This is a genomic window from Kribbella sp. NPDC104740 (genome assembly GCF_055583505.1).
The window spans coordinates 890306-947442 of record NZ_JBVJNV010000004.1 but is presented as its reverse complement, the minus strand read 5'-3'; the positions used below and the strand labels follow the sequence as shown (position 1 = coordinate 947442).

Genomic DNA, 57137 nt, shown 5'->3' with positions numbered 1-57137 from the left:
GTACGCCGCCCGCAACGCGCTGCTGCCGAACGTCTCCGGTTTCGCGCTGTCGCTGGGCTTCATCGTCGGCGGCACGCTGCTGGTGGAGATCGTCTTCTCCTACCCCGGCATCGGCTACAACCTGTTCCAGGCCGTCGGCGCGAAGGACTACCCGCTGATGCAGGGCGTCTTCCTGGTGATCACCATCTCGGTGCTGGTCGCCAACCTGATCGCCGACGTCGCCTACCTGCTGCTCGACCCGCGCACCCGGAAGGAGAGCTGACCGATGTCCGCACCCACGAGCACCATCACCGCGGTCACGCCCGAGGGCCCCGAGGTCGAGGCGCCGGCCAAGCGCCAGCGGCTCCGGTTCGTCGCGAACCCGAAGGCCGCGACCGGCCTGGTGGTCCTCGCGTTCTTCTGCCTGATCGCGATCATCGGGCCCTGGATCGCGCCGTACGACCCGAGTGAGCGCAGCGCCAACCTGCTCCAGCCGCCGTCGGGCCAGCACTGGTTCGGCACCACCCACCTGGGGCAGGACATCCTGTCCCAGATCCTGGTCGGCACCCGGGGCGTGATGTTCGTCGGCCTGCTGGCCGGCATCGTCGCGACCGCGCTGTCGGTGCTGATCGGGGTCAGCTCGGGCTTCCTCGGCGGCGCCGCCGACGAGGGCCTGTCCGCGCTGTCGAACGTCTTCCTGGTGATCCCGGCGCTGCCGCTGATCATCATCGTGGCCTCGACGATCCCCGGCGCCGGCGACCTGATGGTTGCCCTCGTCATCGGTCTGACCTCGTGGGCCTGGGGTGCGCGCGTCCTGCGCGCGCAGACGCTGTCGCTGCGCCGCCGCGACTACGTCGAGGCGGCCCGGGCGACCGGTGAGAGCACCTGGCGGATCATCACCGTCGAGATCCTGCCGAACCTGACCGCGATCATCGCCTCCGGGTTCGTCGGTACGGTGATCTTCGCGGTGATGTCGGAGATCACGCTGGCCTTCATCGGGATCTCGACGATCTCGGAGTGGAACTGGGGCACCATCCTGTTCTGGGCGCAGAGCCAGCAGGCGCTCGCGCAGGGCGCGTGGTGGTGGTTCGTCCCGGCCGGTCTGGCGATCGCGATCCTCGGCACCGCGCTGTCGCTGGTCAACTTCGGCATCGACGAGTTCGTCAGCCCGCGGCTGCGCAGCAGCGGGCACACCCGGGTGAAGACCAAGGACGGCCACACGGTCCGGATGAAGGTCGGCTTCACCCCGGTTCTGAACACGACCGACCGCAAGGCCCCGGTCACCCCGGTGGTCCGCGCCGACGAAGCGAAGGGCACGGTCTGATGGCCAAGCAACCAGTCCTGGAGATCAAGGACTTCAACGTCGACTACGGTCTCGGCGACCAGGCCGTCCGCGCGGTCCGCGACGTCACGCTGACCCTGCACCGCGGCGAGGTGCTCGGCTTGGCCGGCGAGAGCGGCTCCGGCAAGTCCACCCTCGCGTACGGCGTCACCCGGCTGCTCCCGCCGCCCGGCGTGATCAGCGGTGGCTCGGTGGTCTACCACCCGCCGGGCGACCAGCCGTACGACGTGATGGCGCTGACCCCGGCCGAGCTGCGCAAGTTCCGCTGGGCCGAGACCTCGATCGTGTTCCAGGGCGCGATGAACTCGCTGAACCCGGTGCACAAGGTCTCCACCCAGATGCTCGACGTGATCCGCGCCCACGAGCCGCAGCTCAGCGCCACCGCGCGGATGGACCGCGCCAAGGAGATGCTCAAGCTGGTCGGCATCTCCGCCGACCGGATGGACGCCTACCCGCACCAGCTGTCCGGCGGGATGCGGCAGCGGGTGATGATCGGGATGGCGCTCGTACTCGAGCCGCAGATCGTGATCATGGACGAGCCGACCACCGCGCTGGACGTGGTGATGCAGCGCCAGATCCTGGCCCAGCTGGTCGAGCTGCGCGAGCGGCTCGGCTTCTCGGTGCTGTTCATCACCCACGACCTGTCGCTGCTGGTCGAGTTCTCCGACCGGATCGCGATCATGTACGGCGGCCGGATCGTCGAGGAGGCGCGCTCGGCCGACCTCTACAAGGACTCCCTGCACCCGTACAGCGAAGGGCTGCTGAAGTCCTTCCCGGCGCTGCGCGGCCCGCGCCGCGAGCTGAGCGGGATCCCGGGCTCGCCGCCTGACCTGCGCGGTATGCCCACCGGCTGCGCGTTCCACCCGCGCTGCCCGCACGCGTTCGACCGCTGCTCGACCGACATCCCGGTCCTCGGCGTCCCCGAAGCCAGGAACGACCCCAACCGCCAGGTCGCCTGCTGGCTGCCCGGCCGCGTCCCTGTCGCCTAACTTCTGCCCCGAAGGGAGTCAGTACGGCGCTCGCGCGCCCCGCCCACCGGCGGGCGCGCGGGCGTCGTACGGCCACTATGACCACACCTGCCCCCACCACCTCGGCCGACGCCGCGCTGATCGCCGGGCTGCCCACCGGTTTCCGCTGGGGAGTCGCCACCTCGGCGTACCAGATCGAGGGCGCCGTCGACGCCGACGGCCGGACCCCGTCGATCTGGGACACCTTCTGCCGCGTCCCCGGCGCCGTGCACGACGGCGACACCGGTGACGTCGCCTGCGAGCACTACACCCGGATGCCTTCGGATGTTGCCCTGATCAAGGATCTCGGGATGGACACCTACCGGTTCTCGGTGTCCTGGACCCGGGTCCAGCCGAACGGCCGCGGCTTCAACCCGGCCGGGATGGCCTTCTACGACCGGCTGGTCGACGAACTGCTTGCCCAGGGCATCGACCCGTGGGTGACGCTGTACCACTGGGACCTCCCGCAGGAGCTCGAGGACGCGGGCGGCTGGCCGGTGCGCGACACGGCGTACCGGTTCGCGGACTACTCGATGCTGGTCTTCGACGCGCTGAGCGACCGGGTCGACACCTGGACGACGCTGAACGAGCCGTGGTGCTCGGCGATGCTCGGGTACGCGTACGGCGCGCACGCACCCGGTCGTCAGGACTACCCCGCTGCCGTCTCCGCCGTACACCACCTGCTGCTCGGCCACGGCCTCGCGACCGAGCGGATGCGCGAGGCGGCACCGCGCAAGATCGACATCGGCATCACGCTGAACGCCGCGACGGCGTACCCGGCCTCGGACGCCGCGCCGGACCTGGACGCCGCCCGCCGGGCCGACGGGATGGGCGCCCGGCTCTACCTGGACCCGCTCGTCCACGGCCGCTACCCCGCGGACGTCGTCGAAGACCTGGCCGCTCAGGACATCCTCATCCCCGTGCAGGACGGCGACCTCGCCACCATCTCCGCCCCGATCGACGTCCTCGGCATCAACTACTACTTCAGCCAGAAGTTCACCGGCTACGCCGAGGACGGCAGCACCGTCGACCCCGCCGGCCTGCCGGTCGTCCGCAGCATCCCCCTCGGCCGGGACCGCACCGCGATGGACTGGGAGATCGTCCCCGAGGGCTTCACCGACCTCCTGGTCCGGATCAGCAAGGACTACCCCGGCCTCCCGATGGTCATCACCGAGAACGGCGCCGCCTTCGACGACGTCCCCGACGAGTCCGGCTTCGTCGCCGACGAGGGCCGCACGGCGTACTTCACCACGCACTTGGCCGCCGTCGCCTCCGCCATCGAGCAGGGCGCCGACATCCGCGGCTACCTGGCCTGGTCCCTCCTCGACAACTTCGAATGGGCCTACGGCTACGAGAAGCGCTTCGGCATCGTCCGCGTCGACTACGACACCCAGGAGCGGACACCGAAGCAGTCGGCGCTGTACCTGCGCGACCTCGCGGAGCAGCACCGCAACCGTTAATTCGTCGTATATCGAGCATGAATCCGCTGTGTAACCACACAGTGCACAGTCGTGGAACACCCGGCGCACCGGCGCCGGGTTTCCCCGTCTGGAGGCCCAGTGACCGCCGTACCCCACGCCATCGCCCGCCGTCCCCTCCCCCAGGACGTGAGGCACGAGGCAGCCGACTTCGTCGGGTACGTCGACGCCCTGCACACCCTCGCCCGCCGCTACGCCCCGAACGCCGACGCCGCCCGCCTGGTCCTCGACTACCTGCGGCACTTCGACTACGACTCCTACCACTGGCGCACCCTGGTCGGCCGCGTCGACGACGGCTTCATCGACTACGTCCTCCGCACCGGCCTCCCCCACATCCCCTGGTTCCGCGCCCCCGCCTTCGGCAGCGTCATCAAGGTCTCCCACCTCGCCGCCGCCACCGCCGGCCTCTACCTCCACGGCCGCCCCGACGGCCTCACCACCAACCGCGGCGACCTCGCCGGCTGGGCCGGCGACTGGCTCAACTTCTACGCGGAATGGCTGCACGCCGGTTCCGTCGCCCCCTTAATGCGCGACGACATCCCCAGCACCTTCCAACTGGGCGACCTCCTCGACGCCGCCGACGCCGACCTGATCGCCGCCCAACTCCGCAACTGGCGCAGCCTCCCCGAAGTCGTCGAGTACCTGTATCTGACGTCCACCCACCCCCGCATCAAACACTTCTTCACCGACCGCTTCGGCACCCACGCCGCCGCCCAGGCGATCGCCGCCGAGGCACTCACCCACCACGAAACCGTCCTCCTCGCACTCGGCCGTACTCCGGTGACGGGCCTTCCCGCCCGCCCGGCCGCGACTCTCCCCAACGAGTCCCTCCCCCGCGCCTTCGCCGACCGCTTGACGAACCTGATCGAGCTGGAGAGTGCACTGATCGTGTGATCTCCTGCTCGATGTGCCGACGTTGAAGTCCGAACTCCACGAGGCCCTGCTTGCCGCGCGAGCCACCAACCTGGAGAAGACCCGCGGATTGTCGGAGTACAACCTCCGCCGCCCGCTCACTGCCTCGGGTGCGAATGTCCTCGGCGTCCTCAAACACCTCGGCGGGATGGAGTACGGCTACCTCGGCGAAGCGTTCGGTCGCTCGTTGCCGCGGGAAATCCCCGGCGACGAGCACCAGCCCGGCGCCGCCGACCTGTGGGTCCGCGCCGACGAGCCGTCGACCTTCGTCCTCGACTGGTACGCGGAGGCCTGCGGCGTCGCCGACGAGACGATCGCGTCGCACGCCCTGGATGCCGTTGGCTGGGTCGAACACTTCGCCGAGGGCCACCAGACGACAACCCTGGCGGCCATGATGCTCCGAGTCCTGAACGAGGAACTGCGGCATGGCGGCCAGCTCGACATCCTCCGCGAGCTGATCGACGGACCCGCCCAGCCGGCCCGCATCGCCAGAATCCAGGCGGCAGCAGACCCCTTCAGACCGACTGAGTAGCCGGTTGGGCGGACGTGCACCACCCACTAACCCGCTTCATCGTCGTCCCCGCGAAGGCGTTCACGCTCAGCTCGTCGCCTCCGGCGGAGGTTGGTGGGTGGTGCACGTCCGCCCCGTCTACACACAACCCGCCCAACCAGCGAGCGGAGGAGCCCGCGTGGGGAAAGCTCAGTCGGCGAGGAGCCGGTTGGCCATGGCGAGGTCGGTGATGAGGATGTTGATCCAGCCGCCCAGGAGTGCCGCGCGGATGGCGGAGAACTTTCGGGTGCCGCCGGCTACGCCGATTCGGCGGGGGACGGACAACAGCTCCTTGGCGGTGACGCCGATGACTCGTTGGTCGAAGGTCGAGCGGACGTGGTTGCCGTCCTCGTCGAAGAAGCGGAAGCAGACGTCACCGACCGCTCCCAACCGACGCAACTCATCCTGATCGGCGACAGCGACCGCGTTGCCGCTGCGCTGCAATAGAGGCGATGGTTCGAGGCTGCCGATGCCGACGACCGCGTCGGTGAGCTGACTCCAAGTCCCCAGCACGTCCTGGACGGACACGTCGTTCATCATCGCCCGCCGCACGGCGGGAGTCCCGACCAAACCCGGCGCCGGCAGATACACGGGCATCGCGCCGGTGAGTTCGGCGAAGCGGGCGGTGAGGCGGGTGGCTTGCATCTGGACGGCGGCGTCGCCGAGGCCGCCGACGATCTGGACGACCTTGTCGGCGACGGGGACGCTCTTGCGGGGCATCCGGTCGACGGCGCTGATCAGGGTCTCGCTCCAGGAGGAGATGCCGATGACGTGGCCGCCGGTGAGGGTCATGTCGAGGTACGCCGCCGCGCCTGAGCCGAGTGCTGGGAGGACATCGTCGTCGGTGGTACCGACCGAAAGAGTGTCGGTGTCGACCACCACCGCGTCCCTCAGCCCATACCGGCCCTGCAGCTCGTCCTCCAGATCGCTGTGCACGCCACTCGGCATCGTCACCACCGTGTGCACGATCCCCACCTCGACTGCCTGCTTGAGCATCCGCGACACCCGGGCCTGCGACAGGTTCAGCTCGCTCGCGATCTTCGGCTGGCGGATGCCCTTCTCGTGGTACATGCGGGCGACCTTCGCGAGCAGGCGTAGTTCGTCCAGGCCGGGGCGGCGCACGCCACGATTCACGGTTCCCCCTTCAGACAGGTCAGGACTGGACTATAGGCAGATGTAGACGCGCGGTGCGCCACCCGGATCGGGCAGCGGATCGCCCGGCGTGTCTCGCCGGCCGGTGGCGACGACGGAGCCGTCGCGGGGATCGACGATGCGGTAGTCGAGCGGAACGGAGTCGTCGAAGACCATCACCGGGCCGCCGTGCTCGCGGTAGACGATCAGCAGGCCGTCGGCCCCGCGTAGCGCGCGGCCGGAGATCACGCGCGTCCAGTCCGGCTCCAAGTCAGCGACAGGCAGACCGGCCAGCACCCGACCCACCAGCCCCACGTACGTCGAACCGCCAAACCCCAGCGCCTCCCGCCACCCAGCGTCCGGCGCGATGAAGAAGGCAGAGTGCCCGGGCTCGGCAGCATGCAGCCGCCACTGCCACAAGCTCCCCGCGCCGTACATGACCCCCATCGTCCCGCCCGCGCACAGGTTGCTCCACGCCTCGTGCCCCTGCCACCACCCGCCGGCGACGTCCAGCCCACCATGCTGCTCGTACGTCGGCTCGCCGTTCGCCACGGCTCGCACCGGCTCGTTCCGCCACATGTCGGCGACGCGTTCGGCGACGTGCTCGCCGGTGTGCCCGGTCTGGCACCACTGGAAGTCGAGCCAGTCGGCGTCCTGGTGCGCCGAGGCGCGGATGTGCGGGCGGTAATGGATGCCGGTCGGCTGCTCGTAACAGTCGACGGCGTGCACCTCGGCGCCGCCGGCCTCGACCTGCGGCTCGCGGCCGGTTCCGTCGCCGCCGACGAGGTAGATCGCGGGCTGCGCGCCGTACCGGGCGACGAGGTAGCGGCAGTACGTCGCGTACTCGTCCGCCGGTACTACGGTGCCTGCGACGTCGAGGCCCTTCCAGCCGAAGCCCTGGAAGACCGGCTGCAGCACCGGGACGATCCCGTGCTCGACCAAGACCTCCAGCAGCTGATCGAGGTACTGGAAGTACTCCGCCCGAGGCTGCAGCAAGTGACCGTCGGGCAGGTCCTCGAAGGCGACGTCGAACCCCTCGTCCGCGGTGCGGTCGCGCGGGCCGACGGCTCGCATGTCGGGTTGGACCGACATCAGCAGTACGGCGTTGAAGCCCTTCGCCTGCCGGTCCTCCGCATACGAGCGGACCTGATCAACCGTCGCTCGCCAGGGCAGCGCCCAGGCGGTGTCGGCGACCAGCAGCGCGGGGGTGCCGTCCGCGTGGACCAGGCTCCGGCCGCCGGGGGACATCTGCCAGAACCCGTGGGCGTAGAACGGATTGGTTTCGCCGGCTGGTACTTGTGAAACCTCCAGCACGCCTGATGAGGAGCCGAACGCCCACTCCCACCGCCCCGCCAACGGCGGAGCGAACCGGACCCGCCACACCGCCCCGGCACCACCCTCCCCGGAGACCTCCCCGTCCCAGAACCCCGGCCGTCGCAGCCTCACCCCGCTCTCGTGCTCGAAATCGGCCCACACTTCCGCCCCGTAACCCACCGGAAGCGCAGCAGACAGCTCGACGGACCGCCAGACGACTGAGATGGACATGACACTCCCGGATCGAACGAGGACGGATACACTGCGAGTGAAGAACACACACGTGCTCTGGGGTCGGTGAAATTCCGAGCCGGCGGTTAAAGTCCGCGACCCGTACCTCCGCGAGGAGGTCCGGTTGACCTGGTGGAACTCCGGGACCGACGGTGAAAGTCCGGATGGGAAGACGCACGTGGCAGATTTCGCGACGCCTGTTCGGCGCGCGCCCAAAAGGCGTGCACACAGCCGACCGTCGCGGAGCTGTCGTTGCCCCGGAGTGCCAGGCCGAGAGGACAGCGACAGTGAGCAGCACCGTGACGACCACCCGTCTGGACACCATCGAGCACGCGATCGCCGAGATCGGCCGGGGTCGCCCGGTCGTCGTCGTGGACGACGAGGACCGCGAGAACGAAGGCGACCTGACCTTCGCCGCCAGCCTGGCGACGCCGGAGCTGATGGCTCTGCTGGTCCGCTACACCAGCGGCTACGTCTGCGCCCCGGCCGCGCCCGAGGTCCTGGACCGGCTCGAGCTGCCGCTGATGGTCCCGAACAACCAGGACAGCCTGCGTACGGCGTACACGGTGTCGGTCGACGCGAGCAGCGGCGTCGGGACCGGTATCTCCGCCGCCGACCGCGCCCGCACCGTCAACGTGCTCGCCGACGCGACAGCGCAGCCGCAGGACCTGATCCGCCCCGGCCACATCCTCCCGCTGCGCGCGGTCGCGGGCGGGGTCCGGCAGCGGCCCGGTCACACCGAGGCCACCGTCGAGCTGGTCCGGCTGGCCGGGCTGCCGCCGGTCGGGGTGATCGGCGAGCTGATGAACGACGACGGCACGCTGATGACCGGCGCCGACCTGCGCGCGTTCGCCGACGCCCATGACTTCGCGATGGTCTCGATCGCCGACCTGGTCAGCTACCTGGGCTGACCAGCCGACGGGCCGCGGCGGCGATGCCGTCCGCGGACAGCCCGTACCGGTCCAGCAAGTACGCCGCGGAGCCGGTCGGCGCGAACTCGGGGATCCCGAGGATCGACACCCGCGCCGGGTGATGCTGGACGACGGTCTCCGCGACCGCCCCGCCGAGCCCTCCCCCGCTGACCCCTTCCTCCGCCGTCACGATGCCGGCCGTCTCCCGCGCGGCCGCGATCACGGCGTCGGTGTCGAGCGGCTGCACCGTCGGCATCGACAGCACCCGCGCCGAGATCCCCTCGGCGGCCAGCTGCTCGGCCGCGGACAGCGCCCGCCACAGCACCGTCCCGTTGCTGATCAGCGTCACGTCGCCGCCGTCCCGAACGGTGATCGCGCGACCGAGCACGAACTCGTAGTCGTCGGAGTAGATCCGCGGCACGCTCATCCGGCTGACCCGGATGAACACCGGCCCGTCCGACGAAGCAGCCCACCGCAACGCCGCCGCCGTCTCGATCGGGTCGGCGGGCACGATGATCCGCATCCCGGCGATCGCGCGCAGCCAGGCGATGTCCTCGATCGAGTGGTGCGTCGGCCCGAGCTCGCCGTACGCGACGCCCGGGCTCATCCCGCACAGCTTCACGTTGGTGTGCGAGTACGCGACGTCGGCCTTGATCTGCTCCAGCGCGCGCCCGGTCAGGAAGCAGGACGCCGCCGAGACGAACGGGATCCGCCCGCCGTTGGCCAGGCCGGACGCGACGCCGACCATGTCCTGCTCGGCGATGCCGACGTTGATCAGCCGGTCCGGGAAGGCCTTGCGGAAGCTGTTCAGCTTGCTCGACCCGACCGAGTCGTTGACCACGCCGACGATCCGCTGGTCCGCGTGCGCCAGCTCGGCCAGCGTCTCGACGTACGCGTCCCGGCAGTCGTACCGCGGCTGGTCCGCGATCGAGGGACTGTCGGTGACCGTCATGAGAGCTCCTTGAGTGCTTGGTCGAACTCTTCGGCGTCGGGCACCCGGTGGTGCCAGGCGACGTTGTTGCTCATGAACGAGATCGGGTGCCCCTTGTGGGTGTGGGCGATCACGAAGGTCGGCTTGCCGGGCCGGAACGGTACGGCGGACAGCACGTCGAGCAGCTCGCCGTGGTCGTGCCCGTTCACCTCGACCACCGCGAACCCGAACGCGGCCGCCTTCTCCGGCAGCGGGTCGAGGTCGTTGGTCTCCTTGGTGGTCGCGCCCTGCTGCAGCCGGTTCCGGTCGACGATCACGGTCAGCCGGTCCAGCTGGTACTGCGAGGCCGCCATCATCGCCTCCCAGTTGCTGCCCTCCTGCAGCTCGCCGTCGCCGACCAGCACGTACGTACGCCGCAGCGACACGTCGAGCTTGGCCGACAACGCGTGCCCGACCGCGACCGGCAGCCCGTGCCCGAGCGGGCCGGTGTTCGCCTCGACGCCGGCCACCTTGCGCCGGTTCGGGTGCCCGTTCAGCGCGGACAGCGGCTTCAGGAACGTCGCCAGCTCCTCCACCGGCAGGAACCCGTACGCCGCCAGCGTCGTGTAGAGCGCCCCCGCGACGTGGCCTTTGCTGAGGATGAACCGGTCCCGCTCCGGGTCGTCGACCCGGTCCGGCGCGACGTCCAGCACCGCGCCGTACAGGGTCGCCAGGATGTCGATCGCCGAGAAGTCCCCGCCGATGTGCCCGGCCCCGGCGTGGTGGACCAGCTTGAGGTCCTGGATCCGGATCTGCCGCGCGACCTCGGCGATGTGCGCGACCTGCTCGGCCCGGCTGCTGTGCAGCTGCAGTCGCCCGAGCACGGGCATGGTGGTGTGCTCGACCGTCAGCGTCATGCCAGTTCCGCCATCGAGGACAGCAGGACCTTCTGGATCAGCCGCTGTGCGGCGAGCGCGTCGTGCGACGCCTGCGCAGCGGCCAGCGCCTCCTCGTCCAGTACGTCGAGCGCGTGGTGCACCGCCTTCAGGAACCGGATCGCCTGCTTGGCGGCCTCGACGCTGTCCTCGCGGAACGGGAACTGGTCGAGCTGCCAGACACCTTCCCAGTTGTTGCGGCGCAGCGTGTGGAAGAACTCGAACGTCTCGACGAGGTGCACCGAGCCGACCACCATGTCGTCGTCCCAGCCGCGCAGGTTGTCGTTGACGTCGATCGCGAACAGCCGGCCGTAGTCGATCGCGAGCTGCGCGGCGTCGGCGGGCGTCTCCTGCCCGTACAGCGAGTGGCCGAAGTCGAGCAGGATGCCGAGGTTGGGCAGGCCGATCTTCTCGATCCCGAGCAGGGTCCGGGCGACGTTGGGGAAGATGATCTTCACCCGCGGCTCGCGCGGCTTGTACTCGATCACGAAGTTGATGTCGGGGTGCGCGGAGACGAGCTCCTTCAGCCCGTCCAGCGCGAGGTTCCAGATGTCGTGGTAGTTGACCTGGAACGGGTAGTCCCAGCCGTCCTGCCCGGGCCAGAGCTTCACGTACGAGCAGCCGAGGTCCTTGGCCAGCTCGGTTGCCTGGTGCAACAGCTCCAGGGCCTGTTTGCGGACGGCGGGGTCGGGGTTGGTGAACGAGCCCTTGACGAAGTCGCGGGTGTAGATCTCGGGCGTGATCGCGATCGCCTTCAGGTTGTTGCGGGCGAGCGCGGCCTTCACCTCGTCGAGCGTCCCGTCGTACCCGGCGAACGGCCAGTTCAGGTCGACCACGGACAGGTCGCCGACCGCACCCGCGCGGTCGATCTGCTCCAGGAGGCCGACCGGGTCGCCGTACCCGTCGGTGGCGTAGCGGTCCTTGTAGGTGGCGAAGTGCCAGATCCCGGCACCGAACACCGGCATGTCAGTCATATGGTCCTAACCCTTCAGAGAGCCGGCGGTCAGGCCGCCGACGATGTAGCGCTGCAGGAGCGTGTAGGCGATCAGGATCGGGACCACGGCGATCAGGATGCCCGCCGCGAGCCCGGTGTTGTTGTTGGCGAACTGGCCCTGGAAGTTCAGCAGGCCGACCGGGATGGTCTTGTTCGCGTCGGAGTTGAGCAGGATCAGCGCGAACAGGAACTCGTTCCAGGTCGCCACCGCGTCCAGGATCGCGACCGTCACCAGGGCCGGCAGCGACAGCGGCAGGATCATCGTGAAGAAGACCCGCCAGTCGCCGGCGCCGTCGACCTTGGCCGCCTCGATGATCTCGTCGGGGATCTGCCGGAAGAACGACTGCAGCACCAGCACCTCGAACGGGATCCCGAAGGCCAGGTACGGCCCGATCAGCCCGAACAGGCTGTCGGTCGCGCCGGCCTGGCGGAGCATGATGAAGACCGGCACGATCGCGATGTAGATCGGGATGGTCAGCCCGAGGAAGACCCCGAACATCACCGTCCGGCGGAACTTCATCCGCAGCTTGGCCAGCGCGAACCCGAGCATCGCCGAGATCAGCACCCCGAGCGGCACCTTGATCAGCGCCAGCAGCGCGCTGTTCTTGTACGTCGTGGCGAAGTTGCCGATCCCCCAGGCGTCGGAGAAGTTCGACCAGGTGAACTGGTCCGGCCACGACAGCGGCCCGTTCCCGACGAAGTCCGCGAGCGGCCGGACCGCGGTGACCACCAGCAGTGCCAGCGGCGAGACCCAGAAGATCGCCATCACCGCGAGCACCAGCGTCATCACGACGCCGCGACGGCCCTTCGGCTTCTGCTGCACGGGTTCGGAGGCGACTGTCTCGGGCTCGAGCTGAACGCGAGCCGGGGCGAGCGAGGTCATGAGGCCTCCTTGGTCTGGGAGCGCACGTACGGGATGCCGACGGCAACGGCCACCAGCGTGATCACGACCGCGATCGCGGTGCCGTAGCCGGCCTGGTAGTACTGGAAGACGTTGAAGTACATCCATGTCCCCATCACCTGCGTCGACGTCCCGGGTCCGCCGTACGTCATCGCGTAGATCATGTCGAAGACCTTGAACGAGTCGATCAGCGACAGCGCCAGCACGATGTAGTGCGCCGGCCGCAGGCTCGGCATCGTGATGTGCCAGAACTGTTGCCAACGGCTCGCACCGTCGACGGTCGCCGCCTCGTACAGCTCGTTCGGGATGCCCTGCAGCGCGGCCAGGTAGAGCAGCATCGGGAAGCCGGTGCGCAACCAGATCGCCGGGACCATCACGGCCCAGAGCGCGGTCGAGTCCTGCCCGAGCCACGGCTGCGCGAGCCCGTCGAGCCCGATCAGCTTCAGGAACGAGTTGATCGCGCCGTACTGCGGGTTGTAGAGCCAGCCCCAGATGCTCGCGATCGAGACCAGCGGCAGCACGGCCGGGGTGTAGAAGACCAGCCGCAGGATCGGTTTGCCGTGCACCTTGCCGTTCAGCGCGATCGCCAGCGCCAGGCCGATCACGGTCGGGACGGCGATCGTCACCACGGTCCAGATCAGGTTGTTCCGGACCGCGGTGCCGACGACCGGGTCGCTCGCCAGCTTGGTGTAGTTGTCCAGGCCGACGAAGTCGTACGTCGCGCTCAGCCCGTCCCAGTTGGTCAGGCTGAAGAACAGCGAGGAGATCGCCGGGTACACCAGGAACCCGACGTACACCAGCACCGCGGGCAGGGCGAACAGCCAGGGCGACCAGCGGCCGCTCTTGACCTTGCCGGGTTTCGGCAGCGCGACGGTGGCCATCAGCCCTTGGCCCAGGCGGAGACGATCTCCTGCATCTTCTTCGCCGCGGCCGCGGGCGCCAGCGAACCCTGCAGCAGGTCGCTCTGGACGCTGAAGTACTGGTCGGCCTCCTTCTTCGGGAAGGCCTGATCCTGGATCGTGTAGAACGGGTTGCCCGCGTACTTCTGCGACCACTCCGCTGCCAGGGGCAACGTCTTCGGGTCCGGTTCGGCACCCTTCACCGTCGAGGCGGTGATCTGCATCGCCTTCTGCGCCTCGGGCTGGAGGAGGAAGTCGATCAGCGCCGCGGACTTCTCGGCGTTGCCGGACTTGGCGTTGATCATGTAGCCCTCGACGAAGCCCGAGTGCCGCGACGGCTGCTGGTCGGTCGGCAGCTCGAAGGTACCGAACGCGGTCGACGGCTTCTTGGCCGAGAGGATCGCCTGCGCCTCGGTCCACGGCCCGGTGATCGTGTACGCCGTCCGGCCCTGCACGTAGCCGGGCTCGATGTCGGCCGGGTCGAGGCCGAGCGCGCCCTGCGGGATCCACTTCTTGTCCTGCCACTTCTTGAACAGCGTGAACGCCTCGACCACCTCTGGCCGGTCCCAGCTCTCGGCGCCGGTCAGCAGCTTGTCGTGCAGCTCCGGGCCGGCGGTGTGCTCGAGCAGGTACTCGAACAGCCGCATGATGTGCCAGCCGTACTTGCCACCGGTCGCGAGCGGCGTGACGCCGACGGCGACGAGCTTGTCGTTGACCGCTTCCAGTTCGGCGTACGACGTGGGAGGCGCGCTCACCCCGGCCTTGGCGAACAGGGACTTGTTGTACCAGGCACCGATTCCGAGCGCGGTGAACGGGACTCCGGTCTTCACCCCGTCGAAGGTCATCCCGTCGATCGCCGAGCTGTTGATCTTGGAGTCCCAGCCGAACTTGGAGTAGTACGGCGTCAGGTCGAGCGCCTGCTTGGCCTTCGCGAACGGGCTGCCGATCTGGCCGCCCCAGATCCGCCAGACGTCCGGGCCCTTGCCGCCGAGCAGCTCGGTGCGCAGCTTGTCCGGGTACACCGCCGCGCCCGATCCGGGCAGGCTGTCGACGGTGGTCGTGGTCCCGTTCGCCTCGTCGAACTTCTTCACCTGGGCCTTCAGCAGGCCGATCGTCGTGTCGTCCTCGTAGGTGAACAGGCGCAGGTCGTTCGAGGCCGCGGCGGTACCGCCGCTGCTCGTCGTACCGGCTCCGGTGCAGGCGGTCAGGCCGGCCCCCAGCGCGGCCGCGGTGGTGAGGCCGAGAAAGCCCCGGCGGGTGTACGTCATGACTGGCTCCTCTGTCGGGCGAAGCGGCGGATCTTGGCGAACATGTCCTCGAGCAGGAAGCGGACGTCGACCTGCTCGCAGACGTGGATCGGGTTGTCGGTGCCGGGCAGGTACCAGCCGTCGACACCGAAGCGCGGCGCCGGCCGGACCCGCATGTCCCCGCTGCGTGGGAAGAGCATCAGCGCGATCGCCGGGGAGTCGCCGAGCGAGCGCGACTCGATCGGCTCGCCGTGGTGGATCGCGTTCCACTCGTGCAACTGCTCGATGAGGTACTTGCCGAGCGGACCGGCGTCGCCGATCTTCTCGTCGAGCTCGGCGTAGCTGACCGAGACCTTGGTGTAGACGTCGCTCGGGACCTGCCAGACCGTCATCCCGGAGCCGAACACGACGTTGGCGGCGTGGATGTCGTTGCTCAGGTTGAACTCGATCCCCGGGTACGACGTGTAACCGTCGTACCCACGACCGCCGATCCAGATCACCACGACGTCGCGGTGCACGATCTCCGGGTCGAGCAGGATCGCCGAGGCCATGTTGGTCAGCGGGCCGAGGAACGACACGAACAGCGGGTCGTCCTTCGTGGCCAGCTTGGACTCCTCGACGATGAGTCGCGCACCGGGCGAGTCCAGCGGGGTCTGCTCGTCGGGGATCCCGGTCGGGGCGCCGTTCGCGACCGGGACCTGACCGGTCAGGTCCATCAGGTCCAGCAGCAGGTCGATCTCCTCCCGGGACTCCTCCATGCTGCGGTTCGACCGCCGGGTCCCGAAGTGGGCGGCGATCAGGCCCCGGACGTCGAACGTCGGCGACAACAGTCCGTGCACGATCGCGAACTGGTCGTCGGCCTCGTTCTTGGCGTCGGTGTCGATGATCACCCGGCGTCTGCTCGGCTTCACGCTGCTGCCACCTCTTTGAATAGAAATTCACTAGTGCATAGCCTGTCGCCATGAGTGTCGCCACGGCGCTAGAGTCCCGTCAAGAGGTCGGTTGAAAGTTGTCGAACCCGTGGAGGTCGGTCGATGGTGCAAGCGGTGCTCGCGATCGACCAGGGCACGACGAACACCAAGGCGGTGCTCGTCGACGCTGTCGGTGGGGTGATTGCGCGGGCGTCGGCGCCGGTCGGTTTGTCGACACCGCACTCCGGTTGGGTCGAGCAGGACGCCGAGGAGCTGTGGGCGAGCGTGCTGGCGGCGATCTTCCGGCTCGGCCTGTCGGTGGACGTGGTGGGGATCGCTTTGTCGACCCAACGTGAATCTGTCGTCGGGTGGGACCGGCGGACCGGTGCGGCGGTCGGTCCGGTGATCGGCTGGCAGGACGTCCGGACGTCGGCCTGGTGCGCCTCATTGCCTGCTTCTGTCGACGCCCTGGTACGCCGCCGCACCGGACTGCGCATGGACGCGATGTTCTCGGCGCCCAAGCTGCGTTGGCTTCTGGACGCGACGCCCGCCGACCAGGTCGGCACTGTCGACTCCTGGCTCGTCCACCGGCTGACTGGTTGCTCGGAGCATCTAACGGACGCCGGGAACGCGTCCCGGACGCTGCTCTACGACATCGACTCGCTGGCGTGGTCCCCCGACTTGCTGGACGCCTTCGGCATCCCTGCGTCGGTCCTGCCCGAGGTCCGCCCCTCCGACGCCGGCTTCGGCGTGACCTCCGGCGTCCCCGGCCTGCCCGACGGCATCCCGATCCTCGCCGTCCTCGCCGACTCGCACGCCGCGCTGTACGGCCAGGGCTGCGTCCACCCCGGCATGGTCAAGGCGACGTACGGGACCGGCTCGTCGGTGATGACGCCGGTCGATTCCTTCGTCCCCGACGGCTGCACGCTGGCCTGGCTCACCGATCGTCCGACGTACGCGCTGGAGGGCAACATCGTCTCGTCAGGCGCCGCCCTCGCCTGGACCGCCGATCTGCTCGGGCTCCCCGACGTCGGCGCGCTGGTCTCTCTCGCCGGGACCGTCGCCGGCTCTGATGGCGTCACTCTCGTCCCGGCCTTCACCGGCCTCGGCGCCCCGCACTGGAACCGCGACGCCCGCGCCGCGCTCACCGGCATGAGCAGCTCGACCACGCGGGCTCACATCGCCCACGCCGCGGTCGAGGCGGTCGCCCATCAGATCTGCGACATCGCCGAGACGCTGCCCGCGGTCGACCGCCTCCGGTGCGACGGTGGCGCGACCGTTTCCCCGCTCCTCATGCAGACCCAGGCCGACCTCCTCGGCCGCCCGATCGACGTCGCCGACGTACCGGAACTCTCCGCCCTCGGCGCTGCCGAGCTCGCCTGGGCGTCACTGGGACAGCCAACCGATTGGTCGGTACGGCGTACGTACCGCACGTTCGAGCCCACCCTCAGCGCGACACGCGAAGCCCGCCGCGCAGAGTGGGCGTCGGCGATCCGGTCCGCTTCCACACCAGCGCCGCACTGACCGCGATCAGCGTCGTCAGCGCGAACTCCACCCACAGCCCGGTCGTGCTCAGCGCCGGAACGAGCTCCTCGGTCAGGTTCCACGCCGCGTGCACGAGGATCGCCGCCCACACCCCACCACGCAGCCGCTCGGAGACGAACAGAATCGTGTAGGTGAGCGGGAACAACCCGAGGAAGAACAGCAGCCCTTCGAGACTGATCAGCCCCTTGTCGTGCTGCCCCGTGCCCTCGAGGAAGAACAGCGGCAGGTGCCAGATCCCCCAGGCCGCGCCGATCAGCCCGGTCACCGCCACCCGCCCGTACGACTGCCGAAGCCTCGGCTGCAGGTAGCCGCGCCAGCCGAACTCCTCCGACACCGGCCCGGCGACCAGCGTGTACGCGAGCGCACCAAGCGGCCCACCCGCGCCGGCGATCACCGTCGACGCGTGGTGCGGAATCCCGTCGACTCCCGTCAGCAGCGCCGCCAGCAACGGCGGCGCTGCCCCCAGTACGACGGCCGCGATCGGCCAGTGCCACGCCCACGTCGTCTGCCGCGGCAGCCTGCTCCGGTAGCGCAACCACATCGCGAGCGCCGCCAACGAAGGGCCGCTGGCAGCCAGCCCGAAGACCAGCGCACCCGACCCTTCGTCGACGTTCGCTCCGGTCGCACCCAGAACGATCCACGGCGCCCAACTCAACGCGAAGCAGATCAGCAGGAACCGGCTCACCTGAGAACTCATAGCTGAATCCTGGTGTGGAACTTCGCTGACGCTGAGGGTGCCAGCCCGTCGATCGATGGTGGTGCTAGACCTACCCGATCGCCATGACCCGCGTGAGCGGTGCCGGGGTGAGGGTGCGGTGCGCCCTCAGGTAATCGGCGAAGGTCTCGTGGTCGGTGTTGTTGCGGACCGGATTGGTCGCGACCTTGAAGGCCGGGTAGCCGTCAGCACCGATCACCGTGTACGCGAGAGCCGCAACCCGGTACGTCTTGGCCGGATCGAGCGCGACGCCGTTGATCTTCACGTCTGCCGGAACGACCCGGTCGCCGACCGGCCGGCTGGCGTCGTACGCGTACTGGACGTTCCCGGAGACCGCCAGCGGCGCGAACTTCACCGTGCCGTTCGCCTGCGGCTGCCACTGCTGCTCCAGTACGGCGTCCAGCTGCGCGCCGGTCAACGACACGGTCAGCACCGGGTTGCCGTAGCCGTACGCGTCCCAGGACTCGCCGAGCAGCACCCGGCCGGGCGCATCCCCCGGCTTGTTGCTTGAGGCAACCAGCAGGTCGCCGCGGAGCGGCGTGCTCCCGACCGCCGGCTGCGCGGCGACGATCCCGAGATCAGCCCGCCCGTCCTGGCGCGCCGTCCACAGGTGCACGTCGGCGGCGAGATCGGCGAAGGTGCTCTCGCCCGCGGCGTTCGGCGTACGGGTGAAGTCTGCGGTGACGGTCGCGACGGGTTCGGCGTACCGGCGATCACCGGCGGCCGCCCAGTAGTCGACGATCTTCTGGATCTTCGGGTCGGCCGGGACGTCCCGGGTGACCGCGTGGTTCGTCGAGGTGGTCGCCGACCGCAGCACCTCACCAGTCTTCCGGTCCAGCCGCAGGTTGATCTCGTTGATCAGCCGCCCGTGGTTGGCCGCCTCGACGACCGGCCGCGGGTTGCCCGCCGGGTCCGGCAGGCTGCAGTTGAACGCCGCGTGCCAGTGCCCGGTGACGATCGCGTCGATCGCCGGGCTGACGGTCTTCGCCAGCTCGATCGCCGGCCCGCTCGGGTTCACGCAGTCGTCGTACGTCGCCGACGCGTCGGTCCCGCCGTCGTGCAGGTTGAGCACGATCGCCTTCACCCCACGCCGCGTCAGCTCGGCGGCGGCCGCGTCAGCCGCCTTGACCGGATCCAACGCTTTCAGCTCCGGCTGGTACGACGTCGACCCGACGGGCGTGTCCGGAACCGTCATCCCGATGAACCCCACCGGGTACGACTTCCCGTGATCCTTCACCCACCGGATCGTGTACGGCGCGACGATCGTCCGCCCGCGCGCGTCGACGATGTTCGCCGACTGGAACTCGAAGTCCGCTCCCCTGAACCGCTTCCCGGTCGAGTCCTTGAAGCAACTGTCCACCCCGACCTTCCCGAAGCACTTCCCGTTCTCCATGTGGTCGACCAGAAAGCTCTTCGACACGTCGAGCTCGTGGTTCCCCACAGACGAGAACTCCACCCCCAACGCGTTCAGCACCTCGACGGTCGGCTCGTCCGCATGCACATCCACCTCGAACGGCCACCCCGAGAAGTTGTCCCCGTCCGTGAAGAAGATCGAGTTCGGCTTCCTGATCTGTTTGAGATGCGTCGCCAGGTACGCCGCCCCACCCACGGTCTGCACCTGCCCGTCCGGCCCGGCGATCGTCCCGCCGTCAGCCACCGAAGGCGGCCGCAAGTACCCATGAAAGTCCGTGATCGAAACCAACTGCACCCCCACCGACCCCTGCCCCGCATCCGCAGGCTGAGCCAGTCCCCCAACCACAACTCCAGCTGCCAGCACGGCAACAATCGAACGAATTCTGCGCATAAGTGTCTCCTGATGGGCGAAGTCAAGCACTTACCAGCACCCAGCAGACTGCCCGACAGCAAACGGAATGTCACTACCTCACGGCTTCCCAACCAACACCGCAAGAATCTGCCGCCCGACCCGATCCCGTACTACGGCGGCCCCGACGGCCCGATCGCCTTCGCCATCGTGCGAACTAGCGGCGATTCACCCGCAGTTCGTAGAGCGCGACCCCGAGCTGGACCACGCCGAAGCCGATCAGGCCGAAGCCGCCGCCGCGGATGGGCGCGTCGAAGAGGGCGGTGAGGGCAGCGCCAACAGCGATTGCACCGAGGGCGAACAGGAGGCGCTGGCGGGGGTTGCGTCGGTTCCTCACGGTGGACTGGTGCCCGCGGGGGTGGGGAAGCATGCCGGCGGGCGGAAGAGCCCGCGGGGAAAACCGGCGCGTGGGATTCTCGGAGAGTTGAAGATCTGATCAAATGGAACGAGTGGTGGCCGGTGTTCCCGCGAAGTCACCGGCCACCACGCGCTGAGCGCCGGACTTCGGGCCCGGCGTTCAGTGCTGTGGGGGGCTAGCCGTTCCAGCCGCTGCCCTGCTTGACGCGGGCACCCAGGGCGTTGGACTTGCCGGGGTAGAGGTACATGTCGCCGGCGGTGTTGGCGACGGTGATCAGGTCGGGGACCGCGTCGTCGTTCAGGTCGCCGAAGCCGGTGAGGGAGCGCATGCCGTTCCAGCCGCCGGTGCCGATCTCGACGCGGGAGGTTCCGCCGGCGAAGGTCAGGCCCTTGTAGAGCCAGAGTTTGCCGGTGGAGGTGTCGACGGCGGCGAAGTCGGGTTTGCCGTCGCGGGAGAGGTCGCCGATGGCCGCGAGCTTGGTCATCTTCTGCCAGCTGGTGCCGATCTGCTTGCGGGTGCCCAGGCCGTTGAGCTTGCCGGGGTAGACCCAGAGCTTGCCGGTGGACTTCTCGATGGTGACGAGGTCCGGGTGCGCGTCGCCGGTGATGTTGCCGATGCCGATCAGGTCGCGCATGCCGGTCCAGCCGGAGTTGCCGATCAGCAGGCGCGTCGTACCCGCCAAGGACGGCCCGCGGTAGAGCCACAGCTTGCCGGTGGACTTCTCGACGGCGGCGACGTCGGCGTTGCCGTCGCCGGTGAGGTCGCCGACGCCGGTCAGCTCGGTCATGCCGTTCCAGCTCGACCCGATCTTGACCGCGGCCGAACCGCCGTCGAAGGAGCCCTTGCCGTTGTTCGTGTACCGGTAGAGATCGCCGGTCGGCCGGTGCACCGCGATCATGTCGGGCAGTCCGTCACCGGTGAGGTCGCCGGCGTTGGTCAGGTCGGCGTCCGAGTGCCCGGCGACGTACGAGAGCCCGTAGCTCTGCATCGCGGCGTTCAACGTGGACGCCGCGATCGTGTGCGTGCCGCCGGTCGGCTTCCACGGGTCCCAGACGGTCAGCGTCTTCGCGGCCTGGTCGTAGCCGTAGATCAGGATCGCGTGCCCGAAGTGTCCGCTGAGGCCCTTGTTCCAGGGCAGCTTCTCCATCCAGACGCCGATCATCGGCGCCCGCTTCAGCGTCCCGATGTCGTACGCCGCCCAGTTGAGCAGGTTGGTCGGGTTGCCGGTGGTGTCGCTGCTCCAGATCGAGTACCCGAGCGGGTTGACGTACTTGTTGACCACCGGCATCGAGGTCCGGTTGTAGGTCCCCTCGGTGGTCGTGCCCATCTCCTTGGCGAGGGTTTGCTGGGTGACGCTCACGCCGTACGTCGCCAGCGTGACCTGGCTGGACGCGGGGACGCAGAAGTAGTTGGTCGCCTGGTAGACGCCCTTGATCGAGAGCTTGGCAGAGGCCGGTACGGCGGAAGCCGCGCGGGCGAGTTGTTGCGCCGATTGGGGGCGCGGGGCAACTGCTGGGCCGGCGGCGCTCGAGCGGGAGGTGGTGCTCGGGGCGAGGGCTTCGGCTTCCGAAGCCGTCAGGGGGACGGAGCCGGTGGCGGGTGGAAGACTTGAGGCGTCCGCGCCGGGCTGGTCGGCGATGCCAGTCTGGTCCGCGGCGCCGGGCTGGTCGGCGGTGCCGGCGGCGCCGGGCCGGTCGATGGTGCCGGTGTCGGCGGTCGCCATACGGGCGACGCCTCCCACCACGAGCCCGAGGCTCACCAGTCCGGCGGTGGCGAGCTTCCAGCGGTGACGCAGTTTCATGCAGGGGTCCTCACGACGTGCAGGCGGATACAGCGAGCACCACCCAAACACAGCGAAGGGGGCAGACCGGTCCGGTCTGCCCCCTTCAAGAAATCAACTCAGCAGGTGGCGGTCGGAGCCGCCCAGTCGGCGCGGTCGTTGTAGCCGCCGTCGCCGGCGTCACCCACGACCAGGTCGAGCACCCGCACGCCCGTCAGGTCGACGTCGACCTGCTTCGGGTCGTCGCGTCCGACGGTGCCGCTGTCGTACAGGACCTTGCCGTCACCGACGACCTGGAAGGTGGACGTGCCGCCTTCCGGGCCGACGTTGCGGACGGCGTCGTCGATGCCGACGGTCGCGGTGAAGCGCGAGCACTGCTGCCCGACGTAGTACCGGACCAGCGACGGCGACGCGACGCCGATGCCCGTCTCGTAGGTCTGGCCGACCAGGCTGATCGGCGACCCGCCACCGACCGACTGGTCGACGGTCGGCGACATCCAGCCGCTGGTCGCGGTGATCCAGTCGTGGTGCGACAGCGCGGCGGTGCCCGACGGCGGCTCCGGCGCGACGACGACCGGCGACACCGTGGTCTGGTTCTGCGCGCCGTACCCGATGGCCTCGTACGACGTACGCGCCGTCAGCGCCGCGTTCCCAGGTGCCGCGCCCGCCGGCAGTTTCGCGGTGAACGCGAACGTGAACTTCTGACCCGGCGCCAGCAGAACCGGGGCCTTGGTCAACGACTTGACGGTCCATCCGGTGCCACCGGCAAGCGTCGCGGCCGGCTTCAGCACCGGCAGCAGCCCATCGTTGCGCACGGCAACCTCGACCCGCAGCTCGTCGCCACCGGCAACCACCGGAGCGGCGTCAGCCGGCTGAGCGGCAGTGCCCACCTTGGTCACCGTCGGGATCCCCGCGGTGACGTGCGGGACGCCCGGCAGACCACGCGCCGCCGAGAGCCGGAACAGCGCCGCACCGTGCGCCGGAACAGCAGCGCTGATCGTGCCCGCGCTCTCGGTGACCTTGTTGGTCCACGCGTTCTTCACCGTGAACCGAGCACCGCTGAGACCAGCGGCCTTGGCGGTCGTGGTCAGCGTCTTCGCGCTGTCCCCACGGTTCAGCAGCACCACCGCGCGCCCACCGTCGGCAAGCCGCTTCACCCACGTCTCCGTCGTACCGGCCGCACCGACCCGCACGGCCTGAACAACAGCCTTGTCCTGGTTGATCGCCAGCACGTCAGGATCGGTCAGTGTCGCGATCGAGGTGTTGCTCAGCTTCCGGACGTCGCTGCCGATGATCAGCGGCGCGGCGGCCACCGCCCACAGCGTCATCTGCGAACGGAACTCCTCGTCGGACATGCCGAGCTCCGGCGCGAGGTAGTCCGGGTCGTTGTACGCACCCGGCCGGACGACCTCGGGGTGCCGCGCGTTCTGGTCGTAGTTGCGCAGCACGTCCTTGTACTTGATGTCGAACACGAAGCCGACGTCGGTGTAGGTGCGCCACGACTGGGCGATCTCCGGCGCGTAGCTCCAGGAGTTGGTCGACTGCTGCGACTCGGGGTAGTTGCCCCAGTCCGGCGAGGTGACCGGGTTGCACAGGTTGAAGATCATCGGCCGCTTGCTGGCGTTGTTGCGCAGCGCCTTGGCGAACTCGGTGAACGCGGTCTTCGGGTCGAGGTCGGCGGCGATCCCGCAGAGGAAGTCGACCTTGACCGCGTCGAAGCCGAGCGCGGCGAACTGGTCGGCGTCGCGCTGGTAGTAGCCGCCGCCGGAGCCCAGGCCGCACTTGCCCGGGATGTACGGACCGGCGTCGGTGTAGATCCCGGCCTTCAGGCCCTTGGCGTGAATGTAGTCGACCAACGGCTTCAGGCCACTCGGGAACTTGGCCGGATTGGCCACCAGTTCGCCGTTCTCGCCACGGGACTGGTCGGCCTGCCAGCCGCCGTCCAGCCAGACGATGTCGTAGCCGGCCTTGGCCAGCCCGCGGCTGACGATCGAGTCGGCGACGGACTTGATGGTGTCCTCGGTGAAGTCACCACCGAGCCCGAAGTAGGTGTTCCAGCCCTGGTACGGCGTGGGGCTGAGCACCGGAGCGGCCGCGGGAGCGGCGGGCGCCGCGGCGGCAGGGACGGTCGCGGTCACCAGCGAGGCGGACACCAGGGCCGCCGTCAGGAGACCGCCGAGCAAGGCGGAAAGTCGTTTCACGCTGTTTCCTTTGCTGTGCCGTGGATGTGACGGGCGGGTCAGTCGATCGGTTCGACGACCAGGCAGAGCGAGTCGGCGCCCTCGAAGGCGACGCCGACCTCCAGCAGGTAGCTCCCCGGGTGGGTCTTGTCGCCCACCCGGTAGTTCTTCGACGGGTCCAGCCCGACCAGCGGGACCCGGCGCTGCCTTGTCGGCAGGGTGCCGCGGACGTTGTCGTCGCCGGTGTCGTAGAGGAACACCACCGACTGGTCCGCACCGACGTACTGCAGTCCCCGGGACAGCCGGTGAACCTTGCTGTCGGCAACCGTACGGCGGATCTTCCAGTACTGCAGAACGTGGCGGCGGGCAACGACCAGCTGCTCGTCGGTCCACCGGGACAGGTCCGCGCCGATCCCGAGGCCGCCGGCCATCGCGACGTGGAAGCGGAAGTCCAGCGACCGCTCGCGGCCGTCGTGGGTGCCCTCGGCATCGGTCACCCACGAGCTCATCAGGTGCGGCGACCAGCCGGTCAGGAAGCCGTCCTGGATGCGCAGACGGTCGAGCGGCGCGGTGTTGTCGCTCGGCCAGAGCGTGTCGACCCGCGCGGCCATCCCGAGGTCGACGCGCCCACCACCACCGGCGCAGCCCTCGACGAACACCCGCGGGTGCTGCTCACGCAGCCGGTCCAGGATCTTGTACAGGTTCGCGACGACGAGCCCGTCGAGGTCCCGGCGCCGGTCCCCCGCGTCGAGCCGCGCCCGGTTCGCGTCCCACTTCAGGTACGTGATGTCGTACGACGTGAGCAACCGGTCCAGCATCGACCAGATCCACTCGGTCACGTCGTCACGGCTCAGGTCGAGCAGCCACTGGTTCCGGATCTCGATCGGTTCCCGCCCAGCGGTCCGCAGCACCCACTCCGGATGCTCCGCGGCCAGCTTCGACGACGGACTGATCGCCTCCGGCTCGACCCACAGCCCGAAGTCGAGCCCGAGCTCACCGAGGTCGGCGATGAACGTGTCGAGCCCGTGCGGGAACGCGGCCGGGTCGACCTCCCAGTCTCCCAGCGCCGACTTGTCGTCGTTGCGCCCGACGAACCAGCCGTCGTCGACGACGAACAGCTCGGCACCGATCCCCGCGGCCCGCTTCGCCAGCTCCAGCTGGTGATCGGCCCGGATGTCGAACTCGGTCGCGAACCACGAGTTGTAGAGCACCCGCCGCGGCAGGTCCCGCGCCAGCGACCGCTGGTAGGCGTGGAACACGCGGGCAAGTCCCTCGGGACCCGAGGTGCTACAACCGCCGACGGCCACCGGGGAGACCCAGGACGATCCCGGGGCAAGGACGAGGCCGAAGCTGGACGGAGCCCGGCCCGCCTGGATCCGGGTCTGCCCGGTGGTGTCGACGTCCGCGCTCAGCCGCCAGTCACCGGACCACGCCAGCTGCACGCCGTACGTCGTACCGGCCGGATCTCCGGCGTCGCTCACGGACAGGAAGGGTGAGTACGAGTGGCCGGTGATGCCCTGCCGGCTGTCGACGGTGAAGCGGCCACGCCGCAGCACCACCGACTCCTGCTGGAACTCGCTGTTCCACTCGCCCCACAGCGACCGGATCACCGCACCGTCCGAGGTCGGTACGACGAACGCCGCCGAGTCGTGCTCGTGCATCCGCAGCTCGTCGGTCCCGTCGTTGTGCACGGCAACCCACCGCTCGACCACGTCGAGCCCCGCGGGCATCCGGTAGTGCAGCACGACCCGCAGCGACCGCAGCGGATCGGCGAAGGTCAGCGCCAGCTCGTCCTCGTCCTGGACGGCGTTGACGAACACCGGCCGGCACTCGTCGCTGCCGTCCGGCCCGCTGACGACCAGCTCGGCCGGGCTCGTGTACCGCACCCCGCGGACGCCGTACTCGAGCGGCTCGACGTCGGCCCGCGGCAGGAAGTGCTCGGTACCCGTTGGCTCGGTCAACGACGGGCCGTCGGCAACGGCCTGCGGGCCCCAGGCAAGCAGCGCCGCCCACTCACCGTGCTCGGGCACGCCGACGACGTACGCCGTACTGGCACCACGCAGTGTCCATCGGGTCACTTGACCGCTCCGATCGCCAGGCCGCCGACGAAGTGCTTCTGGAAGCGCAGGAAGACCGCGACCGTCGGCACCGCCGCGATCACCGTGCCGGCCGCGATCACGTTCCACGACGACACGAACAGGCCCTGCAGGCCGAGCAGCGCCGGCGTCACCGGCATCTTGTCGCCGGACCGGATCACCGTGATCGACCAGAGCAGGTCGTTGAAGATCCAGGTGAACGACAGCGCGCCGAGCGCGGCCAGCGCGGGCCGGGTCAGCGGCAGGATGACGCTGGCGAAGATCTTGCCCGGGCCGGCGCCGTCGATGGTTGCGGCCTCCTGGATCTCCTTCGGCAGGTCGCGCATGAAGCCGTGCAGCACGAAGGTGTAGAAGCCGAGACCGAACCCGACGTGTACGGCGATCAGCGCGATCAACGTGTCGTAGTACCCGATCAGCTCGACGAAGCGGGCGATCGGGATCAGCAGGATCTGCGGCGGCAGCAGGTTGCCCATCAGCATCAGCAGCAGCACCGTGCGCCGGAACGGGATGTTGTACCGGGCCAGCCCGTACGCCGCGATCGCGGCGAGCCCGAGGCTGAGCAGCACTGCCGGGATCGTCACCAGCAGGCTGTTGACCAGCGCCCGGAACTCCTCGGCGTCCTGCCAGGCCTGCACGTAGGTGGAGAACGTGAACGAGTGCGGCAGCGAGCCCAGCCCGTTGGCCGCGACGTCGTCGAAGCTGCGGAACGAGATCACGATCACCCAGAGGATCGGCGCCACCCACAGCAACGAGATCAAGCCCATCGCGAAGTGGTAGCCGCCGGTCTTCAAGCCCTTCATGTCTCCTCCCGGAAGGCACGGATCAGGTAGCCGAGGATGACCGCCAGCGCGAGCAGGAAGATCACCACGGCGATCGCGGAGGCGTAGCCCAGCTGGGTGGACTGGAACGCGGTCGAGTACATGTAGGTGCTGAGCAGCTCCGAGGAGTGGTACGGGCCGCCCTTGGTCATCGACCAGACGATGTCGAACGAGCGCAGCGAGTCGATCACGATCACCGACAGCACGACCGAGTTGACGCCCTTGAGCTGCGGGATCGTCACGTACCGGGTGCGCTGCCAGGCCGACGCGCCGTCCACCCGGGCGGCTTCGTACAGCGCCGGGTCGACCGCTTTCAGACCGGCCAGGTAGAGCACCATCACGTACCCGATCTGCCGCCAGAGCGCGGGCACGATCACGGCGTACAGGGCGGTGTCGGGATCGGCGAGCCACGGGCGGATCAGGTTGCCGAGGCCGATGCCGTTCAGCACCGAGTCGACCAGGCCGTCCGGCTGGTAGAAGACGCGCCAGATCAGCGCGGTGACCACCAGCGAGAACACGACCGGGGTGAAGAGCGCGGCCCGGTAGATGCCGACGCCGCGACGTTCCTTCTGCAGCAGCAGGGCCATCCCGAAACCGCCGGCGACGCTCAGGCCGCCGAACAGCACCAGCCAGATCGCGGTGTTCTTCAGCGCGGTCTTGAAGATCGGGTCGGAGAACATGTCCCCGAAGTTGCCGAGGCCGACGAACGTCGGGGCGGACAGGCCGTCCCAGTTGGTCAGCGACAGCCAGAACCCCTGCAGGGCCGGCCAGAACACCCAGACCGCCTCGACCGCGAACGGCACGAAGACGAAGGCGAGGATCAGCGGTGAGACCCGGGCGGGCCGGCGCCTGGCCGACCGCGCGCGAGTCTTCACCTCGACGGCTGTAGCAGTCACGCCTGGAAGACCTTCGTCGCCGCGGCCTGCCAGTCCTTGAGGATCTGGTCGATCTGGTCCGGCTTGTCCAGGAACTTGGTCAGCGCCGCGTCCGCGGTCGGCTGCAGCGCGTCACTGGAGTCGCGGTTGAAGAACTGGGTCAGCTCGGCCGCGCCCTCGAGCATCGCCTTGCCCTTGCGCACGTACGGCGTGTCGGCGAACTTGCCGTCCGGGTTGGCGGGCAGCACGGTGCCGGAGGAGTTGTCGATGTAGATGTTCTGCGCCTCGGCGGTGGCCAGCCAGGTGAGGAACTTCTTCACCGCGGCCGGGTCCTTCGCCTTCTTGCTGGCGAAGTAGCCGTCGGTCGGCGCCTCCTCGGCCACCGGCACGTTCGGGTCGATGATCGGGAACTGGAAGAAGTCGATGTCGTCGAGAGCGTCCTTCGGAGCGCTGTCGGCGAAGAAGGTGCCGATCAGGAACATCCCGGTCTTGCCGCCGAGCAGCGCCGAGGTGGCCTCCTGGAACGGGAACGACTTGCCCTTCGGGTCGAAGTACGGGAGCACCTCGCGCCACTTGGTGAAGACGGCCTTCACCTTCGGGTCGGTGAAGTCGCCCTTGCCGGCCAGCAGGTCGCGGTGGAACGGGGCGCCGTTGATCCGGATGTTCAGGTAGTCGAACCAGGCCGAGGCCACCCACGGGGTGTCGCCGAGGCCGATGCCGATCGCCGGCACGCCCTGGGACTGGATCTTCTTGCAGACCTCGAGGAACTCCGCCCAGGTCTTCGGCGGGGTGACGCCCCACTTCTCGAAGTTCGACTTGCGGTAGTGCACACCCCACCAGTAGTTGCTGGTCGGCACGAAGACCTTCTGGCCGGCCGCGCTGGTGGACAGCGTCTGCAGCGACTTCGGGTAGTTGCCCATCGTCTGCCAGACGTCGGAGATGTCGAGCAGCAGGTCCTTCTCGGCGTACGAGTTGGCGACCGAGCCGGCGTACCAGGTGTAGACGTCCGGCGGGTTGGCCGAGGTCAGGTACGTCGGGAGCTGGGTGCGGAAGATCTCCGCAGCGACCGTGTTCAGCTTGACGGTGCCACCGCCGGTCTTGTTGAACGCCTCGACCAGCTTCTCGATCGCGGCCTTGGCCTGCTCGGCCGACAGGTTCGACTGCAGCGCGATCTCCCCGGTGGCCGCGCCACCGCCGCTGCTCGCGCTGCCGGAGGTCGAGGTGGCGCACCCGGGCACGAGGGCCGCGGCCCCGAGTACTCCGAGGCCTTTGAGGAACGTCCGCCGATCAGGTGCCATCACTGCTCCAGTGCCTTGAGTGGTCCGTTGTTTCGTTGCCGACGATCTTGCGGCGGCGACCTCTGAGGTGTCAATATTAATTCGTAAATTACGAGCAAATAGCTTGACGTGACAGGCTGCTCACGATCAACTGAGGCCTCGTTCATCGAAGGAAAGGACAGCCGCGTGGGTGTGATCGTGGTGACCGGTGCCGCCACCGGGATCGGTGCGGCCTGCACCGAGCGGCTGCTCGCGGACGGTGACGCCGTCGTCCAGGTCGATCTCCAGCCCTGCAAGGAGATCCCGGGGCGCGCGATCGGCGTCGTCGGTGACGTCTCGTCACCGGACACGTGGGCCGAGGTGCTGTCGCGGGGACGCGACGAGCTCGGGCCGATCTCCGGGCTGGTCAGCAACGCCTACACGATCGAGGTCCGGCCGGCGCACGAGATGGCACCGTCGTCCTGGCAGCGGCAGCTCGACGTGAACCTGACGGCCGCCTTCCTCGGCTTCCGGACCCTGTACGACGACTTGGCCGCCGCGCGTGGGTCGGTGGTGCTGGTGTCGTCGGTGCACGCGGTCGCGGGGATCCCCGGACACCCGGCGTACGCCGCGTCCAAGGGCGCGCTGGTCGCGCTGGGCCGGCAGCTCGCGGTCGAGTACGGCGCGACGATCCGGGTGAACACGGTGCTCCCCGGACCGGTCGACACCGCGGCCTGGGACCGGGTCAGCGCCGAGGGCAAGGAACAGAGCGCGCGGGCGACCGCGATCGGGCGCCTCGGGCGGCCCGACGAGGTGGCCGCGGCGGTCGCGTTCCTGCTGTCGGACCAGGCGTCGTTCGTGACCGCGGCGACACTCGCGGTCGACGGCGGCTGGACCGCGGTCAAGGACTCCGCGTGAGTGGCGGCGTCCGCGGGCACAGGATCGCCGGTGCCGTCCACCGGCGAGCGTCCGGCGCGAGGTGTGGTGGAGCGGGTATGACGTTGTGGACGACCAGGGTGGGGAGAACGGCGTGACGGGGATTCAACGCGGGATGTCGCGCGGTCTGCACGGGCAGATCGTCGAGGTGATGGCACAGCGCATCCTGTCGGGGCAGATCCCCGAGGGCGCGACGATCAACGTGCCGGACCTGCAGGCCGACCTCGGCGTCAGCCTGACCGCCGTACGGGAAGCCTTGAAGGTCCTGACCGCCAAGGGGCTGGTCGACGCGCGGCAGAAGCGCGGCACCTTCGTCCGCCCGCGCTCGGACTGGAACCTGCTCGACGCGGACATGATCCGCTGGCACTTCGACGACGACGTACGGCCGGAGCTGCTCGAGGAGCTGCACGAGGTCCGCGGCATCGTCGAGCCCGCCGCCGCGCGGCTGGCCGCGATCCGCGCCGACGACGCGAACCTCGCCGCACTCGACACCGCGCTGGCCGCGATGGCCTCGGCGACCGACGACCTCTCCGCGGCCGAGGCCGACCTGGCCTTCCACAAGGCGCTGCTGGCCTCGACCGGTAACGAGCTGCTGACCAAGATGGAGGTCATCATGGAGACCGGCCTGGCCGGCCGCGACCGGTTGGTGCACAAGGCCAAGCCGTCCGACGATCCCGTCCCCAGCCACCAGCGCGTCGTCGAGGCCGTCCGCGCGGGCGACCCCGAGGGCGCGGAGCTGGCGATGCGCGAGCTGCTCGCGAAGGCCGCCGAGGACCTGTCCGACGTCCGCGGTACCGGCGCGAAGAAGACCGCCCGGGGTCGCAAGTGAAGATCGAACGGATCGAGACGTTCCTGGTCGCTCCGCGCTGGCTGTTCTGCCGGATCGAGACGAGCGACGGCGTCGTCGGCTGGGGCGAACCAGTCGTCGAGGGCCGCGCCGAGCTCGTGCGGACCGCGATCGACGTACTGTCGGAGTACCTGATCGGCCAGGACCCGCTGCAGATCGAGCGGCACTGGCAGACCCTGAGCAAGGGCGGCTTCTACCGCGGCGGACCGGTGCTGAGCAGCGCCGTCGCCGGGCTGGACCACGCGCTGTGGGACATCGCCGGCAAGGTGTACGGCGCTCCGGTGTCGTCGCTGCTCGGCGGACGGGTGCGCGACCGGGCGCGGGTGTACGCGTGGGTCGGCGGTGACGAGCCCGCCGAGATCGCGGACCAGGTCGCCGAACAGGTCGCGGCCGGGATGACCGCGGTGAAGATGAACGCCAGCGGGCTGATCCAGCCGTCACCTTCGCGCGCGGAGGTCGCCGGGATCGTCGAGCGGCTCGGTGCTGCGCGGTCGGTGCTCGGGGACTCGCTCGACGTCGCGATCGACCTGCACGGTCGGGTCGGGGTCGCGGGGGCGCGGCGGATCTTGCACGCCGTCGAGGATCAGCATCCGCTGTTCGTCGAGGAGCCGGTGCTGCCGGAGCATCTGCGGCATCTGCCTTCGATCGTCGGCGGTACGACGGTGCCGATCGCGTTGGGCGAGCGGCTCTACAGCCGATCCGAGTTCATGCCCGCACTGGATGCCGGGGTCGCTGTCGTGCAGCCCGACGTGTCGCACGCCGGCGGGATCTCGGAGCTGCGGCGGATCGCTTCGCTCGCCGAGACGCACGGCGCGCTGTTCGCTCCGCACTGCCCGCTCGGTCCGATCTCACTGGCCGCGTCGCTGCAGGTGTCGTTCGCGACGCCGAACTTCCTGATCCAGGAGCAGAGTCGCGGCATCCATTACAACGTCGCGAACGACCTCACGTCGTACGTCGTCGACCCGGCGCCGTTCACGTGGGTCGACGGGCACGCGGAGTACAACCCGCTGCCCGGACTCGGCATCACGGTCGACGAGGCCGCCGTACGGGCTGCTGATCAGAAGGGTCACGCGTGGCGCAACCCGGTGTGGGCGCACGCCGACGGGTCCTTCGCGGAATGGTGAGAACGGACCTCGCCGACGGCGGGCGGTGGACGTCGCTGGTGCTCGGCGGGCGGGAGTGGTTGTGGGCTGGGCCGGGGTTGGTTTCGGAGCCTCGGACCGGAGATGTCGCATTCACCGACGCGGGCGGCTTGGACGAGTGCTTTCCTACTGTGCGGGGTGTCCCTGATCATGGTGGGCTGTGGAATCAGGAGTGGACGAGCGACGGATCGTGGGATTCGGTCGAGTGGGACGGGACGCTGCTGCGTCGGAAGATCGTTGCTGACCAGTTGACGGTGACCGCCGACTACCGACTGACCGCTCCAGCCGGGTACCGGTTTGTCTGGGCGGCCCACGCGTTGCTCGACTGTGCCGTCGACGCTTCGATCGACGTACCGAACGGCACTGCCTGTCGCCTCTACCTCGACGACTCCCCCTGGGCCGCCGATACCTGGCCCACCTCGCACGGCCTCGGGACCTACGGCCCCTCCGACGGCAGCGCCGTGGGCGCCGTACTCGACACCCCGTCCGCCTCGGTCCGCGATCGCGGCCGGCGCCTCACCTTAGACCTGAGTTGCCCAGGGCAACCAGTATCGACCGCCCTGTGGCGCAACCTCGGCGGCTTCCCGGCCGGTACGCCGTACCGGAGTCTCGGCGTCGAACCGATGCTCGGGCGGGTGTTCGGGCTGGACGAAGCAGGCCCCGGCGACACAGCCGTCGTCTCGGAGTCCGGGGAGCTGGAATGGCGGCTGACCGTGACCGCGGAGCCGGTCGGATAGCGTTGGGAGCTGGAGGAACACCATGGATCTGCTGGCAGAACTGAACCGTCGCAAGGTGCTCGCGATCATCCGCGCGGACGGCGCCGACCGCGCCCTGGAGTGCGTTCGCACGCTGGTCGCCGCGGGGATCGACACCCTCGAGGTCTCCCTCACGACGCCCGGCGGCGCCGAGGCGATCGCGAAGGCGCGCTCGGAGTTCGCGCCGTCGGTGCTGATCGGGGCCGGAACGGTGATCACCCCCGAGCAGGCCGACGAGGTCGCCGCCGCGGGCGCTGGCTTCGTCGTCACGCCGGCGATCACGCGCGGCGCGACGCGCAGCGTGCAGCTCGGGCTGCCGCTGCTGTGCGGGGCGCTGACGCCGACCGAGGTGGTCGGGGCGCTTGATATGGGCGCGGTTGCCGTGAAGATCTTCCCCGCGAAGGTCTACGGCCCGAGCTATTTCCGTGAGCTGCGTGCGCCGCTTCCGCAGGCGCCGCTGATCGCGGTCGGTGGAGTGGACGCGGTGACGACGCCGGAGTACTTGGCTGCGGGCGCGCTCGCGGTGGGCGTCGGCTCGCCGCTGCTGGGCGACGCCGGTACTGGCGGTTCGCAGGAGGCTCTTGCCGAGCGGGCCGCCGCCTTCCTGAAGGCAGTCGCGGATGTCTGACGCCGCCACCCGATCGGCAACGCGCTCCGCGACCGCTGACACGGGGGCGACCTTGCCCGCCGTTGACGTCCTGACGCTCGGGGAGACCATGGTCTCCCTCCGCACCCGCGCCGCCATGCGCCTGGGCGGCGAGGCTCACCTGTCCATCGCCGGCTCGGAGAGCAACGTCGCCATCGGCCTGTCCCGCCTCGGCCACGACGTCGCCTGGCTCGGTGCCGTCGGCAACGACGAGCCCGGCCGCCTGATCCAGCGCACGCTGCGCGCCGAGGGCGTCGGTACGGCGTACGTCCGCTTCTCGGAGAGCGACTTCACCGGCTTCATCGCCTTCGACCAACCGGCCCACGACATCACCCGCGTCAGCTACCACCGCCGCGGCTCCGCCGGCTCGACCCTCACCCCCGAGGAGTGCGTCACCGCTCTCGAGACCGCGGCTCCGCGCCTGCTCCACCTCACCGGCATCACCCCCGCCCTCTCCGACTCCGCCCGCGCCGCCACCCTCGCGATCGCCGAGGCCGCGAGCGACGTACAGGTGTCCCTGGACGTCAACTACCGCTCCCGCCTCTGGTCCCGCCACTCCGCAGCTGAGTGCCTCCGGCAACTACTCCCGTCGGTCCACACCGTCTTCGCCTCCGACGACGAACTCGACCTCCTCACCGACGCCACCGACCCCGTCACCGCCCTCCTCGACACCGGTATCCAAGAGGTCGTCGTCACCGCCGGCGGCAAAGGCGCCTGGTCCCACTCCCCCACCGGCACCCTCCACCAACCAGCCCTCCCCGTCACCGTCGTCGACAGCATCGGCGCCGGCGACGCCTTCGTCTCCGGCTACCTCTCAGCCACCCTCGAAACCCTCCCCGCCGAAGCCCGCCTGGCAAGAGCTACCACCTCAGGAGCCTTCTGCGTAGGCGGCTACGGCGACTGGGAATCCCTCCCCACCCGCGAGGACCTGACCCTCATCACCCACACCCACGGCACCGCTCTGCGCTAGGCACCCCTTCACCACAGCCGCCCAGCACCGCGCCCCACCCGGCACACCTCCCGACACCAGCACGGCGCCTGCCGCCCCACCCGGCACAACCACCCGACACCAGCACGGCGCCTGCCGCCCCCACGCGGAACAACCACTCGACACCCACCGCCCCTCCCCGCGCACCCCACGTCCCGCGCCGCCCTCTCCTCGCACGTTCATCGCCCGACTCCGGATCGAGCCTCACTTTGAGCACGATTCAGTCGCCATTCGCCGTCGATTCCGACTGCCCCGTGCACAAAGATGGACTCGGTGCCGAGCGACAAGAGGTGGTCGCCGCGGTTCTGGTCGCGGGTGGGGTTGCAAGGTGTGGGACTCAGGCGGATCAGCCGCCGCTGCGGAGACCTCCTGTCGGCCGGTACAGCCTCGATCGGCTGTTGCTACGCGGGCAGCGGGCGAGCGGCCGCGGGCTGCAGGCCGTCGAAGGTCAGCGCCAAGTACCGCTTCCAGATCTCCGGGGACTCCGGCAGCATCGGTGCGGCCGTCTGGTAGACGCCGGTCAGCAGCAGCATCACGTCCTGGCCGGTGATGTCGTCTCGTACGGCGCCCGCCCGGCGCGCCCGGTCGACGAGCGCCTCGACCGCTGACTCCAGGCGCGCGATCTTCCCACGAAGTACCGGATGCTGGCGTACGGCGGCGCCCGCCGCGACGTCGCAGAACGCCTGGTTGTGCACCTGCAGCTCGATCCCGGCGACCATGAAACCGCGCAGTCCCTCGGCCGGGTCGTCGGCGTGCAGCAGCTGCTCGGTGGTCGCCACGAGGTCGTCGACCATCTCGTCGACGATCGCGACCACCAGGTCGTCCTTGTGGGCGAAGTGCCGGAAGACCGTGCCCTTGCCGAGGCCGGCCGCCTGAGCGATCTCGGCGACCGACGCCTCGGTCCCGCGGACGGCGAAGACGTCTCGCGCGGCGCTCATCAGCAGCGCGCGGCTGCGTACTGCGTCTGCGCGCAAGGGGCGGCTATCCGCTCGTTCGTTGCTCACAGGACCAGCATACCTAAGTTGACCGCCCGGTCCGGTTAGGTGCTACGGTTGAACTAAACGGACCATCCGGTCAGGTTAACCCTCGAGAGGAACAGCAATGCAGTCACTGGAAGGCAAGGTCGCGCTCGTCACCGGAGCGTCGTCGGGGATCGGCGCGGCGGTCGCGCGAACGCTGGCGGGCGCGGGGATGAAGGTCGTCGCGGGCGCACGCCGTACCGAGCGCTTGGCGGAGCTGACCGCCACCCAGGAGGCCGGCGGCGAGATCGTCGCCGTGAAGCTCGACGTCACCGACGAGCAGTCCGTACGAGACGCCGTCGCCACGACTGTCGAGCGCTTCGGCCGGCTCGACCTGGTGGTGAACAACGCCGGCGTGATGCTGGTCGGCCCGGTCCAGACCGCCGACACCGCGGACTGGAACCGCATGGTCCACACCAACCTCCTCGGCAGCATGTACGTCGCGCACGCCGCGCTCCCCCACCTCCTGGAAACCAAAGGCACCCTGATCCAGACGTCGTCGACCTCCGGACGATCGGCGTCAGCAGGCAACGGCGTCTACGCGGCCACCAAGTTCGGCATCAACGCCTTCACCGAGGCCCTCCGCCAGGAGGTCACCGCCCAGGGCGTCCGCGTCGTCTCGATCGCCCCCGGCATGGTCGACACCGAGCTCGCCTCCCACGTCACCGACCCGCAGATCCTCGCGATGGCCGCGAAGCTCTACGCCTCCGTCCGCACCCTGAGCCCGGAAGACATCGCCAACGCCGTCCTGTACGCCGCCACGCAGCCCGACCACGTCACCGTCAACGAGCTCACCATCCGCCCGACCGACCAGGTCGCCTAGGGTTCCTCGACCGGGAAGAGGATCGGGCTCAGCAAATAGCGCCCCCGCTCGGGCGTCGCCTCATTCCCGAGCACCGGCAGGATCGCCGCCCGCAGGTTCTCGATCAGCGTGAGAAGCTCCTCCGGGGTCAGCCAGATCGCATGCTGCCGGTAGCCGACCAGATCGGCCACCGGATCAGCCGACGGCCGATCCAGATAGCCGTTGAACTCGGCAACCAGTACGGCCATCGCGGCGGCGAAGCCCTGCCGGTGGTCGTCAGCGGTCAGGGTCGCGATCAGCGCCGGGTCGATCGACGCGCGGTCCAGCCGCAGCCGGTACAGCCGCTCGACCGCGCCGCGCACCCGCCGCTCCTCGGCCACCTCCAATACGCCGCCCTCCACGAGCAGCTCGACGTGCCGGTACAGCGTCGCCTTCGAGACGTCCTGGATGTGCTCGCCGAGCGCGGCCGTGGTCAGCACCCGACCGCCGCGCAGCGCGTGCACGATCCGGAGCCGGACCGGGTGACCGAGCAGTTCCAGCGGACCCATGGCCCGACGATCTCACGCCGTGCTACCTTTCTCAAATACTGAGAAAGGTGAGACCGCGATGACCTGGACCCCGCCGCCGTACGCCCATCCGGACCGTTTCACCGAGCAGGACCTCACCCTCGACGTCGACGACCGCCCGACGCAGGGAACGCTCACGCTGCCGCACGACAGCACCGGGACCGGCGTGGTCCTGCTCACCGGCGGCGGCCCGTTCGACCGCGACGAGACCAGCGGCCCGAACAAGCCGCTGAAGGATCTCGCCTGGGGACTCGCCAGCCAGGGCGTCGCCGTCCTCCGGTACGACAAGCCGAGCTTCACCTACCCCGAGCTGTTCACCCAGCCGGGGTTCACGATGACGCAGGAGTACGTCCCGCACGCGGTCGCCGCCGTACAGATGCTGAGCAAGTACGTCGAGCAGGTGTACCTCATCGGCCACAGCATGGGCGGCAAGGCCGCCCCGAAAGTCGCCGCCGCGGAGCCGAAGATCGCGGGCCTGGTGATCATGGCCGGCGACACCCAGCCGATGCAGCATGCCGCCGTCCGGGTGATGAGGTACCTGGCGTCGATCGACCCGGCGATGGTTCCGGCCGAGCTCGTCGAGCAGTTCGAGCGCCAGGCAGCCGTCGTCGACAGCCCGGACCTTTCGCCGAAGACCCCGCAGTCCGACTTGCCGTTCGGCGCACCCGGTTCGTACTGGCTCGATCTGCGCGCCTACGACCCGGTCGCCACCGCGGCGAAGCTCGACGTACCGATCCTCGTCCTGCAGGGCGGCCGCGACTACCAGGTCACCGTCGAGGACGACCTCCCCGGCTGGCGGGACGGCGTACCCGCGGCGACGATCACCGTGATCGCCGCCGCCAACCACCAGTTCATCCCCGGCACCGGCCCCTCGACACCGGCCAACTACCAGGAAGCAGGCCACCTCGACCAGGACGCGCTGGAAGCGATCCTCGCCTGGTTGCCCAAAGCAACAACTAGATGAGGTCCGCCTGGGCCTCGATCTCCTGCTGCGGGTCCAGCGGTAGCACGATCTTGAAGACCGTCTTGCCCGGCTCCGACTCCACCCGCAGGTCGCCGTGGTGCTTCTTGACGACGATGCGCCACGAGATGTCGAGGCCGAGGCCGGTGCCCTCGCCGATCGGTTTGGTGGTGAAGAACGGCTCGAAGATGCGGCGCTTGATCTCGGCGGGGATGCCGGGGCCGGTGTCGCCGATCTCGACGACCGCGTAGTGGCCGTCGCGTTTCGTCCGCAGGGTGAGGGTGCCGGAGCCGTTCATCGCGCCGACGGCGTTGTCGATGATGTTGGTCCAGACCTGGTTCAGCTCCGCGGCGTACGCCGGGATCGCAGGCAGCTCGGGGTCGAACTCCTTGACCACCTCGATGCCCTGCAGCTTGCCGGACATCATCACCAGGGTCGACTTCAGCAGCTCGCGCAGGTCGACCACCTGGAACGGTGCCCGGTCGATCTGCGAGTACTGCTTGGCGGCGCCGACCAGGGTCGAGATCCGGGTCACCGAGTCGTCGATCTCGTTCATCAGCGACTCGGTGTCGATGGTGTACATCAGCCAGCGCACCGCGCCTTCGAGGTACGCCGGGCCGACCGTCGTCAGCACGTTCTCCATCCACGGCACGTCCAGCCCGGCCGCGGCCAGCACCGGCGCGACGTCCCAGGCGGCGTGCACGTCGTGGTCGTCGAGCCAGTCGGACAACGTGTCCTCGGCGTCGGACAGCTCCAGCGGCGAGACCTCCTTGCCGACGGTCTTGGCCAGCCGCTCGACCGCGTCGTCCTGCAGCTCGACGATCTTGTGCAGCTTGGTCGCATCCAGCGTGCCGTCGGCCAGCATCGCCAGCTTGGCGCGCATCCCGGCGACCCGCTGCCGCAGCGTCGCCGATGCCCGTACGGCGGCCGCCGCCGGGTTGTTGAGCTCGTGCGTCAGCCCCGCCGACAGCGAGCCGAGCGCGAGCAGCCGCTCCCGCTCGCCCATCGTCTCGTTGGTCCGCCGCATGCCCTGGACGAACCCGTCGATCAGGTGCACCGCCATCGGGAACCACTGGTTCATCATCGTGGCCATCGTGTCGGCGGTGATCACGAAGAACGTGGACGGCTCGAGCACCCGCATCGTCGCGTTGTACGACTTGCGCTCGTCGGCGCCGAGGAACGCGGTCACCGCACCGGCGTACACACCACGCTGGGTGCTGCGGTTGATCTCGACCTCTTCACCGTGCGACAGCTTGCACATCCGCAGCCCACCGGTGAGCAGGATGTAGCAGCTGGCGGCCTCGTCGCCCTCACTGAAGACGATGCCTTCCTCGTAGGCCTCGACGGTGCCCTCGCGGGACAACCAGCCGAGCTGCTCGTCGGTCAGGCTCTCGAACAGGAACAGCGTGCGCAGCTCGTCGATGCTGATCCGCTGCGACTCCGGAACCGCCTCGGCGCTCATCGAACCGTCTCCTTCTTCACAGCATCTCCAGGTATCGGTGCACCAGCGTCACGGCCATCGCGCCGTCGCCGACCGCCGAGGCGACCCGCTTGACCGACTCGGCCCGGACGTCGCCGGCCGCGAAGACGCCCGGCATCGAGGTCTCCAGGTGGTACGGCTCCCGCTCCAGCGCCCAGCCCGGCGGCTTGCCGCGCAGGTCCGGACCGGTCAGCACGAAGCCGCGGTCGTCGCGCAGCAGACCGCCCGGCAGCCAGTCCGTCCGGGGTGCGGCGCCGATGAACACGAACAGCCACTCCGAGTCCACCTCCCGCGTCTCTCCGGTCGCACTGTTCTGCAGGGTGAGCACCTCGAGGTGGTCGGAGCCCTTGCAGGACACCACCTGCGTGCAGGTGTGCACCTCGATGTTGTCGATCGCCTCGATCTGGTTGATCAGGTACGACGACATGGTCGCTTCGAGCGAAGCGCCTCTCACCAGCATATGCACGCGCTTGGCATGGCTCGCGAAGTAGACCGCGGCCTGACCGGCGGAGTTCGCGCCGCCGATGATGTAGACCTCCTGGCCGGCGCAGCTCGGGCCCTCGGTGGTCGCCGAGCCGTAGTAGATGCCGCGGCCGCACAGCTCCTCGACGCCGGGCGCCTGCAGCGTCCGGTACGAGACGCCGGTCGCCAGGATCACCGAGTGCGCGGAGATCTCGCTGCCGTCGGAGAACTTCAGCCGCCGGGCCGAGCCGGTGGTGTCCAGCTCGACGACCTGCCGGGCCGTCAGCAACTCGGCGCCGAAACGCACCGCCTGCCGCCGGGCCCGGTCGGTCAGCTGCGCACCGGAGACGCCGTCCGGGAAGCCCAGGTAGTTCTCGATCCGGCTGGACTGGCCGGCCTGGCCACCGGTCGCCAACTGCTCGACCAGCACTGTCCGCAGCCCCTCGCTGGCGCCGTACACGGCGGCACCGAGGCCGGCGGGCCCACCGCCGACCACGACCAGGTCGTAGAAGGCCTCGGCCGGCGAGGTGGACAGCCCGACCTTCGCTGCCAGATCAGCCTCACTCGGCGCGACCATGACCGTGCCGTCCGGGGTGATCACCACCGGCAGGGTCGTTCCGTCGACACCGGCGGCGTCGAGCAGCCGCTTGCTCTCGTCGTCGTCCACGCCGTACCAGCGGTAGGGCACGGCGTTGCGGGCCAGGAAGTCGCGGGCCGCGAACGACGGCGCGGACCAGCGGTGGCCGATCACCCGGGTCTCGTCGCTGGAGGGCTCCGGGGTCGTCTTCCACAGCTCCAGCATCGAGTCCACGACCGGGTAGAGCTTCTCCTCCGGCGGGTTCCACGGCTTGAGCAGGTAGTGGTCGAGGTCGACCACGTTGATCGCCTGGATCGCGGCGTCGGTGTCGGCGTACGCCGTCAGCAGCACCCGGCGGGCGAGCGGGAACAGGTCCATCGCCTGCTCCAGGAACTCGATGCCGGTCATCTGCGGCATCCGGTAGTCGGCCAGCAGCAGCGCGACCGGCTCGCCGCGCAGCTTGAGCTCGCGCAGCGCCTCCAGGGCCTGCATACCGGTCTCGGCCCGGACGATCCGGTGCTCCTCGCCGTACCGGCGGCGCAGGTCACGGGCGATCGACCGGGACACCCCGGGGTCGTCGTCCACGGTGATGATCACCGGGCGGGAAGTCGACGCTGTCATGCCTCTTTCATACCAGCGCCCGCCCGCCGGTGGGAGCGATTCATCCACAGGCGGACGAGCGGCCGGGCATCCGCCCAGGTCAGGGCAGGGCGGCGAGGTACGGCGCGTGGCTGTTCTGGAACTCCCAGTTGTAGTACTTGTCCCAGTTGATCGACCACGTCATCAGGCCCCGGAACGCCGGGCTGGCGCCGCCGCGGAGCGTGTAGCCGCCGCAGTTCTGGCCCTTGACCAGGCAGTCCAGCGCCTGGTGAACGGCCGCGGGGGCGGTGTGGCCGTTCCCGGCGCTGACGGCGGCCGGGAGGCCGAAGGCGATCTGGTCCTCGCGCAGGCCCGGGAAGGTCTGGCCGGTGGTCGAGACCGGGAAGCCGGCCTTGATCATGTCGGTCATCGCGATGTGGAAGTCGGCGCCGCCCATGTTGTGGTACTGGTTGTCGAGGCCCATCACCGGTCCGGAGTTGTAGTCCTGGACGTGCAGCACGGTCAGCGCGTCCCGCAGCGCGTGGATGACCGGCAGGTAAGAGCCGGTCCGGTTGTCGCCGGTCCCGTTGCCGCCGTAGAACTGGTAGCCGACCTGGACGAAGAACGTCTCCGGGGCCATCGTCAGCACGAACTTCGCGCCGTACCGGGCCTTGAGGGTCTTCAGCGCCGAGATCAGGTTCACCACGACCGGCGTGGTCGGGCTGCGGAAGTTGGTGTCGCCGGGGTTCAGGTAGAGCGAGTGGCCCTCGAAGTCGACGTCGAGGCCGTCCAGACCCCAGCGGTCGATGATCGAGCCGACCGAACTGACGAAGGCGTCGCGAGCCGCGGTCGTGGTCAGCTGGACCTGTCCGTTCTGGCCGCCGATCGAGAGCAGCACCTTCTTGCCGGCCGCCTGCTTGGCCTTGATCGCGGCCAGGAAGTCCGCGTCGCTCTCGACGTTCGGGCACTCCGCGACCGGGCAGCGGTTGAACCGGATGTCGCCCGACGTCACCGAGGTCGGCTCGCCGAACGACAGGTTGATGATGTTCCACTGCGACGGGATGTCGGCCATCCGCACGTAGCCCGAGCCGTTGGCGAAGCTGGCGTGCAGGTAGCCGATCAGCGCGTGCTTCGGCAGCCCGGTGCTGGTGCACCCGCTGGTCGTCGCACTGGTGAGCCCACTCTTGGCCGACTCCCCCTGCGTGTTGTACGCCGCCACCGAGTAGCTGTGGCTGGTGCAGGCGCTGAGCCCGTCAACCGTCGTACTGGTGCCGGTGACTGTCTTGACCACGGTTGAGCCCTCGTAGACCCGGTAGCCCGTCACCGTCCCGGTGGAGGCTCCCCAGCTCAGCCCGATCGAGCTGCTGGTCGTGCCGGTGACTGACGGCGTACCGGGCACGCTCGGCGCGCCCTGGGTCGGCGGGTTGCCACCAGGTCCATCCAGGCTCACGTCGTCCGCCTGGTACGCCGGCTGCCCGTACCAGCCGTGCAGGTAGATCTGCGCCGAGGTCTGCGACGCGGTAGTGGTGAACGAGACCGTCAGCTGCGTGTAGCTGCCGGCCGACGGCGTCCAGGTGGAGGCGCCGCCGGTCACGCCCAGGTAGACGTAGGAGCCACGGACCCACGCCGACAGCGTGTACGCCGTACTGGGCTGTACGGCGACCGTCTGGCTGCATTGGCCGAAGTCGGAGCTGGTCACACCGCCCTGCAGCGCGTGGCTGCCGGTGCGGACCGGGCTGGAGACCACCGAGCCGCCGGAGCAGGTCCAGCCGCTCAGCGAACCGGTCTCGAAGCCGGGATTGGTCAGGATGTTGGCGGCCTGCGCAGGGGACGCGACAGCGACCACCCCGATCAGGACGAGGGCGAGGAAGAGTCGGCTGCGCATGAGATAAGTAGAGAATCTTCAAAAGTCTTCGTCAAGACGCCGTCCTGTCGGATTCCCGACGCCCGGGAGTCACTGGCGGTTTCCCGTCAGTGGCTGGATGCAGCCAAAACCGTGTGCCGGCCGAGCAAGGTTGGCAGGATCTCGCCGACCAAGCCGCACCCTTGGAGGCCTTGCGTGAACCACCTGTCCCTGCGACGACGAACCGCCTTGATCGCGGCCGCCGTCCTCAGCCTGACCGCGTTCGCGGCACCCGCCGGCAACGCGGCGCTGACCGAACCGGCCGTCGGCACACCCCAGCCCGACAACCTGTCCAGCAAGCTCCAGCTGCCGAAGTTCGCTCCCGGCAAGTACGTCGTGACGCTGGCCGACAAGCCGCTGGCGACGTACGCCGGTGGTGTCGCCGGCCTGAAGGCGACCAAGCCCGCCAAGGGCAAGAAGGTCGACCCGGCCACGACCGACGCCAAGCGCTACGGCACCTACCTGCAGGGCCGCCACAACCAGGTCGCCGCCAAGGTCGGCGCGACCGCCAGCCGGCACTACACCACGGCGATCAACGCGTTCCGGGCCGACCTCACCGGCCAGCAGGCCGCGTCCCTCGCGAAGACGCCCGGCGTACTGGCGGTGACGCCGGACCAGCTGCACAAGACGCTGGACGACAAGAAGCCCGCCGACTTCCTCAAGCTGTCCGGCAACGCCGGCGTCTGGAAGGCGCTCGGCGGTAACGCCGAGGCCGGCAAGGGCGTCGTCGTCGGTGTCGTCGACACCGGCATCTGGCCCGAGAGCGCGTCGGTGTCCGGCCCGAAGCTCGGCGGCAAGCCCTCCGAGGCCGACCCGTACAAGCCGTACCGCTCCGGCGACAGCATCGTGATGCACAAGGCCGACGGCAACGACTTCACCGGGTCCTGCCAGGCCGGCGAGAACTTCACCGCCGACCTGTGCAACACCAAGCTGATCAGCGCCAAGTTCTTCGGCGACGGCTGGCTCGGCGCGACGCCGCCCGAGGCCCGCGACGACTGGGCCTCCCCGCGCGACGGCGGCGGCCACGGCACCCACACCGCGACCACCGCGGCCGGGCGGGCCGGCGTCGACGTCGCCGAGAGCGGCATCAACTTCGGCACCATCTCCGGGGTCGCGCCGGCCGCCAAGATCGCCGTCTACAAGGCGCTGTGGACCGGTAAGGACGATGTCGGCTCGGGTGGTTACACCTCCGACATCCTGGCCGCGATCGACCAGGCCGTCGCCGACGGCGTCGACGTGATCAACTACTCGGTCGGCTCGCAGTTCGAGTCCTCGCACGTCGACCCGGTCCAGCTGGCCTTCCTGTCCGCCGCGTCGGCCGGCATCTTCGTCTCGGCCGCGGGCGGCAACTCCGGCCCGTACGAGTCGACGCTGGACAACACCTCGCCGTGGGTGACCACGGTCGCGGCCAGCACCGTCGCGCCGTACGAGTCGACCGTTGTCCTGGGCAACGGTGAGAAGTACGCCGGGCTGAGCACCACGCTGGCCGGCTCGATCGCCGGCAAGCCGCTGGTCACCGGCGCGGCCGGCCGCACCGAGGCCAGCACCGAGTACGACGGCTCGCAGTGCCTGCCGAACACGCTGGACTCCGCGAAGGTGGCCGGCAAGATCGTGGTCTGCGACCGCGGCGTCGGCGCCCGTGTCGACAAGTCGGCCGAGGTCAAGCGGGCCGGCGGCATCGCGATGGTCCTGCTCAACCTGACCAACCAGGACATGGTCGCCGACTCGCACTCGGTCCCGACCATCCACCTGAACACCCCGGGCTCGCTCGCGGTCAAGACGTACGCCGGTACGGCGGGCGCCACCGCCCAGTTCACCGTCGGCAACCAGACCTCGGTCAAGACGGCGTACCCGCAGATCGCGGACTTCTCGTCGCGCGGCCCGTCGCTGTCCAGCAACGGCAACCTGCTCAAGCCGGACATCGCGGCGCCGGGCGTGAACGTGCTCGCCGCGGTCGCCCCGCCGTCGAACGACGGGCACAGCTTCGCCTTCTACTCCGGTACGTCGATGGCGGCTCCGCACATCGCCGGCCTGGCCGCGCTCTACCTGGCCAAGCACCCGGACTGGACCCCGATGATGGTCAAGTCGGCGCTGATGACCACCACCAGCGACGTCAAGAAGGCCGACGGCTCGGTCGACAACGACCCGTTCGCCCGCGGCGCCGGTGAGGTCCAGCCGTCGAAGATGCTCTCCCCCGGCCTGGTCTACGACTCCGGTGACGCCGACTGGCTCGGCTACCTGGAGGGCTCCGGCGTGAGCACCGGGACCGGCGTACCGGCCATTGCCCCGAGCAACTACAACGCGCCGTCGATCGCCGTCGGCCAACTGGTCGGCACGCAGACCATCACCCGCCGGGTGACCGCGGTGACCGGTGGTCTCTACCGGGCGACCGTCTCGGTGCCGGGCATGAAGGCGGTCGTCACGCCGTCGATCCTGAACCTGCAGGCCGGCCAGACCAAGTCCTTCACGGTCAAGCTGACCCTGGACAGCGGCCTCTCGAACGTCTCCACCACCGGCTGGCTGACCTGGTCGGGCGCTGGGACCTCGGTCCGCAGCCCGATCGTCGTGAAGCCGACGTCGGCGATCGCCCCGGTCGAGGTGAAGGGCTCCGGTGCCTCCGGCAGCGCGTCGTTCGAGGCGACCGCCGGGACGTCGGGCATGCCGGTCAAGGCGTACGGCGTGGTCTCCGCGCCGCTCGTCGCCGGTGACGTCCCGGCCGGTTCGGCCGACGCCGACCTGCCGAACTACCCGGTCACCGTCACGGCCGCGACCAAGGCCGTGCAGTGGAACATCAAGACCGTCGACCCGGCCGGCAGCATCTGGCTGGTGCTCTACAAGGTCGTGAACGGCCAGATGCAGGCGCTGTCCTTCCAGGGCGACGGATCCAACCAGGCCTCGGCGACGCTGTCCGCGCCGGAGCCGGGCGTCTGGGGTGTCCTCGCGATCACCCTGACCAACCCGCCGGGCGCCGACACCACGGCGTACACGATGCAGACCAACGTGGTGACCGGCGGCAGCTCGCTCGCCGTCACGCCGACGCGGGCGCCTGCGGCGGGGAAGCCGTTCCAGATCACGGCTTCGTGGGCGGGACTGCCGACCGATCAGCGGTCGACCGGGTTCGTCGAGTTCCCGAACCGTGCGGGGACGGTCGTGACGATCAACTAGTTCTTGTTCGCGGGACGGGCCCGGTCGCTTCGGCGGCCGGGCCCGTTGCTCTTTATCGCCAGGTACTGCGGTCGGAGGGACCACCCGGTATCGGCTCGAAGACCACCTCGTCCTCCGGAACCGCCGATCCCTTTTCGTCCACGAAGCCCACTGAGACCAGCCCTCCGCCGTGGGTGTCCCGCCGGAGCACGGTCGGGCCGTCGGCTCGCGGTACGTGCTTGTCTCCCCACTGCTGCAGCGCGGCCAGCACCAACTTCAGGTCCTCGCCCGCCTCGGTCAGGTGGTACGACGACCGGACCCGCTCACCCTCGTCGCGGTAGTCGCGCTTCTCGAGGATGCCGCCCTCGACCAGCGCGGTCAGCCGGCTGGTCAGGATGTTCGGCGCGATCCCCAGCACCTGCCGGAACTCCGCGAACCGGGTCGACCCGAACTGCGCCTCCCGCACGATCAGGAAGGCCCAGCGATCGCCCACGATGTCGACCGCGCGGGCGATCGAGCAGTTCGGGACGGGGCGGTCCTTGGTCAGCGGGCTCATCGCTTCAGCTCCTTTGCAGGGTGGACTTTTGCAGGGCCGGTACGACGCCGGCGACGGTCGTCACGAGCAGGGCCAGCGTGCCGATCACGATCGTGCCGAGCAGCAGCGCGACGCTCAGGCCCGAAGCGGTGGCCACGATACCGAGCACCAGCGCGATCGCGCCCTGCAGCACGTAGGCGACCAGGTAGACAGCGGCGATGGTTCCACCGCGGTGGTGGGCCGGCGCTTGGGAGTTGATCAAGCCGAGCCCGCCGGAGAACAGCAGGCCGTACGCGATCCCGGCCAGGCCGGTGGTGGCGAGGAAGACGGGCAGCGAGTGCGCGTTGGCGGCGTACTCGAGCAGGGCCAGACTCGCCAGCGTGACGACCGCGCCGACCAGGACCAGGCGGCGGGGCGGGAAGCGGCGGGCCAGGATCGCCGTCACGCCGATCATCACCGAGGTGATCGACAGGATCAGGCCGATGGTGAAGATGTTCCTGGTGCCGATCAGCTGCTGCGCGATCTGTGCGCCGAGGGCCAGGAAGACCGAGCCGAACGCGTACGCCGTGGTGACCGCCGCGGCGGCACCGGCGTACAGGGTGCGGATGCCCTGCGGGACCGAGATCGGGCGCGGGCGCCACTTGCCGCGGCTCTCGTCGCGGGTGTGCTTGGGCAGCCGCCAGACGAAACCGAGCAGGCCGACGATCACCGCGAGCAGGACCCAGAAGTCGAGGTGCAGCGGGAGCGGCGCGTACTGGATCAGGCCGCCGCCGACGATCGTGGCGAGCGCCAGACCGGCCGCTGTCGCGGCGGTGACGACCGAGGAGGCGCGGGACGCCTTGCCTTCGGCGCTGAACTCGACCGCTGCGGCGGTGGCCGCGGTCAGGGCCATGCCGACGCCGGCGCCCATCAGCGCGCGGCCGGCGTACACCCAGCCGACCGAGGGAGCGACCGCGAAGAGCAGCACTCCGGCGAGCATCGCGCCGACGCCGTACAGCATGGTGGCGCGGCGGCCGATGTAGTCGGAGAGCTGGCCGAAGACGAGCAGGAAGGCGACCAGGACGACCGGGTACACAGCGAAGATCGCAGTGGTGGCGGTGGGGGTCAGGTGCCACGTCTTGGCGTAGAGCGGGTACGCGGTGGTGGGGGCGGCGCTGGTCCAGAGGCTGATTGCGGCTACTGCGGCCGCGGTCCAGAAGCTGGCTCTGCGGCTCAGGGGTTTGGCTTTGCTGCGGCGAGCGAGGGTGGCGGGGAGTTCGAGAGTGGTCATGCTCTCTTGAACACCTCGGTAGCGAAATGCTATCCAGCTTCGCTGGTGATCTGCATCACTAGATCCAGCGGCGACGGGCCGCTTGTACGCCGGCCTGGAAGCGGGTCTGAGCACCGAGCGACTCCATCAGCGCGCGCACGCGGCGCTGCGTCGTCCGCGGGCTGATCCGCAGCCGGCGGCTGATCATGTCGTCGGTCGCACCGCCGGCGAGCAGCAGCAAGATGTCGCGATCATGCGGCCGCAGCCCATGGAAGTCACCGTCGAACGGCAGCGCCGGCATCGGGATCGCCAACGCCCAGAGCATCTCGAACGTCGCGATCAACCCGTCGAGCAGACCGGACGAACGAATCAGCAGATGCTGCTCCGACGGCGACCGCTTGGTCAGCCCGATCAGCGCGGTGTCGTCGTCACCGACCGCCATCTTCAACGGAATCTGCGCGAGCACCCGACTGCGCTCCCCCGCCGCCTGCAACTCGGGGAGGACCCCCATGATGTCCTCACTCTCGAAGACCTCGGTGCCGTAGATCGCCCGATAACCGATCCCCGCCTGCAACCGTTCGAGCTCCAACGCCTGCTGAGTCGACGGCGGCGTCACGTACGGCGGCCGATCAAGCACCCGAACCTCGCGGCGCGCATCCTCCTGCAGCTGCTCGTACGCACGCAGCAACGTCGGCCCGTCCTCGATCAGCTCCACCTGATTCCCCGTGAGCACCGGCTTCCCCCGCGACCCCCGCAACTCGTCCGCCACACTGCGCAGCCGAGCCAACTGCTCATCGAGCTCATCCAACGGATCGGTGCGAACCGGCGGCGACCCCTCCATCTGCTCCTGCACCACCCACACTCCTATTTCGTGCACGATCCGTCCCTGACAGCTCAGAGTAAACCGACGCCGCAGGCTGCTGACACCGTTGTCTCGTCAGAACCCACAGTCGAGACAGGGCCAGAGACCGTCGCAGCGGGTGCAGCGGCCGTCGGGGGTTGGTGCGGGGAGGTACGGGGGTGGGCGCCCGGGCGGGCGGTCCACCACTGGTTCTGGGTCCGCTGTTGCTGGTGGTTCACTCCAGCGCACCTCGGTGCTGCTGTCCCGGCCGTGCCCGGTCAGCAACGCTTCCAAGCCACCTGACCAGACCGACACAGCAGTCCCCTGCCCACACCACCTGACAGCCACCACCCCGTCTCCCCACAGCACACCTTCCGCCACCGCCCCACCATCGGGCTGCACCAGCGAGAAGGCCCGCGGCCCCTGCTGTGTCATCCCCTGCCGGTCCACACCACCAGCATCTCTACAGCCCCCTTGCCCCCACCAGGTGTGATCCGTGGGCTCCTGAAACAGCCCACAGCCCCCAGCAACTCCCCCTTTCTGTCGGTAGGCCCTTGTAGCGTCCGAGACACGCACCGCAACCACAGTGCGCACGCAGTGGGGGGAGGACCTGTGGCGGACACAGCACTGGAACCGTTCGGCGTACAACTCAGGAGGTGCCGCCAGGCAGCAGCCCTGAGCCTCCGCCAGCTAGCAACCCGAGTCGGCTACGACCACAGCTACCTGTCCCAGATAGAACGCGGCCGCCGCCCAGGCTCTGCCCACCTAGCCACCCTCTGCGACCGCGAGCTGAACACCACCGACACCCTCACCCGAGCCTTCCAGCGCTGCTCCCCTGTTACAGCCCAGCCGCGTCCCGGAGCGGTGCCGCAGCACGGCGGGGCGCCGGGGCCTGGCGAGCCGCGGCAGTCCGGCGCGATACCGCTGTCCGGCCGGGAGGCGCCATCGCAGTTCGGCCGGGTGGCACCAGTCGCCGAGGACCGCGCGGTGCCGAGCCGGATCCGGCCACTGCTGGCCGAAGCCGACCTGCTGGAGGCAGTGCGGCACGGGGTAGCCGGTTCCTTCGGCCGGTCCTCAGCAACGGCGGAGTGGTCCACCCTTACCGCGGCGCACGCACGCGACTTCACACTCACCCCAGCGGCGGATCTCCTGCCCACGCTGACCGCCGACCTCGACCTCCTCCACCGGTCGGCCGGTCCCGGCGCGAGTGATCTCGCCGTTCCCGCGGCCGAGCTCGGCATCCTGATTGCGCTGACGCTGTCGGCGTTGGGCCACTCTCGCGCCGCCGACCGCTGGTGGCGGACGGCTCGCACGACCGCCGACACCTGCGGCGCTCACCGGATTGCCAGCCAGGCGAGGAGCTGGCAGCTGCTCAGTACGCCGGTCGCTGCCGCAGCCGACCGCTCCGACGAGCTGCTGCGCGCGGCTGTTGACGCGCTCGAGCTGGCGGCGCACTCCCCCGACCGAGCACACACCCCGACAACGCAGCCGTCCGACCGAGCGCGTGTGGTGGCAGCGCAGCCGCCCGCCCTGGCAGAGCAGGCGTGCAGCAGGGCACGCGCCCTGGCAGCACAGGCTCGGCTGCTGGCGCTGCTCGGGCGCGGCGAGGAGGCGCTCACCGCCGCGCGGCTGCTGCCGGCGGAGGACCACAACGCGTCGTCGGTGTTCGGCTGGGCGGCGTACGAGGCAGCAGGTGTGGAGAGCTTCGTTCACACCGTTCTAGGCGACACCTGTTCGGCGTACCGGGCGCTGGATCGCGCGCTCGGGCTCTGCCCGGTCGAGCGGCAGCGAGAAGGAGCTGAGCTTCGGCTCCTACTAGCTGAGTGTCTGGTGCGCGACGGCGACATCACCACCGGACTGGCGATGGCCATGGCCACGCTGGTCGAGCTAGACGACCCCTGGCACACCCCCGCCCTCTACGACGCCGGCGCCCGCGTACTAGCCGCCCTACAAGGCGATGCCCTCACCAGACCAGCAGTGCGCGACTACCGCGAGCTCCTCCGACGACGGCCCTTTGCGGGTCGGAGTGTGGGCAGCGGGTCGAGTGGTGGGGATGGGCAGGGGTAGCGTGCCGAGGGTGACAACGGCGGAGCATGGAGTGGCGATGACAGACGCGTGGGAGTTCCAGTTGGAGCTGCGGAGCGACCCGGCGAGTGCGGCGGTGCGGACGGCGGTGCTGGACAAGCCTGGGTTCGGGCAGGCGTTCACCGACCACATGGTGGTGGCGAACTGGTCGGCTGATCGCGGGTGGTTCGACCAGCGGGTGACGGCGTACGCGCCGCTCAAGGTGAGCCCGGCGGCCGCTGTGCTGCACTACGCGCAGGAGATCTTCGAAGGGCTGAAGGCGTACCGGCACGAGGACGGGTCGGTCTGGTCGTTCCGGCCTGAGCTGAACGCGGCGCGCTTCCAGCGGAGTGCTCGGCGGCTCGCGCTGCCGCAGGTCGAGGAGCAGGACTTCATCGCGGCGCTGCGTGCGCTGCTGACCGTCGACGAGGCTTGGGTGCCGGCCAGCGAGTCTGGTGAGAGCAGCCTGTACCTGCGGCCGTACATGATCGCCACCGAGGCGGCGCTGAGTGTGCGGCCGGCCAACGAGGTGCTGTTCGGCGTCATCGCTTCTCCCGCCGGTGCGTACTTCGAGACCGGTCCGAAGCCGGTGTCGATCTGGCTGACCACCTCCTCCATTCGCGCCACGCCGGGCGGCACGGGCGCGGCCAAGTGCGGCGGCAACTACGCCGCCAGCCTCGCCGCCCTCGCCGAGGCGGTTGCGAACGGCTGCGACCAGGTCGCCTTCGTCGACGCGGTCGAGCGCCGCTGGCTGGAGGAGATCGGCAGCATGAACCTCTTCTTCGTCCACGCCGACGGCACGATCGTCACCCCCGAGCTCTCCGGCTCGATCCTCGAAGGGGTCACCCGTACGTCGGTCATCGACCTGGCCCGCGACCTCGGCCACACCGTCGTCGAACGCCGCGTCTCCGCCGACGAGTGGCGCGAAGGCGTCCGGTCGGGTGACATCACCGAGGTGTTCGCCTCCGGGACCGCCGCCGTCATCACCCCCATCGGGCGTCTCGCCTGGCCCGAGGGCGACCTCGTCATCGGCAACCCGGAGGTCAACCACGGCGTCGGCCCGATCACCGCGACTCTGCGGAAGACCCTCCTCAACCTCCAGTACGGCCGGATCCCCGACGACCACGGGTGGTTGACGCGCCTGGTCTGACGGCCGGGGTCGGGCCCTCGCCGCGGGTCGGGAACTGGATGGCGTCGACATGCAGCACTGATCAAGCGCGCGGTGGGCTGGAATTTCGGGTGCGGCTGGGCGGGCAGGCGGCGGGGTCGACAGTGGTTGGTCAGTGGTGGGTGTCGGTCGATCAGCCGGCGGACGTGCAGCACTCAGTAACCCGGCGCCTGACCGGCGTCTGCCGCCTGGGGGCGCGCGTGCGAGGTGGGTTGTGACGGGTTGGTGAGTGCTGGATGTCCCCTGGGGCGGTTAGGTTGGCGGTATGGCTGAGTCCTCGGCGGGGTCTAAGGGTGGGGCGAAGAAGGCTGCGAAGAGCAAGTCGCCGGCGATCGAGCTGGAGGTTGGCGAGCGGGTTGTGCGGATTTCCAATCCGGATCGGGTGTACTTTCCGGCGCGGGGTGAGACGAAGCTCGATCTGGTGAAGTACTACCTGGCGGTCGGGGACGGGATCGTGAACGCGTTGCGGGAGCGGCCGTGCATGCTGCACCGGTTTCCCGAGGGGGTCGCGGGCGAGAAGGTGCATCAGAAGCGGTTGCCGCACGGGGCTCCGGAGTGGATGGAGACCGTGCGGGTGAAGTTTCCGCGGTACAACCGGACGGCCGACGAGCTGTGCGTGACCGAGGTCGCGCATGTTGCTTGGGCGGTGCAGATGTCGACGGTGGAGTTCCATCCGTGGAACAGCCGGCGGGCTGACACCGAGAAGCCGGACGAGTGGCGGATCGATCTGGATCCGATGCCGGAGTGTCCGTTCGATCGGGTGCGCAAGGTGGCGAACGTGACGCGGGAGCTGTTGGCTGAGCTCGGGGCGGATGGGTATCCGAAGACGTCGGGTGGGTCGGGGCTGCACGTGTACGTGCGGATCAAGCCTGAGCACGGGTTCTCTGATGTACGGCGTGCCGCGCTGGCCTTCGCGCGGGAGGTGGAGCGGCGGGCGCCGGAGGATGTGACGACGACCTGGTGGCGTAAGGATCGCGATCCGAAGAAGTTGTTCGTGGACTTCAATCAGAATGCGCGGGATCACACGATCGCGGCCGCGTACTCGGTGCGGGGGAATCCCGAGGCGACCGTGTCGACGCCGATCCGGTGGGACGAGGTGGACGACGTGGAGCCGCGGGAGTTCACGATCGCGACGGTGCCGGCGCGGTTCGCGGAGCTCGGGGATCTGCACGCGGCGATCGACGACAACCCGTACACGTTGGACACGCTGCTGGAGTGGGCGGACCGGGACGAACGGGAAGGCGCGGAGGAGCCTCCGCCGCCGGAGGACTGATCAGCTGCCCGCCAAGCCGTGGTGCAGGAGGTCGGTCAGTAGGTCGACCGCCTCGTCCTCGGCGATCGTGCGCCCGTCGGCGGCATTGACGACCAGCCACTGGTAGGCGAAGCCCTCCATCAGGGCGTTCATCGCCGAGATGTGATGTGTCGGGTCCGCGGGTGGGTTCGGCAGATGGGCGAAGTGCTCGACCATGTGGGCGTCGTCGTCGGCCATGAGTTGCTGGAGCCGCCGGGCCAGGACCGGGTCGACCATCGACGCCTGTTTCAGCGCGACCATCTCCGGCAGGTGCGCCTGGTAGAACCGCCAGAACATCGCCACGTGCCACCGGATCGCTGCCCGGTCGCTGAAGTCGGCTGAGTGCTCCGCATCGTCCAGTACGACGGTGTCGGCCTCCGCGAGCATGTCGGTCAGGAGTGCTTCGAGCAGCTCCTCCTTGCTGGCGAAGTGGTTGTAGAACGAGCCGGTCGCGCGGCCGGCCGCCGCGGTGATGTCGGTGATCTTCGTGTTCAGGTACCCGCGCTCGGCGAACACCTCGCGCGCGGCCTGCTTCAGCGCGGCCTCGGTCCCGGCCGCCTTCTCCTTGCGGCTACCCGTCAGCATCCCGACCACCTCCTTGACAGCGAACACTAGCGACGCGCACACTGAATTCAGATTCAGTGAATCATAATTCAGCGAAGCGGAGAAGACATGAACGTACTGATCGCCGGCGCCGGCCCCACCGGGCTCGTCCTCGGCATCGACCTGGCTCGGCGCGGGATCGCCGTCCGCGTGGTCGATCAGGCCACCGGCTACTTCGAGGGCTCCCGTGGCGACGGCCTGCAGCCGCGGACGATGGAGGTGTTCGAGGACCTCGGCGTGCTCGACGAGGTGCTCGCTCAGGGAATCCCCGCGCCGGCCATGAAGGTCGTGATCGACGGGAAGTTCATCCAGGAGCGCCGGATGGCGCCGATCGTCGAGCCGACCGCCGACTCGCCGTACCCCAACGCGCTGATGCTCGGTCAGTCGAGGACCGAGGCGATCCTGCGCGCCAAGCTCGCCGAGTACGGCGTCCAGGTGGAACTCAGTACCGGCCTCGACACCTTCACCCAAGATGAGGACCAGGTAACAGCGACGTTGTCCACCGGCGAGATCGTCACCGTCGACCACCTGGTCGGCGCCGACGGCGGCCGCAGCACCGTCCGCAAGGTGCTCGGCATCCCGTTCACCGGCGTCACCGACGAGTCGGTCCGGATGCTGCTCGGCGACGTCGCGGCCGACGGGCTCGACCACGATTTCGGCTACTGGTTCGCCCAGGGCACCAACCCGATGAGTGGCGTGATCATGACCCCGCTGTCCGGCGGCGACCAGTTCCAGTTCGGGACGCCGCTCGACGACGACCAGCTCGACCCGACCCTGGAGACCCTGCAGGAGCTCGTCGACCGGTACGCCGGACCAGGCGTCGCCAAGCTCCGCGATCTGACCTGGTCGACGATCTGGCGGCCGAACATCCGGCTCGCCGAGCGGTTCCGCGACGGCCGCGTGTTCCTGGCCGGCGACGCCGCGCACGTGCACCCGCCGACCGGCGGTCAAGGGCTGAACACCGGCGTCCAGGACGCGTACAACCTCGGCTGGAAGCTTGCCAGCGGCAACGAGGAGCTGCTGGCGTCGTACGAGACCGAGCGGCGGACCAACGCCGAGCGGGTGCTGGGGATCAGCACCGGGATCATGAAGAAGTACCAGGACGGCGACGAGGGCGCGCACGAGCGCGGCCGGGACACCCAGCAGCTCGACATCAGCTACCGGGACCCGGGCGATCCCGCGCGGCTCACCACCGGCGACCGGGCGCCGGACTCACCGATGGTCGATGCTGAGGGCAAGCGGACACGGCTCTTCGAGCTGTTCCGCGGGCCGCACGAGACGCTGCTCCGGTTCGCACCCGATGCTCCGAGCAACCACCCGCACACCGTGGACGTTGTCCGGGGCAACCCGACCGGCACCGCGTACGCCTCTCCCGAGGCGTTCCTCCACTACGACGCCGACGAGGGTGACGAGCTGCTCGTCCGGCCCGACGGCTACCTGGGCGCCGTCCTACGATGACCGGATGCACTTCACGGAGTACCACACGCGGCTGGCGGCGTACGCGGTGATCGTGGACGACAGCGGCCGGATCCTGCTCACCTGGTTCAACGGCACCAAGCGCGACGCGCCGTGCTGGTCGCTGCCGGGCGGCGGGGTCGAGTACGACGAGACCGTCGAGCAGGCTGTCGTTCGCGAGGTGCTCGAGGAGACCGGGTACGACGTGGTGCTGCACGAGCCGCTGGTCGTGCACTCGTTCACCGCGCCGAGCGAGCCGGACCGGCCGCTGCCGTTCAAGTCGGTTCGTGTCGTCTACCGCGCGACGATCACCGGCGGCACCCTCGGCACGCTCGAGGTCGGCGGCTCCACGGACTTCGCGGAGTGGAAGCCGCTCGACCTCGACCTCAGCGAGCCGCGTGCGGACATCGTCGACGTGGCAATCAAGGCTCACCGCGCCCGGTAACGCCGCATTGCATGATGCAACGTCTGGTTGACCACCCCAGGCAGCGTCAGCTCCCACTCCCCCAGCGTCTCGACCACATCCCCACCGGTCCCGAGCTTCCACCGCAGCAGCCCGTACTCGCGCCGCTCCGGATCGAGACAGTCCGAGATCCCCCGCATGTCGTAGTACGCGGCACCGTGCTTGAAGGCGTCCTGCATCATCCGCCACTGCAACGCATGACTCGGTCGTACGTCGCGACGATGGCTCGCCGACGCACCCGTCTGGTACCAGACCCGGCGCCCGACCACGTTCATCGTGTGCGCGGCGAGCACCTCGCCGTCGTACGACGCCAGGTACAGCCGCATCCGGCCGGGCGCTTCGGCGTTGAGCGCGCGGTACTGGCGCTGGTAGTAGCCGAGCGTCCGCCCGAGCCGGAAGCCGTTGCGCTGCTCAGTTGTCTGGAGCAACTGGTAGAACGCCGGTAAGTCGCCCTCGGCACCTATCCGCGTTTCGATGCCGGATCGCACTGATTTCTTCAGGTTTCGTTGCCACTCGCTGTTCATCGCGGTCAGCACGCCGTCCAGCGAGGGCAGCGGAACCTGGAAGACGAACCGCGGCTGAGCGTCGCCGCCGTCCTCGCAGCGCGCCCAGCCGAGCGACCGCAGCCGGTCGCTCACCGACGACCCGACCGGCTCGACGAGATCGGGCAACACGTCCCCGATCCGCAGCGACGGACCGGCTGCGGTCTTCAGCGTCGCAGCCTTCCACCGTCGGAGCGCCGGCGGCGGACCGAGCCGTACGGCGAACGCGCCACCCTCGACGAGATGCTCGATCAGCGGCGTCAGCCAGCGGTCGAGCGCCGGGTCGGTCCAGTCGATGTCCGGGCCCTCCGGCAGGTACGCGAACGACCGCCGTACGCCGGGAACGCCGCGGTGCAGCACCAGCGCCGTACCGACGATCTCGCCGTCGGCGTCACGCCAGGCGAGCAGCTCCGGGCGCCAGTCGGGCTTGACCTGCGCCCAGGACGGGTTCTGCAGGAAGCTCCGGCCGCCGTACAGATCACCGGCGGCCAGGTACGTCGCGGCGTCGACAGCTCCTACTGTCAGCCGGGCTTGTCGAGTTGGACTCAGAGTCGTGGCGAGCACAGCGCACCTCCGGGTCGGTTGATCGGCATCCCTTGTAGACAAAGACGTAACGACCGCCCGAAAACGTTCTGTCCGCCTCTGCACTGTTCGACGCCACGGACCAACCGGAGTGTCACAGCTCAACTCGTTGCGCAAAGTCCCCCCGCGCCCGGCGGCCGGATCTAGGATCTGGGGATGCGCTCCCTCGACCCGCTCGCCGCCCGCCACCGCGCCGCCGAGCTGGCCTCGTCACCTGAGCGCGCGATCCTCGGCATCACGGGCGCTCCTGCTGCCGGTAAGTCGACGTACGCCGAACGCCTGGTCGCCGAACTCAGCGCGGACGGGGTGCGGGTCGCGCTGGTGCCGATGGACGGGTACCACCTCGCGCAGTCGGCGCTGGAGGCGCTCGGGCAGGCGGAGGTGAAGGGGGCGCCGCAGACGTTCGACGCCGGTGGGTTCGTGGCGCTGCTGCGCCGGCT

General features: G+C 69.4%; 51 protein-coding genes and 1 riboswitch (2 of these 52 running past the window's edge). Of the genes, 23 read left to right on the top strand and 28 right to left on the bottom strand.

Annotation, left to right across the window (positions count from 1 at the left end):
- The 6 genes from ACZ6Z4_RS25610 to ACZ6Z4_RS25585 all read left to right on the top strand — a co-directional run.
- Window positions 1–262 carry the end of an ABC transporter permease gene (locus ACZ6Z4_RS25610; RefSeq protein ID WP_465569245.1) on the top strand. The gene continues 719 nt to the left of window position 1, outside the view, so 262 of the gene's 981 nt are visible here — the last part of the coding sequence; its start codon lies beyond the left edge, outside the window; its stop codon occupies window positions 260–262.
- A 3-nt stretch (window positions 263–265) separates the two neighbouring features.
- On the top strand, window positions 266–1303 hold the full coding sequence (locus ACZ6Z4_RS25605) for an ABC transporter permease (RefSeq protein ID WP_465569243.1): 1038 nt from the start codon (window positions 266–268) through the stop codon (window positions 1301–1303).
- Window positions 1303–2310 (top strand): ABC transporter ATP-binding protein, encoded by a 1008-nt coding sequence (locus ACZ6Z4_RS25600; RefSeq protein ID WP_465569241.1) that lies wholly within the window; start codon window positions 1303–1305, stop codon window positions 2308–2310. The genes ACZ6Z4_RS25605 and ACZ6Z4_RS25600 overlap by 1 nt, the downstream gene beginning before the upstream one ends.
- A gap of 77 nt (window positions 2311–2387) precedes the next feature.
- Window positions 2388–3788 carry a GH1 family beta-glucosidase gene (locus ACZ6Z4_RS25595; protein WP_465569239.1) on the top strand — a complete coding sequence of 467 codons (1401 nt, stop codon included), beginning with the start codon at window positions 2388–2390 and terminating at the stop codon, window positions 3786–3788.
- A 99-nt stretch (window positions 3789–3887) separates the two neighbouring features.
- Entirely contained in the window at window positions 3888–4700 is an 813-nt protein-coding gene (locus tag ACZ6Z4_RS25590; protein ID WP_465569237.1) for a hypothetical protein, read from the top strand.
- 13 nt (window positions 4701–4713) lie between these two features.
- Complete coding sequence (locus tag ACZ6Z4_RS25585) at window positions 4714–5250, top strand: mycothiol transferase (RefSeq protein WP_465569235.1); 537 nt, start codon at window positions 4714–4716, stop codon at window positions 5248–5250.
- Between the two features lie 168 nt (window positions 5251–5418).
- Here ACZ6Z4_RS25585 and ACZ6Z4_RS25580 read toward each other — a convergent pair whose 3' ends face one another.
- Window positions 5419–6402 (bottom strand): sugar-binding transcriptional regulator, encoded by a 984-nt coding sequence (locus ACZ6Z4_RS25580; RefSeq protein WP_465569233.1) that lies wholly within the window; start codon window positions 6400–6402, stop codon window positions 5419–5421.
- Between the two features lie 30 nt (window positions 6403–6432).
- Window positions 6433–7944 carry a glycoside hydrolase family 140 protein gene (locus ACZ6Z4_RS25575; protein WP_465569230.1) on the bottom strand — a complete coding sequence of 504 codons (1512 nt, stop codon included), beginning with the start codon at window positions 7942–7944 and terminating at the stop codon, window positions 6433–6435.
- A gap of 48 nt (window positions 7945–7992) precedes the next feature.
- Window positions 7993–8126: riboswitch (FMN riboswitch) on the top strand.
- A 105-nt stretch (window positions 8127–8231) separates the two neighbouring features.
- On the opposite strand from ACZ6Z4_RS25575, the gene ribB reads away from it, so the two are divergent.
- Entirely contained in the window at window positions 8232–8855 is a 624-nt protein-coding gene (gene ribB, locus ACZ6Z4_RS25570) for a 3,4-dihydroxy-2-butanone-4-phosphate synthase (RefSeq protein ID WP_465569228.1), read from the top strand.
- Here the strand turns inward: ribB and ACZ6Z4_RS25565 are convergent.
- From ACZ6Z4_RS25565 to ACZ6Z4_RS25535, 7 genes are read right to left on the bottom strand one after another with little or no spacing between them, the layout of a single operon-like run.
- Window positions 8839–9807, bottom strand: a complete 969-nt coding sequence (locus tag ACZ6Z4_RS25565; RefSeq protein ID WP_465569226.1) for a transketolase family protein — start codon at window positions 9805–9807, stop codon at window positions 8839–8841. The genes ribB and ACZ6Z4_RS25565 overlap by 17 nt on opposite strands.
- Complete coding sequence (locus ACZ6Z4_RS25560) at window positions 9804–10682, bottom strand: transketolase (protein ID WP_465569224.1); 879 nt, start codon at window positions 10680–10682, stop codon at window positions 9804–9806. The genes ACZ6Z4_RS25565 and ACZ6Z4_RS25560 overlap by 4 nt, the downstream gene beginning before the upstream one ends.
- On the bottom strand, window positions 10679–11674 hold the full coding sequence (locus ACZ6Z4_RS25555; protein ID WP_465569222.1) for a sugar phosphate isomerase/epimerase family protein: 996 nt from the start codon (window positions 11672–11674) through the stop codon (window positions 10679–10681). The genes ACZ6Z4_RS25560 and ACZ6Z4_RS25555 overlap by 4 nt, the downstream gene beginning before the upstream one ends.
- 6 nt (window positions 11675–11680) lie before the next feature.
- Window positions 11681–12577 carry a carbohydrate ABC transporter permease gene (locus ACZ6Z4_RS25550; protein WP_465569219.1) on the bottom strand — a complete coding sequence of 299 codons (897 nt, stop codon included), beginning with the start codon at window positions 12575–12577 and terminating at the stop codon, window positions 11681–11683.
- Window positions 12574–13476: a carbohydrate ABC transporter permease gene (locus tag ACZ6Z4_RS25545; RefSeq protein ID WP_465569217.1), complete on the bottom strand. Its 903-nt coding sequence runs from the start codon at window positions 13474–13476 to the stop codon at window positions 12574–12576. Before ACZ6Z4_RS25545 ends, ACZ6Z4_RS25550 begins: the two co-directional genes overlap by 4 nt.
- Window positions 13476–14762, bottom strand: coding sequence for an ABC transporter substrate-binding protein (locus ACZ6Z4_RS25540; RefSeq protein ID WP_465569216.1), 1287 nt, complete (start codon window positions 14760–14762; stop codon window positions 13476–13478). The genes ACZ6Z4_RS25545 and ACZ6Z4_RS25540 overlap by 1 nt, the downstream gene beginning before the upstream one ends.
- Window positions 14759–15652 carry a nucleoside hydrolase gene (locus ACZ6Z4_RS25535; RefSeq protein ID WP_465569214.1) on the bottom strand — a complete coding sequence of 298 codons (894 nt, stop codon included), beginning with the start codon at window positions 15650–15652 and terminating at the stop codon, window positions 14759–14761. The genes ACZ6Z4_RS25540 and ACZ6Z4_RS25535 overlap by 4 nt, the downstream gene beginning before the upstream one ends.
- 123 nt (window positions 15653–15775) lie before the next feature.
- Between ACZ6Z4_RS25535 and ACZ6Z4_RS25530 the strand changes: the two genes are divergently transcribed.
- Window positions 15776–17176: an FGGY family carbohydrate kinase gene (locus ACZ6Z4_RS25530; RefSeq protein ID WP_465569212.1), complete on the top strand. Its 1401-nt coding sequence runs from the start codon at window positions 15776–15778 to the stop codon at window positions 17174–17176.
- On the opposite strand, the gene ACZ6Z4_RS25525 is transcribed toward ACZ6Z4_RS25530, so the two are convergent.
- The 9 genes from ACZ6Z4_RS25525 to ACZ6Z4_RS25485 form a co-directional block, all read right to left on the bottom strand.
- Window positions 17100–17894, bottom strand: a complete 795-nt coding sequence (locus ACZ6Z4_RS25525) for a CPBP family intramembrane glutamic endopeptidase (protein ID WP_465569209.1) — start codon at window positions 17892–17894, stop codon at window positions 17100–17102. The two genes, ACZ6Z4_RS25530 and ACZ6Z4_RS25525, sit on opposite strands and share 77 nt — an antisense overlap.
- A gap of 70 nt (window positions 17895–17964) precedes the next feature.
- Window positions 17965–19716 carry a bifunctional metallophosphatase/5'-nucleotidase gene (locus ACZ6Z4_RS25520; RefSeq protein ID WP_465569207.1) on the bottom strand — a complete coding sequence of 584 codons (1752 nt, stop codon included), beginning with the start codon at window positions 19714–19716 and terminating at the stop codon, window positions 17965–17967.
- Between the two features lie 175 nt (window positions 19717–19891).
- Complete coding sequence (locus tag ACZ6Z4_RS25515) at window positions 19892–20071, bottom strand: hypothetical protein (protein WP_465569205.1); 180 nt, start codon at window positions 20069–20071, stop codon at window positions 19892–19894.
- A 196-nt stretch (window positions 20072–20267) separates the two neighbouring features.
- Window positions 20268–21893: an FG-GAP-like repeat-containing protein gene (locus tag ACZ6Z4_RS25510; RefSeq protein WP_465569203.1), complete on the bottom strand. Its 1626-nt coding sequence runs from the start codon at window positions 21891–21893 to the stop codon at window positions 20268–20270.
- A 98-nt stretch (window positions 21894–21991) separates the two neighbouring features.
- On the bottom strand, window positions 21992–24073 hold the full coding sequence (locus ACZ6Z4_RS25505) for an NPCBM/NEW2 domain-containing protein (protein ID WP_465569201.1): 2082 nt from the start codon (window positions 24071–24073) through the stop codon (window positions 21992–21994).
- Window positions 24074–24111: 38 nt separating this feature from the next.
- Complete coding sequence (locus tag ACZ6Z4_RS25500) at window positions 24112–26130, bottom strand: alpha-galactosidase (RefSeq protein ID WP_465569199.1); 2019 nt, start codon at window positions 26128–26130, stop codon at window positions 24112–24114.
- Complete coding sequence (locus tag ACZ6Z4_RS25495) at window positions 26127–26948, bottom strand: carbohydrate ABC transporter permease (RefSeq protein ID WP_363665009.1); 822 nt, start codon at window positions 26946–26948, stop codon at window positions 26127–26129. The genes ACZ6Z4_RS25500 and ACZ6Z4_RS25495 overlap by 4 nt, the downstream gene beginning before the upstream one ends.
- Window positions 26945–27862, bottom strand: a complete 918-nt coding sequence (locus ACZ6Z4_RS25490; RefSeq protein ID WP_465569197.1) for a carbohydrate ABC transporter permease — start codon at window positions 27860–27862, stop codon at window positions 26945–26947. Before ACZ6Z4_RS25490 ends, ACZ6Z4_RS25495 begins: the two co-directional genes overlap by 4 nt.
- Window positions 27859–29139 carry an ABC transporter substrate-binding protein gene (locus ACZ6Z4_RS25485; RefSeq protein WP_465569195.1) on the bottom strand — a complete coding sequence of 427 codons (1281 nt, stop codon included), beginning with the start codon at window positions 29137–29139 and terminating at the stop codon, window positions 27859–27861. Before ACZ6Z4_RS25485 ends, ACZ6Z4_RS25490 begins: the two co-directional genes overlap by 4 nt.
- 165 nt (window positions 29140–29304) lie before the next feature.
- Between ACZ6Z4_RS25485 and ACZ6Z4_RS25480 the strand changes: the two genes are divergently transcribed.
- From ACZ6Z4_RS25480 to ACZ6Z4_RS25455, 6 genes are all read left to right on the top strand, one after another.
- On the top strand, window positions 29305–30015 hold the full coding sequence (locus ACZ6Z4_RS25480) for an SDR family NAD(P)-dependent oxidoreductase (protein WP_465569193.1): 711 nt from the start codon (window positions 29305–29307) through the stop codon (window positions 30013–30015).
- A gap of 112 nt (window positions 30016–30127) precedes the next feature.
- Window positions 30128–30862, top strand: a complete 735-nt coding sequence (locus ACZ6Z4_RS25475; protein WP_465569191.1) for a FadR/GntR family transcriptional regulator — start codon at window positions 30128–30130, stop codon at window positions 30860–30862.
- Window positions 30859–32004, top strand: a complete 1146-nt coding sequence (dgoD, locus tag ACZ6Z4_RS25470; protein WP_465569189.1) for a galactonate dehydratase — start codon at window positions 30859–30861, stop codon at window positions 32002–32004. The genes ACZ6Z4_RS25475 and dgoD overlap by 4 nt, the downstream gene beginning before the upstream one ends.
- On the top strand, window positions 31998–32759 hold the full coding sequence (locus ACZ6Z4_RS25465) for a hypothetical protein (RefSeq protein WP_465569187.1): 762 nt from the start codon (window positions 31998–32000) through the stop codon (window positions 32757–32759). The genes dgoD and ACZ6Z4_RS25465 overlap by 7 nt, the downstream gene beginning before the upstream one ends.
- Before the next feature lie 22 nt (window positions 32760–32781).
- The gene (locus ACZ6Z4_RS25460; protein WP_465569185.1) at window positions 32782–33405 is read left to right on the top strand and encodes a bifunctional 4-hydroxy-2-oxoglutarate aldolase/2-dehydro-3-deoxy-phosphogluconate aldolase; all 624 of its coding nucleotides are present in this window, start codon (window positions 32782–32784) and stop codon (window positions 33403–33405) included.
- Entirely contained in the window at window positions 33398–34393 is a 996-nt protein-coding gene (locus tag ACZ6Z4_RS25455) for a sugar kinase (RefSeq protein ID WP_465569184.1), read from the top strand. Before ACZ6Z4_RS25460 ends, ACZ6Z4_RS25455 begins: the two co-directional genes overlap by 8 nt.
- 419 nt (window positions 34394–34812) lie before the next feature.
- Here ACZ6Z4_RS25455 and ACZ6Z4_RS25450 read toward each other — a convergent pair whose 3' ends face one another.
- Window positions 34813–35415: a TetR/AcrR family transcriptional regulator gene (locus tag ACZ6Z4_RS25450; protein WP_465569182.1), complete on the bottom strand. Its 603-nt coding sequence runs from the start codon at window positions 35413–35415 to the stop codon at window positions 34813–34815.
- A gap of 97 nt (window positions 35416–35512) precedes the next feature.
- On the opposite strand from ACZ6Z4_RS25450, the gene ACZ6Z4_RS25445 reads away from it, so the two are divergent.
- Window positions 35513–36253 carry an SDR family oxidoreductase gene (locus ACZ6Z4_RS25445; protein ID WP_465569180.1) on the top strand — a complete coding sequence of 247 codons (741 nt, stop codon included), beginning with the start codon at window positions 35513–35515 and terminating at the stop codon, window positions 36251–36253.
- Here ACZ6Z4_RS25445 and ACZ6Z4_RS25440 read toward each other — a convergent pair.
- Window positions 36250–36780: a helix-turn-helix domain-containing protein gene (locus ACZ6Z4_RS25440; RefSeq protein ID WP_465569178.1), complete on the bottom strand. Its 531-nt coding sequence runs from the start codon at window positions 36778–36780 to the stop codon at window positions 36250–36252. The two genes, ACZ6Z4_RS25445 and ACZ6Z4_RS25440, sit on opposite strands and share 4 nt — an antisense overlap.
- Before the next feature lie 58 nt (window positions 36781–36838).
- Here ACZ6Z4_RS25440 and ACZ6Z4_RS25435 point away from each other — a divergent pair, with 58 nt between their 5' ends.
- The gene (locus tag ACZ6Z4_RS25435) at window positions 36839–37762 is read left to right on the top strand and encodes an alpha/beta hydrolase family protein (RefSeq protein ID WP_465569176.1); all 924 of its coding nucleotides are present in this window, start codon (window positions 36839–36841) and stop codon (window positions 37760–37762) included.
- On the opposite strand, the gene ACZ6Z4_RS25430 is transcribed toward ACZ6Z4_RS25435, so the two are convergent.
- From ACZ6Z4_RS25430 to ACZ6Z4_RS25420, 3 genes are all read right to left on the bottom strand, one after another.
- Window positions 37755–39221: an ATP-binding protein gene (locus ACZ6Z4_RS25430; protein ID WP_465569174.1), complete on the bottom strand. Its 1467-nt coding sequence runs from the start codon at window positions 39219–39221 to the stop codon at window positions 37755–37757. The genes ACZ6Z4_RS25435 and ACZ6Z4_RS25430 overlap by 8 nt on opposite strands.
- A gap of 16 nt (window positions 39222–39237) precedes the next feature.
- Window positions 39238–40899: an NAD(P)/FAD-dependent oxidoreductase gene (locus ACZ6Z4_RS25425; RefSeq protein ID WP_465569172.1), complete on the bottom strand. Its 1662-nt coding sequence runs from the start codon at window positions 40897–40899 to the stop codon at window positions 39238–39240.
- Window positions 40900–40978: 79 nt separating this feature from the next.
- Window positions 40979–42742: a chitinase gene (locus ACZ6Z4_RS25420; RefSeq protein WP_465569170.1), complete on the bottom strand. Its 1764-nt coding sequence runs from the start codon at window positions 42740–42742 to the stop codon at window positions 40979–40981.
- Between the two features lie 174 nt (window positions 42743–42916).
- On the opposite strand from ACZ6Z4_RS25420, the gene ACZ6Z4_RS25415 reads away from it, so the two are divergent.
- Entirely contained in the window at window positions 42917–45925 is a 3009-nt protein-coding gene (locus tag ACZ6Z4_RS25415; protein WP_465569168.1) for a S8 family serine peptidase, read from the top strand.
- 52 nt (window positions 45926–45977) lie between these two features.
- Here ACZ6Z4_RS25415 and ACZ6Z4_RS25410 read toward each other — a convergent pair whose 3' ends face one another.
- The 3 genes from ACZ6Z4_RS25410 to ACZ6Z4_RS25400 are packed head-to-tail and all read right to left on the bottom strand — an operon-like array spanning window position 45978 to window position 48544.
- Window positions 45978–46460, bottom strand: a complete 483-nt coding sequence (locus tag ACZ6Z4_RS25410; protein WP_465569166.1) for a winged helix-turn-helix transcriptional regulator — start codon at window positions 46458–46460, stop codon at window positions 45978–45980.
- A gap of 4 nt (window positions 46461–46464) precedes the next feature.
- Window positions 46465–47709 carry an MFS transporter gene (locus tag ACZ6Z4_RS25405; protein ID WP_465569164.1) on the bottom strand — a complete coding sequence of 415 codons (1245 nt, stop codon included), beginning with the start codon at window positions 47707–47709 and terminating at the stop codon, window positions 46465–46467.
- Window positions 47710–47767: 58 nt separating this feature from the next.
- Window positions 47768–48544: a helix-turn-helix transcriptional regulator gene (locus ACZ6Z4_RS25400; RefSeq protein ID WP_465569163.1), complete on the bottom strand. Its 777-nt coding sequence runs from the start codon at window positions 48542–48544 to the stop codon at window positions 47768–47770.
- Window positions 48545–49141: 597 nt separating this feature from the next.
- Here ACZ6Z4_RS25400 and ACZ6Z4_RS25395 point away from each other — a divergent pair.
- The 3 genes from ACZ6Z4_RS25395 to ligD all read left to right on the top strand — a co-directional run bounded on the left by ACZ6Z4_RS25395 (window position 49142) and on the right by ligD (window position 53034).
- The gene (locus tag ACZ6Z4_RS25395) at window positions 49142–50596 is read left to right on the top strand and encodes a helix-turn-helix domain-containing protein (RefSeq protein WP_465569161.1); all 1455 of its coding nucleotides are present in this window, start codon (window positions 49142–49144) and stop codon (window positions 50594–50596) included.
- 37 nt (window positions 50597–50633) lie between these two features.
- Window positions 50634–51743 carry a branched-chain amino acid aminotransferase gene (locus ACZ6Z4_RS25390; protein ID WP_465569159.1) on the top strand — a complete coding sequence of 370 codons (1110 nt, stop codon included), beginning with the start codon at window positions 50634–50636 and terminating at the stop codon, window positions 51741–51743.
- A 283-nt stretch (window positions 51744–52026) separates the two neighbouring features.
- Complete coding sequence (ligD, locus tag ACZ6Z4_RS25385; RefSeq protein WP_465569157.1) at window positions 52027–53034, top strand: non-homologous end-joining DNA ligase; 1008 nt, start codon at window positions 52027–52029, stop codon at window positions 53032–53034.
- Here the strand turns inward: ligD and ACZ6Z4_RS25380 are convergent, their stop codons facing one another.
- Window positions 53035–53637, bottom strand: a complete 603-nt coding sequence (locus ACZ6Z4_RS25380; protein ID WP_465569155.1) for a TetR/AcrR family transcriptional regulator — start codon at window positions 53635–53637, stop codon at window positions 53035–53037.
- An 87-nt stretch (window positions 53638–53724) separates the two neighbouring features.
- On the opposite strand from ACZ6Z4_RS25380, the gene ACZ6Z4_RS25375 reads away from it, so the two are divergent.
- Window positions 53725–55113 carry an FAD-dependent monooxygenase gene (locus ACZ6Z4_RS25375; protein ID WP_465569153.1) on the top strand — a complete coding sequence of 463 codons (1389 nt, stop codon included), beginning with the start codon at window positions 53725–53727 and terminating at the stop codon, window positions 55111–55113.
- 4 nt (window positions 55114–55117) lie between these two features.
- Window positions 55118–55555 (top strand): NUDIX hydrolase, encoded by a 438-nt coding sequence (locus ACZ6Z4_RS25370; protein ID WP_465569151.1) that lies wholly within the window; start codon window positions 55118–55120, stop codon window positions 55553–55555.
- Here the strand turns inward: ACZ6Z4_RS25370 and ACZ6Z4_RS25365 are convergent.
- Window positions 55540–56679, bottom strand: a complete 1140-nt coding sequence (locus ACZ6Z4_RS25365; RefSeq protein ID WP_465569149.1) for a lipid II:glycine glycyltransferase FemX — start codon at window positions 56677–56679, stop codon at window positions 55540–55542. The genes ACZ6Z4_RS25370 and ACZ6Z4_RS25365 overlap by 16 nt on opposite strands.
- Before the next feature lie 174 nt (window positions 56680–56853).
- On the opposite strand from ACZ6Z4_RS25365, the gene ACZ6Z4_RS25360 reads away from it, so the two are divergent.
- Window positions 56854–57137 carry the 5' portion of a nucleoside/nucleotide kinase family protein gene (locus ACZ6Z4_RS25360; RefSeq protein ID WP_465569147.1) on the top strand. The gene runs 346 nt beyond the window's last position, so 284 of the gene's 630 nt are visible here — the first part of the coding sequence; the start codon lies at window positions 56854–56856; its stop codon lies beyond the right edge, outside the window.

Coding starts and splice junctions, on each gene's coding strand:
- ACZ6Z4_RS25605 (WP_465569243.1), top strand. CDS start 266: ATGTCCGCACCCACGAGCACCATCACCGCGGTCACGCCCGAGGGCCCC.
- ACZ6Z4_RS25600 (WP_465569241.1), top strand. CDS start 1,303: ATGGCCAAGCAACCAGTCCTGGAGATCAAGGACTTCAACGTCGACTAC.
- ACZ6Z4_RS25595 (WP_465569239.1), top strand. CDS start 2,388: ATGACCACACCTGCCCCCACCACCTCGGCCGACGCCGCGCTGATCGCC.
- ACZ6Z4_RS25575 (WP_465569230.1), bottom strand. CDS start 7,944: ATGTCCATCTCAGTCGTCTGGCGGTCCGTCGAGCTGTCTGCTGCGCTT.
- ACZ6Z4_RS25565 (WP_465569226.1), bottom strand. CDS start 9,807: ATGACGGTCACCGACAGTCCCTCGATCGCGGACCAGCCGCGGTACGAC.
- ACZ6Z4_RS25560 (WP_465569224.1), bottom strand. CDS start 10,682: ATGACGCTGACGGTCGAGCACACCACCATGCCCGTGCTCGGGCGACTG.
- ACZ6Z4_RS25555 (WP_465569222.1), bottom strand. CDS start 11,674: ATGACTGACATGCCGGTGTTCGGTGCCGGGATCTGGCACTTCGCCACC.
- ACZ6Z4_RS25550 (WP_465569219.1), bottom strand. CDS start 12,577: ATGACCTCGCTCGCCCCGGCTCGCGTTCAGCTCGAGCCCGAGACAGTC.
- ACZ6Z4_RS25545 (WP_465569217.1), bottom strand. CDS start 13,476: ATGGCCACCGTCGCGCTGCCGAAACCCGGCAAGGTCAAGAGCGGCCGC.
- ACZ6Z4_RS25540 (WP_465569216.1), bottom strand. CDS start 14,762: ATGACGTACACCCGCCGGGGCTTTCTCGGCCTCACCACCGCGGCCGCG.
- ACZ6Z4_RS25530 (WP_465569212.1), top strand. CDS start 15,776: ATGGTGCAAGCGGTGCTCGCGATCGACCAGGGCACGACGAACACCAAG.
- ACZ6Z4_RS25525 (WP_465569209.1), bottom strand. CDS start 17,894: ATGAGTTCTCAGGTGAGCCGGTTCCTGCTGATCTGCTTCGCGTTGAGT.
- ACZ6Z4_RS25520 (WP_465569207.1), bottom strand. CDS start 19,716: ATGCGCAGAATTCGTTCGATTGTTGCCGTGCTGGCAGCTGGAGTTGTG.
- ACZ6Z4_RS25510 (WP_465569203.1), bottom strand. CDS start 21,893: ATGAAACTGCGTCACCGCTGGAAGCTCGCCACCGCCGGACTGGTGAGC.
- ACZ6Z4_RS25495 (WP_363665009.1), bottom strand. CDS start 26,948: ATGAAGGGCTTGAAGACCGGCGGCTACCACTTCGCGATGGGCTTGATC.
- ACZ6Z4_RS25485 (WP_465569195.1), bottom strand. CDS start 29,139: ATGGCACCTGATCGGCGGACGTTCCTCAAAGGCCTCGGAGTACTCGGG.
- ACZ6Z4_RS25465 (WP_465569187.1), top strand. CDS start 31,998: ATGGTGAGAACGGACCTCGCCGACGGCGGGCGGTGGACGTCGCTGGTG.
- ACZ6Z4_RS25460 (WP_465569185.1), top strand. CDS start 32,782: ATGGATCTGCTGGCAGAACTGAACCGTCGCAAGGTGCTCGCGATCATC.
- ACZ6Z4_RS25455 (WP_465569184.1), top strand. CDS start 33,398: ATGTCTGACGCCGCCACCCGATCGGCAACGCGCTCCGCGACCGCTGAC.
- ACZ6Z4_RS25445 (WP_465569180.1), top strand. CDS start 35,513: ATGCAGTCACTGGAAGGCAAGGTCGCGCTCGTCACCGGAGCGTCGTCG.
- ACZ6Z4_RS25440 (WP_465569178.1), bottom strand. CDS start 36,780: ATGGGTCCGCTGGAACTGCTCGGTCACCCGGTCCGGCTCCGGATCGTG.
- ACZ6Z4_RS25435 (WP_465569176.1), top strand. CDS start 36,839: ATGACCTGGACCCCGCCGCCGTACGCCCATCCGGACCGTTTCACCGAG.
- ACZ6Z4_RS25430 (WP_465569174.1), bottom strand. CDS start 39,221: ATGAGCGCCGAGGCGGTTCCGGAGTCGCAGCGGATCAGCATCGACGAG.
- ACZ6Z4_RS25425 (WP_465569172.1), bottom strand. CDS start 40,899: ATGACAGCGTCGACTTCCCGCCCGGTGATCATCACCGTGGACGACGAC.
- ACZ6Z4_RS25420 (WP_465569170.1), bottom strand. CDS start 42,742: ATGCGCAGCCGACTCTTCCTCGCCCTCGTCCTGATCGGGGTGGTCGCT.
- ACZ6Z4_RS25410 (WP_465569166.1), bottom strand. CDS start 46,460: ATGAGCCCGCTGACCAAGGACCGCCCCGTCCCGAACTGCTCGATCGCC.
- ACZ6Z4_RS25405 (WP_465569164.1), bottom strand. CDS start 47,709: ATGACCACTCTCGAACTCCCCGCCACCCTCGCTCGCCGCAGCAAAGCC.
- ACZ6Z4_RS25390 (WP_465569159.1), top strand. CDS start 50,634: ATGACAGACGCGTGGGAGTTCCAGTTGGAGCTGCGGAGCGACCCGGCG.
- ligD (WP_465569157.1), top strand. CDS start 52,027: ATGGCTGAGTCCTCGGCGGGGTCTAAGGGTGGGGCGAAGAAGGCTGCG.
- ACZ6Z4_RS25380 (WP_465569155.1), bottom strand. CDS start 53,637: ATGCTGACGGGTAGCCGCAAGGAGAAGGCGGCCGGGACCGAGGCCGCG.
- ACZ6Z4_RS25375 (WP_465569153.1), top strand. CDS start 53,725: ATGAACGTACTGATCGCCGGCGCCGGCCCCACCGGGCTCGTCCTCGGC.
- ACZ6Z4_RS25370 (WP_465569151.1), top strand. CDS start 55,118: ATGCACTTCACGGAGTACCACACGCGGCTGGCGGCGTACGCGGTGATC.